The sequence below is a fragment of the Streptomyces sp. IMTB 2501 genome, from assembly GCF_001953885.1.
Classification (GTDB): domain Bacteria; phylum Actinomycetota; class Actinomycetes; order Streptomycetales; family Streptomycetaceae; genus Streptomyces.
Map to the genome: position 1 here is coordinate 57301 of NZ_MQUS01000001.1, position 57671 is coordinate 114971.

Annotated in this window: 43 protein-coding genes and 2 pseudogenes (2 of these 45 only partly in view); 32 read left to right on the forward strand and 13 right to left on the reverse strand. The window is 71.4% G+C overall.

Going from position 1 to position 57671, the window contains the following annotated elements:
• Positions 1 to 2513 carry the 3' portion of a sodium/proline symporter PutP gene (putP, locus tag AV521_RS00255; RefSeq protein ID WP_076082083.1) on the forward strand. 1072 nt of this gene lie to the left of the window's left edge, so 2513 of the gene's 3585 nt are visible here — the last part of the coding sequence; the start codon falls outside the window, past its left edge; it ends in the stop codon at positions 2511 to 2513.
• Between the two features lie 260 nt (positions 2514 to 2773).
• On the opposite strand, the gene AV521_RS00260 is transcribed toward putP, so the two are convergent.
• On the reverse strand, positions 2774 to 3862 hold the full coding sequence (locus AV521_RS00260) for a YeiH family protein (RefSeq protein ID WP_076083342.1): 1089 nt from the start codon (positions 3860 to 3862) through the stop codon (positions 2774 to 2776).
• 95 nt (positions 3863 to 3957) lie between these two features.
• On the opposite strand from AV521_RS00260, the gene AV521_RS00265 reads away from it, so the two are divergent.
• The gene (locus AV521_RS00265; protein WP_079249047.1) at positions 3958 to 4923 is read left to right on the forward strand and encodes a LysR substrate-binding domain-containing protein; all 966 of its coding nucleotides are present in this window, start codon (positions 3958 to 3960) and stop codon (positions 4921 to 4923) included.
• A gap of 132 nt (positions 4924 to 5055) precedes the next feature.
• Here AV521_RS00265 and AV521_RS00270 read toward each other — a convergent pair whose 3' ends face one another.
• Entirely contained in the window at positions 5056 to 7131 is a 2076-nt protein-coding gene (locus tag AV521_RS00270) for a SpoIIE family protein phosphatase (RefSeq protein ID WP_076082085.1), read from the reverse strand.
• Positions 7132 to 7343: 212 nt separating this feature from the next.
• On the opposite strand from AV521_RS00270, the gene AV521_RS00275 reads away from it, so the two are divergent.
• From AV521_RS00275 to AV521_RS00285, 3 genes are all read left to right on the forward strand, one after another.
• The gene (locus tag AV521_RS00275; RefSeq protein WP_256725368.1) at positions 7344 to 7565 is read left to right on the forward strand and encodes a hypothetical protein; all 222 of its coding nucleotides are present in this window, start codon (positions 7344 to 7346) and stop codon (positions 7563 to 7565) included.
• Positions 7566 to 7689: 124 nt separating this feature from the next.
• On the forward strand, positions 7690 to 8235 hold the full coding sequence (locus AV521_RS00280; RefSeq protein WP_218639321.1) for a hypothetical protein: 546 nt from the start codon (positions 7690 to 7692) through the stop codon (positions 8233 to 8235).
• Between the two features lie 17 nt (positions 8236 to 8252).
• On the forward strand, positions 8253 to 9134 hold the full coding sequence (locus AV521_RS00285; protein ID WP_076082086.1) for a bile acid:sodium symporter family protein: 882 nt from the start codon (positions 8253 to 8255) through the stop codon (positions 9132 to 9134).
• Positions 9135 to 9196: 62 nt separating this feature from the next.
• Here AV521_RS00285 and AV521_RS00290 read toward each other — a convergent pair whose 3' ends face one another.
• Together AV521_RS00290 and AV521_RS00295 are read right to left on the reverse strand one after the other, a co-directional pair.
• Positions 9197 to 10714, reverse strand: coding sequence for a long-chain fatty acid--CoA ligase (locus AV521_RS00290; RefSeq protein ID WP_076082087.1), 1518 nt, complete (start codon positions 10712 to 10714; stop codon positions 9197 to 9199).
• Between the two features lie 23 nt (positions 10715 to 10737).
• Entirely contained in the window at positions 10738 to 11940 is a 1203-nt protein-coding gene (locus tag AV521_RS00295) for a TauD/TfdA family dioxygenase (RefSeq protein WP_179022742.1), read from the reverse strand.
• 84 nt (positions 11941 to 12024) lie between these two features.
• Here AV521_RS00295 and AV521_RS00300 point away from each other — a divergent pair, with 84 nt between their 5' ends.
• The 8 genes from AV521_RS00300 to panD all read left to right on the forward strand — a co-directional run bounded on the left by AV521_RS00300 (position 12025) and on the right by panD (position 21083).
• Entirely contained in the window at positions 12025 to 13047 is a 1023-nt protein-coding gene (locus AV521_RS00300) for an AraC family transcriptional regulator (RefSeq protein ID WP_076082089.1), read from the forward strand.
• A 301-nt stretch (positions 13048 to 13348) separates the two neighbouring features.
• Positions 13349 to 14407 carry a 3-keto-5-aminohexanoate cleavage protein gene (locus AV521_RS00305; protein WP_076082091.1) on the forward strand — a complete coding sequence of 353 codons (1059 nt, stop codon included), beginning with the start codon at positions 13349 to 13351 and terminating at the stop codon, positions 14405 to 14407.
• Between the two features lie 42 nt (positions 14408 to 14449).
• A complete protein-coding gene (locus tag AV521_RS00310) occupies positions 14450 to 15424 on the forward strand; it encodes a quinone oxidoreductase (RefSeq protein WP_076082093.1) in 975 nt (324 codons plus the stop codon).
• 40 nt (positions 15425 to 15464) lie between these two features.
• Positions 15465 to 16364: a TauD/TfdA family dioxygenase gene (locus AV521_RS00315; protein WP_076082094.1), complete on the forward strand. Its 900-nt coding sequence runs from the start codon at positions 15465 to 15467 to the stop codon at positions 16362 to 16364.
• A gap of 91 nt (positions 16365 to 16455) precedes the next feature.
• Positions 16456 to 17742: an MFS transporter gene (locus tag AV521_RS00320; protein ID WP_256725369.1), complete on the forward strand. Its 1287-nt coding sequence runs from the start codon at positions 16456 to 16458 to the stop codon at positions 17740 to 17742.
• Positions 17739 to 18362, forward strand: coding sequence for an alpha/beta hydrolase (locus AV521_RS00325; RefSeq protein ID WP_076082098.1), 624 nt, complete (start codon positions 17739 to 17741; stop codon positions 18360 to 18362). Before AV521_RS00320 ends, AV521_RS00325 begins: the two co-directional genes overlap by 4 nt.
• Complete coding sequence (locus AV521_RS00330; RefSeq protein ID WP_079249049.1) at positions 18359 to 20452, forward strand: acetoacetate--CoA ligase; 2094 nt, start codon at positions 18359 to 18361, stop codon at positions 20450 to 20452. Before AV521_RS00325 ends, AV521_RS00330 begins: the two co-directional genes overlap by 4 nt.
• A gap of 211 nt (positions 20453 to 20663) precedes the next feature.
• Complete coding sequence (panD, locus tag AV521_RS00335; protein ID WP_076082100.1) at positions 20664 to 21083, forward strand: aspartate 1-decarboxylase; 420 nt, start codon at positions 20664 to 20666, stop codon at positions 21081 to 21083.
• A gap of 560 nt (positions 21084 to 21643) precedes the next feature.
• On the opposite strand, the gene gndA is transcribed toward panD, so the two are convergent.
• On the reverse strand, positions 21644 to 23083 hold the full coding sequence (gene gndA / locus AV521_RS00345; RefSeq protein ID WP_076082104.1) for an NADP-dependent phosphogluconate dehydrogenase: 1440 nt from the start codon (positions 23081 to 23083) through the stop codon (positions 21644 to 21646).
• Positions 23084 to 23354: 271 nt separating this feature from the next.
• Here gndA and AV521_RS52485 point away from each other — a divergent pair.
• A pseudogene (locus AV521_RS52485) lies at positions 23355 to 24017 on the forward strand (transglycosylase family protein); the annotation flags it as partial.
• 186 nt (positions 24018 to 24203) lie between these two features.
• A pseudogene (locus AV521_RS52490) lies at positions 24204 to 24521 on the forward strand (M23 family metallopeptidase); the annotation flags it as partial.
• On the opposite strand, the gene AV521_RS00355 reads toward AV521_RS52490, so the two are convergent.
• Positions 24511 to 25674: a DMT family transporter gene (locus AV521_RS00355; RefSeq protein ID WP_107480772.1), complete on the reverse strand. Its 1164-nt coding sequence runs from the start codon at positions 25672 to 25674 to the stop codon at positions 24511 to 24513. The pseudogene AV521_RS52490 and the gene AV521_RS00355 sit on opposite strands and share 11 nt — an antisense overlap.
• 253 nt (positions 25675 to 25927) lie before the next feature.
• On the opposite strand from AV521_RS00355, the gene AV521_RS00360 reads away from it, so the two are divergent.
• From AV521_RS00360 to AV521_RS00390, 6 genes are all read left to right on the forward strand, one after another.
• On the forward strand, positions 25928 to 26677 hold the full coding sequence (locus AV521_RS00360) for a (2Fe-2S)-binding protein (RefSeq protein ID WP_076082107.1): 750 nt from the start codon (positions 25928 to 25930) through the stop codon (positions 26675 to 26677).
• Positions 26678 to 26716: 39 nt separating this feature from the next.
• Positions 26717 to 27868 (forward strand): glycogen synthase, encoded by a 1152-nt coding sequence (glgA, locus tag AV521_RS00365; RefSeq protein ID WP_076082108.1) that lies wholly within the window; start codon positions 26717 to 26719, stop codon positions 27866 to 27868.
• Positions 27869 to 27918: 50 nt separating this feature from the next.
• Positions 27919 to 29139, forward strand: coding sequence for a glucose-1-phosphate adenylyltransferase (gene glgC / locus AV521_RS00370; RefSeq protein ID WP_076082110.1), 1221 nt, complete (start codon positions 27919 to 27921; stop codon positions 29137 to 29139).
• 331 nt (positions 29140 to 29470) lie between these two features.
• Positions 29471 to 31792 (forward strand): GH92 family glycosyl hydrolase, encoded by a 2322-nt coding sequence (locus tag AV521_RS00375; RefSeq protein ID WP_076082111.1) that lies wholly within the window; start codon positions 29471 to 29473, stop codon positions 31790 to 31792.
• A 155-nt stretch (positions 31793 to 31947) separates the two neighbouring features.
• On the forward strand, positions 31948 to 33279 hold the full coding sequence (locus tag AV521_RS00385; RefSeq protein ID WP_076082113.1) for a wax ester/triacylglycerol synthase family O-acyltransferase: 1332 nt from the start codon (positions 31948 to 31950) through the stop codon (positions 33277 to 33279).
• Between the two features lie 192 nt (positions 33280 to 33471).
• On the forward strand, positions 33472 to 34965 hold the full coding sequence (locus AV521_RS00390; protein WP_076082114.1) for an SDR family NAD(P)-dependent oxidoreductase: 1494 nt from the start codon (positions 33472 to 33474) through the stop codon (positions 34963 to 34965).
• Between the two features lie 259 nt (positions 34966 to 35224).
• Here AV521_RS00390 and AV521_RS00395 read toward each other — a convergent pair whose 3' ends face one another.
• On the reverse strand, positions 35225 to 35620 hold the full coding sequence (locus tag AV521_RS00395) for a hypothetical protein (protein ID WP_076082116.1): 396 nt from the start codon (positions 35618 to 35620) through the stop codon (positions 35225 to 35227).
• A gap of 407 nt (positions 35621 to 36027) precedes the next feature.
• Between AV521_RS00395 and AV521_RS47385 the strand changes: the two genes are divergently transcribed.
• Both AV521_RS47385 and AV521_RS00400 read left to right on the forward strand, forming a co-directional pair.
• Positions 36028 to 36201, forward strand: coding sequence for a hypothetical protein (locus AV521_RS47385; RefSeq protein ID WP_107480773.1), 174 nt, complete (start codon positions 36028 to 36030; stop codon positions 36199 to 36201).
• A 59-nt stretch (positions 36202 to 36260) separates the two neighbouring features.
• Positions 36261 to 36746: a GNAT family N-acetyltransferase gene (locus AV521_RS00400; protein ID WP_076082117.1), complete on the forward strand. Its 486-nt coding sequence runs from the start codon at positions 36261 to 36263 to the stop codon at positions 36744 to 36746.
• An 18-nt stretch (positions 36747 to 36764) separates the two neighbouring features.
• Here the strand turns inward: AV521_RS00400 and AV521_RS00405 are convergent, their stop codons facing one another.
• Positions 36765 to 38117 carry an amidase gene (locus AV521_RS00405; RefSeq protein WP_076082119.1) on the reverse strand — a complete coding sequence of 451 codons (1353 nt, stop codon included), beginning with the start codon at positions 38115 to 38117 and terminating at the stop codon, positions 36765 to 36767.
• 219 nt (positions 38118 to 38336) lie between these two features.
• Between AV521_RS00405 and AV521_RS00410 the strand changes: the two genes are divergently transcribed.
• From AV521_RS00410 to AV521_RS00420, 3 genes are read left to right on the forward strand one after another with little or no spacing between them, the layout of a single operon-like run.
• Positions 38337 to 40673, forward strand: coding sequence for an alpha-L-fucosidase (locus tag AV521_RS00410; protein WP_076082120.1), 2337 nt, complete (start codon positions 38337 to 38339; stop codon positions 40671 to 40673).
• The gene (locus tag AV521_RS52190) at positions 40661 to 40861 is read left to right on the forward strand and encodes a hypothetical protein (RefSeq protein ID WP_076082122.1); all 201 of its coding nucleotides are present in this window, start codon (positions 40661 to 40663) and stop codon (positions 40859 to 40861) included. The genes AV521_RS00410 and AV521_RS52190 overlap by 13 nt, the downstream gene beginning before the upstream one ends.
• Positions 40858 to 41310 (forward strand): discoidin domain-containing protein, encoded by a 453-nt coding sequence (locus AV521_RS00420; protein ID WP_076082123.1) that lies wholly within the window; start codon positions 40858 to 40860, stop codon positions 41308 to 41310. Before AV521_RS52190 ends, AV521_RS00420 begins: the two co-directional genes overlap by 4 nt.
• An 18-nt stretch (positions 41311 to 41328) precedes the next feature.
• Here AV521_RS00420 and AV521_RS00425 read toward each other — a convergent pair whose 3' ends face one another.
• On the reverse strand, positions 41329 to 42387 hold the full coding sequence (locus tag AV521_RS00425) for a LacI family DNA-binding transcriptional regulator (protein ID WP_076082125.1): 1059 nt from the start codon (positions 42385 to 42387) through the stop codon (positions 41329 to 41331).
• A gap of 219 nt (positions 42388 to 42606) precedes the next feature.
• Between AV521_RS00425 and AV521_RS00430 the strand changes: the two genes are divergently transcribed.
• Genes AV521_RS00430 through AV521_RS00455 form a run of 6 tightly spaced genes read left to right on the forward strand, consistent with a single transcriptional unit; the run spans position 42607 to position 52086 of the window.
• Positions 42607 to 43893 (forward strand): ABC transporter substrate-binding protein, encoded by a 1287-nt coding sequence (locus AV521_RS00430; RefSeq protein ID WP_076082127.1) that lies wholly within the window; start codon positions 42607 to 42609, stop codon positions 43891 to 43893.
• 6 nt (positions 43894 to 43899) lie between these two features.
• Positions 43900 to 44811: a carbohydrate ABC transporter permease gene (locus tag AV521_RS00435; protein WP_076082128.1), complete on the forward strand. Its 912-nt coding sequence runs from the start codon at positions 43900 to 43902 to the stop codon at positions 44809 to 44811.
• Positions 44808 to 45713: a carbohydrate ABC transporter permease gene (locus tag AV521_RS00440; protein ID WP_076082130.1), complete on the forward strand. Its 906-nt coding sequence runs from the start codon at positions 44808 to 44810 to the stop codon at positions 45711 to 45713. Before AV521_RS00435 ends, AV521_RS00440 begins: the two co-directional genes overlap by 4 nt.
• 26 nt (positions 45714 to 45739) lie before the next feature.
• Entirely contained in the window at positions 45740 to 46996 is a 1257-nt protein-coding gene (locus AV521_RS00445) for a glycosyl hydrolase (RefSeq protein ID WP_107480774.1), read from the forward strand.
• Positions 46993 to 49008, forward strand: coding sequence for an endo-beta-N-acetylglucosaminidase (locus tag AV521_RS00450; protein ID WP_076082132.1), 2016 nt, complete (start codon positions 46993 to 46995; stop codon positions 49006 to 49008). The genes AV521_RS00445 and AV521_RS00450 overlap by 4 nt, the downstream gene beginning before the upstream one ends.
• A gap of 60 nt (positions 49009 to 49068) precedes the next feature.
• Positions 49069 to 52086 carry a glycoside hydrolase family 38 C-terminal domain-containing protein gene (locus tag AV521_RS00455; protein WP_076082133.1) on the forward strand — a complete coding sequence of 1006 codons (3018 nt, stop codon included), beginning with the start codon at positions 49069 to 49071 and terminating at the stop codon, positions 52084 to 52086.
• 17 nt (positions 52087 to 52103) lie between these two features.
• Here AV521_RS00455 and AV521_RS00460 read toward each other — a convergent pair whose 3' ends face one another.
• The 4 genes from AV521_RS00460 to AV521_RS00475 all read right to left on the reverse strand — a co-directional run.
• Entirely contained in the window at positions 52104 to 53075 is a 972-nt protein-coding gene (locus AV521_RS00460) for a hypothetical protein (protein ID WP_076082134.1), read from the reverse strand.
• A gap of 7 nt (positions 53076 to 53082) precedes the next feature.
• Positions 53083 to 53550 carry a hypothetical protein gene (locus AV521_RS00465; protein WP_076082135.1) on the reverse strand — a complete coding sequence of 156 codons (468 nt, stop codon included), beginning with the start codon at positions 53548 to 53550 and terminating at the stop codon, positions 53083 to 53085.
• A 35-nt stretch (positions 53551 to 53585) separates the two neighbouring features.
• Positions 53586 to 57179: a CHAT domain-containing protein gene (locus AV521_RS00470; RefSeq protein ID WP_076082136.1), complete on the reverse strand. Its 3594-nt coding sequence runs from the start codon at positions 57177 to 57179 to the stop codon at positions 53586 to 53588.
• Positions 57180 to 57575: 396 nt separating this feature from the next.
• A protein-coding gene (locus AV521_RS00475) for a FadR/GntR family transcriptional regulator (RefSeq protein ID WP_076082137.1) crosses the window boundary here: on the reverse strand, positions 57576 to 57671 show its final stretch. The gene runs 630 nt beyond the window's last position; only the last 96 of its 726 coding nucleotides appear in the window; the start codon falls outside the window, past its right edge; the stop codon is at positions 57576 to 57578.

Sequence of the window (57671 nt, forward strand, 5' to 3'; positions counted from 1 at the left end):
CCGTCGCACTCACGGAGGACTTCTACCACGCGTTCCTCAAGCGGCGCGCCTCGGACCAGGCACTCGTGTGGGTGGGTCGCGCCGCCGTCGTCGCCGTGACCCTGGTGGCCTCCGTGATCGCGCTGAGGGGCGGCGGGCTACTGGGGATCGTGGGCTACGCCTGGGCGGGCTTCGGGGCCGCTTTCGGCCCGGTGGTCCTGCTCTCGCTGTACTGGCCGCGCATGACCTGGGCGGGAGCCATGGCCGGGATCGTGTCCGGCGCAGTCACGGTGCTCCTGTGGCGTGTGGTCAAGCCGCTGCACGGCCCCTTCTGGTCGGGCATCTACGAGATGATTCCGGGCGTCCTGGTCGCCACGCTCGCGGCACTGATCTTCGGCAGGTTCGTCGGCCGGCCTCCGAAACGGGCCTTCTGGCGGATGCCGGGCGGCGGCGTGAGCCAGCTGATGCTCACCCCCTTCCTCAGCCACGCACCGGTCGGCATCGCCGTTCTCGACACGGATCTGCGGTATGTCTGGGTGAACGAGCCGCTGGACGGCCAGATCTCGCTGAAGCGGCGGCTGGGGCGGCGGATGGCGGAGATCCTGCCGCAAGCCGAGGCCGACGCCTTCGAGGAGAAGATGCGCGAGGTTCTTCGAACCGGCGCGCCGGTGATGGACTTCGAGTACCGCGGCGCCGGCTACACGGTGCACGACCGAAACCGCGCGATCTCCGCCTCCTTCTTCGCGATGAAGGACCGCCACGGCCGGACCGTGGGCGTCTGGTACATGATCATCGACGTCACCGAGCGATGGCGGGCGCAGGAACGCCTCGCCCTGCTCAACGACGCCGCTGCCCGTATCGGCAGCACCCTTGACGTGACCCGGACCGCGCAGGAACTGGCCGACGACGCGGTACCGGCCGTCGCCGACTTCGTCGCCGTCGACCTGCTGGACTCGGTGATGAGGGGCGAGGAGCCGGCACCCGGGCCGGTCGGGATGTCGCCCGTCATCCGCCGAGCGGCCCAGCAGTCGGTCCGTGAGGGCTGTCCCGAGGCGTCACTGGCCGTGGGGGAGACAGTCCAGCGTGCCCCCTCGTCCCCCGTGACCCGCTGTCTGCTGGAGAGCAGGACCCTGGTCGAACGGGTCCTGAACCGTACCGACAGCCCGTGGGTGACCGTGGACGAGACGCTCGGCGCCTCGCTCCTCCACTACGACGCCCGCTCGATGATGGTAGTCCCCGTGCGGGCGCGCGGCGTCACCCTGGGCGTGGCGACGTTCGCCCGGTCCCGGCGGCTGGGCCCCTTTGAGGACGACGACGTCCGCCTCGCCGAGGAACTCGTCTCCCGTGCGGCGGTGTGCATCGACAACGCACGCCGTTTCACCCGCGAGCGCACCGCGGCCCGCTCCATGCAGCGGTACCTGTTGCCGCAAGACCTGACGGGAGGGTCCGCTCTCGCCGTGGCCTCGTGGTATCTCCCGGCGGATGCCCCCAGCGGTGTGGGCGGCGACTGGTTCGACGTGATCCCGCTCTCCGGGGCAAGGGTCGCGCTGGTCGTCGGGGACGTGGCCGGGCACGGCATCAACGCGGCGGCGACTATGGGGCGCCTGCGCGTCGCGGTACGCACGCTTGCCAACCTCGACCTCTCTCCGGACGAACTGCTGGCCCATCTGGACGATCTGGTCATCGGCCTCATGGGAGCGCACGACATCGACATACCGTTGGCGGCCGAGGGTGAGACGACGGGCACCGCGTTCCTGGGCGCCACCTGCCTGTACGCCGTCTACGACCCGGTCAGCAGGCTGTGCACCATGGCCCGAGCAGGTCACCTCCCCCCGATGATCGTCGCTCCCGATGGTGCCGCCGACATTCTGGACCTGCCCGCCGGACCACCACTCGGCCTCGGCTACCTCCCCTTCGAGTCCATCGAGACCGAGCTGGCAGACGGCAGCCTCATCGCCCTCTTCACCGACGGCCTCATCGAGTCCGTCGACCGGGACATCGACGTCGGGCTCTCCCGGCTGGGCGATGCCCTCGCGATGCCCTTGCCGACCCTGGCGGAGACCGGCCAACGAGTGATCGACAGCCTATTGACGGGTCCGCCTGCCGACGACGCGGCCCTGCTCCTCGCCCGTACCCGTGTCCTTGCCCCGGATCGCGTCGCCTCCTGGAGCCTTCCCAGTGATCCGGCTGCCGTCGCGCACGCCCGCGACCTCGCCGTTCAGAAGCTCACGGAGTGGGGCATGCCCGATCTCACCTTCACCACGGAACTCATCGTCAGTGAATTGGTGACCAACGCGATCCGCCATGCGGCCGGACCGGTCTGCCTGCGCTTGATCCGGGATCGCGGCCTGATCTGTGAGGTCTCCGACGCCAGCAGCACCGCGCCACGCCTGCGTCACGCGCGGACCACTGACGAGGGGGGACGGGGCCTGCTGATCGTCGCCCAGATGGCCCGCCGGTGGGGCACTCGGTACACGAAGACCGGCAAGATCATCTGGACGGAGCAGGTCATTGCGGCTGACGCGATCGGCTAGCCCGGCGGGCGGATCCTACCGGCACCTGATGCCTGGGAGCATTACGAAGGCAGCCCGCATCCTGGACGCCGGTCTGTGGGAAGCGGCTTGATGGACAGGCGGAGCCTCATGGGTACCTGTCTGACTCGGACCGACGCGGAAGCCTGCGGTGAGGAGCCGTCCGCGACAGACGCCAGCAGTGCCGATGCTGCTGCCCTGGCCGGAAGCGGCGGTGTAGGGCGGTGGTCGGGCGACCTCCCCTGCCGCGCTCGGTCCGACGGTCACAGGTACCGGGCCAGGAACTGGACGCCGAGACTGGTGGCGGACACCACGAGCCACAGGCAGCCCCCGAGCAGCAGGGGCGCGGGGCCGGTCCTGCGCAGGCTGGCGGGTTCGGTGGACAGGCCGATTGCGGACAGGGCGACGGTGATCAGGAAGACGGCGAGTGCGCTGAGCGGGCCGTGGGCGCCGGACGGGACGAGGCCGGCGGTGTTCACGGCCGCCAGGACGAGGAAGCCCGCAAGGAACCACGGCACCAGCCGGCCGACGCGCACCGGGCCGGGCAGAGCGCCTGCTACGTCGACGCCGGTCGCCCCGTCCGCGGTCCGCGCGCGGCGGCGGACGAGGGCGGCGAGGCCCAGGCAGATCGGGATGATCAGCAGCGTGCGGGCCAGCTTGACCACCACTGCGTAGTCGGCCGCGGGGCCGCCGTAGGTGGTGGCAGCGGCGACCACCGAGGACATGTCGTTCACCGCGGTGCCGGCGAACAGGCCGAAGGTGTGCTGGCCCATGCCCAGCAGATGCCCGAGGGCGGGGAAGGTCAGTACCGCGGCGATGTTGAAGACGAAGATCGTGGAGACGGCGTAGGCCACCTCCGCCTCGGCCGCGCCGATGACCGGCGTGACGGCGGCGATCGCGGAGGCGCCGCAGATGCCGGTGCCCACACCGATCAGGGTGCGCAGGTCGCGGACGACGCCCAGGCGGCGTCCGATTCCATACGCCGCCGCCAGGCAGACGGTGAGGGTGACGATCATCACGGGCAGCGAGCCGATGCCGACCCGTAGAACCTGGCCCAGGGACAGTTGCGCGCCCAGTACCACCACCGCGGTCTGGAGCACTGCGCGCCCGGCGAAGGTGATGCCGGGCCGCATCCGGTCCCCGGGGCGCACCGCGACCGCCACCAGCACCCCGAGCACGATTGCGCTCACCGGTCCGCCGAGGACGGGGACCAGTCGGCCCAGCGCGGTCGCGACGAGGGCGACGGCGACGACGAGGGCGAGCCCGGGCAGCCGGGCGGCGACGACGGCGCCGGGCTTTCGAACGATGGCAAGGCGGGTGGTCCCTGACGGGGAGAGGCTGGCGTCCTTCATGATCACCACTTTGGTCGGCGCCCTGCCAGCCCTGTAGCCCCTGATCGAGCAAGAGGTCATAGCCCTGGCGTATGGGAGACTCATACGCTGGCGCTGTGACAGAGTCCTCCGTGCCGGATCCCCGTACCGTTTCCCTCCCCTTGCGCACGCCCGACCTGGAGTCGCTGCGGCTCCTCGTCCTCGTCGCCGACCTGGGCAGCCTGGGCCGGGCGGCCGAGCGGCTGCGGATCTCCCAGCCGTCCGCCAGCCGCCGGCTCTCCACGCTGGAACGCGGGCTGAGCCTGGTGCTGGTCGACCGGACCCGTCGCGGATCCCGGCTGACGCTGGCCGGGCAGACCGTCGCCGGCCACGCCCGGCGAGTCCTGGACGAACTGGACGAACTGCTCGCCGGAGCCGACAGACTACGCGACCGGCGGGAGGCAGAACTGCGCGTCGCGGCGAGCCTGACCATCGCGGAGTACCTGCTGCCCACGTGGATCAGCGAACTGCGCGCTCGCCGGCCGGAGCTGTACATCGGGCTGCAGGTGACCAACAGTGAGCAGGTGCCCGAGCTGGTCGAGTCGGGCGAGGCCGACATCGGGTTCATCGAGGGGCCCCGCCTGTCCCGTGTGATGTCCACGCGGCAGGTGGCTGAGGACCGGCTCGTCGTCGTGGTCGATCCCGGCCACCCCTGGGCGCGGCGCCGCGAGCCGTTGTCGGCGCGGGAGTTGTCCCGTGCGCCACTGGTGCTGCGGGAGAGCGGTTCCGGCACGCGGCAGACCCTGGACCGTGCCTTGCACCTGGCCGGCTGTGAACGCGTCCGGCCCCTGGTGGAGCTCGGCTCGACAGCCGCCGTGCGCGGCGCGGTGATCGCCGGCACCGGGCCGTCCGTCCTGAGCGAGCTGGCCGTCCGCGGGGACATCGCCGAGGGCCGGCTGATTGGCGTCGACGTCGCGGGCGTGGACCTCACGCGCGACCTGCGCGCGGTCTGGCCGACTGGGCGGCGCCTGGTGGGGCCGGCGGCGGAACTGGTCACGGTGGCCCGCCGGGCGGTCGTCGGCGAGCGGCCGGCCCGGGCGTAGGGCCGACCGGATGGCAGCGCCCGCCTCGCCGTCCCCCCGCCGCGGGCTGTCCGTGTGCGACGTTCTTGTCCGTCTGCGCGCGCCAGGCACGCCACGCCGGGCAGACACCACGGCGGCGTTGGTGCGGCTCGATCAAGGTGGCGCGAGCGTCTGCTCGGTCCAGATCGTCTTGCCGTCGGCCGAGTAGCGGGCTCCCCATGCCTGGGCCAACTGCGCGACGATGAAGAGGCCGCGCCCGCCTTCGTCGGTGGTACGGGCGTGCCGCAGGCGTGGTGCTGTGGCAGCGCAGTCGCTGACTTCGCAGGTCAGCGCCCGGTCCAGGATCAGGCGCAACTCCAGCGGGGGGCTGCCGTAGCGGACGGCGTTGGTGACCAGTTCGCTGACGATGAGTTCGGTGTTGGACGCGGGTTCTTCGCCCACGTTCCAGGCGGCGAGCTGGCCACTGACGCATTCCCGGGCTGTGGCGGCGGCGGTCGGCTCGTGGTCGAGAGGCCAGGTGGCGACACGGTCGGCGGGGAAGGGACGTGTGCGGGCCAGCAGAAGGACAGCGCCGTCTGTCTCCGTGTCGGCCGTAAGGCTGTACTGGATGTCGTCGCACAGATCCTGCAGTGGGCGGTCCGCGTAAGCCGGCGCCGTGCGCAGGGGGCTCTCGGCATCGGACAGGCGCGCGGCCAGGCCGACCGTGTCTGGGAAGGCGATCACGCTGCCGTGAGGGAGCTGGATGCGGGTGGCCGCGAAGGGTGACTGGTCGGTGCTGCCCAGCTGCGGCCCGGTTGTCGTCCCGACGTGGGCGACGGTGCCGTCGGGGCGTACGGCGACCGGCGCCGGGTGACCGGCCGCTGCAACGGTGCAGGTCAGCGACAGCGGATCGTACACGGCGTACGCGCAACTGGCCGTGCCAGGCTTGCGATGGCGCAGGTCCGGAAACGGTAGTGAGGCCCGCTCGGCTGCCAGAAACGTCGCGGTGTCGTTCAGACGGGCAAGGAGGTCCTCCGGGTCCAGGTCCAGGGCGGCCAGGGAGCGGACGGCGGTGCGCAACTGCCCCATCGTCGCCATGGCGTGGATGCCTCGCCCGGACACCGCCCCGGCGACCAGCGCGGTACGGGCACTCGACAGAGCGATGGTGTCGTACCAGGCGCCGCCGTCTCCGGGACGTGCGGTGACAGCGGCGTCCAGTGCGGTGTGGGAGGCGGGACGGAGGGGGAGCATCCGGTGCAGGACGGTCGCCGCGACCGTGTGGTCCCTCGTGTAGCGGCGGGCGTTGTCGATGCACAACGCGGTGTGGCGTGCGACGTCGCGGGCAAGTGCGACGTCGTCTTCGTCGTACGGGCTGGGCGACCGGCTGCGGTACAGGCTCAACAGCCCGAGCACGGTGCCGCGCAGGGCCAGGGGGACGGCGAGGAGGGTGTGTGCGCCGGAGTCGTGGATCGGCCAGACGCGGGCCGGGTCGGTGGCCAGCCACGGCAGGCCGGAGTCCAGGGCGACGGCCCGGGGCAGCAGGTCGGCCAGGGCCTGGCTGAAGGGGGTCGGGGCGGGCAGGCTCCGCACGTCCCCCACAGACTGGGCTTCGGGCTGACCACCGACGACGCTGCGGAAGGCCGTGTGCCGGAGCGGCACTCCACGGGGGAGGGGTGAGGGCGGCGGATCCTCGCCCCGGATGACGGAATCCACCACTTCCACGACCGCGACGTCGGCGAATGCCGGCACGAGCACCTCAGCCAGCTCTTGGCAGGTCACCACCACATCCATGGTGCGACCCACGCGCTCGTGCACCGCATCGAGAATGCCCAGACGATTGCGGACCCTTTCCCGCTCGGTGACATCGACCACGGTGATGGCCGCCCCGAGTACCCCGCCGCGAGGATTGTTCAGACGGAACACCGAGACTTCATAAAGGCGTTCACGGCCGCTATGGGCTGGGGGCCGCGCCCGCAGTATGTGTCCCCGCGCCGGCACACCGGTGTCGAGTACTTCCCGTACGAGACCCTCGGCCGTTTCTTCTTCGACCACGTAGTGCGAACGCGGAAACCTGCGCCCCACGACGTCTTCCTCGCGCATGCCCCGCATGGCGGGCGTGGCGGTGTTGACCCGCACCACTCGCAGCTCGGTGTCGAGTACAGCCAGGCCGACCGGAGACTGGGTGAACAGGGCATCCAGCATCACCGCCCCGGCGTCACCCGCAATCCCGACCCCAGCACGGTCCGCCATGGAAGTCACCTCCGGTGCCGCCCGACGGCGGTAGCCCACCACGAGCCGATCAGGCATTCCTCCCTTACGGTCTACCTCGGCATTCCCGACACGGCGACCTCGGACTGCCACGACCAGGCAACGCCGATCTCCTCCCGCTCAGCAGGCGCGCCCGGTGACCGGGCGGGAAGATGAATCCGTGTCCCGGCCACTTAATGGCGGGAGGAGCGGACATGGAAATCAGTCCGCAGGCGGTCGTCCTCCCCAAGGAGACGGATCATCTCGAACAGGGGAAGTACGGTCCCGTCTTTCCCAGGACGCCGGCATGCAACGGGTTCACCATCGTCGCGCGGGTCAAGCCCGGCCACGCCGATGCGATGCGCGAGTACGGCTACTCGCTGGCCAAGGCTCTGGAACAGGATCCGTACCTGCTCGCGCCGTTGAAGCTGCGCTAGGTCCTTACTTGACGGCAGTTATGCGGTCTTCCGTAAACTCCACCAGGACGTCGCCGGGTTCAGGCGGTGTCTGAGGGACAACTCCGCCGGGGCCGAGGACGAGGAGCTGATCGCGGCGAAGATCATGGGGCGCTGGCGCAGCGGGGCCCCGCTGGCGCTGGCCCCGCAGCACGACGACCCCGCACTCGGCGCCGACCCCCACCGCGGCAACACCTTCCTGTACGAGCAGGACGATCCGACGGGGTTCACCACTCCAGGCTGCTGCCACATCCGCCGGGCCAACCCGCGTGATTCCTCGGTGGCCGGGGAGGTGCGTCTGCACCGCATGATCCGGCGCGGTGCCGTCTACGGTCCGCCGCTGCCCGAAGGAATGCTGGAGGACGACGGGGTGGACCGGGGTCTGATGTTCGCGTTCATCGGCGCCCACCTGGGCCGGCAGTTCGAGTTCGTCCAGTCGGAGTGGATGAACGACGGCGTCCTCTTCGGGGCGGGCAACGCGACGGACCCCGTCGTCGGATCCGCGGACGGGGAGACGGGCTACACCATTCCCCGGCGGCCGGTGCGTCGCCGCCTCGCCCCGTTGCCCCGGTTCGTCGTCACCCGGGGAGGCGAGTACTGCTTCCTGCCGAGCCTGAGCGCCCTGCGCTGGCTCGGGGACCTTCGCGACTGACAGGGCGGGCAAGCACCATGGACGCACTGCATCTCGTCCTCAACGCGGTCACCGTCATCTTCATCGCGGCCACCATGTTCGCCGCCGGACTGCGCGCCACCGTCCCGGCACTGCGCGGCGTCTTCACCGACGTCCCCCTCCTGCTGCTGGCGCTGATCGCCAACATGGTGGTCATCCCGCTGCTCGGCTGGGGCATCGGCGCGCTGTTCGGCCTCTCCTCGGCTTCCTTCATCGCGCTCATCCTGATCGCCTCGTCCCCGGGCGGCCCCTTCGGGGCGAAGCCGGCGACGGTGCAGCAGGGCGACGTCGTCGCGGGCGCGGCGATGCAGGTGCTGCTCGCCTCCATCGGCAGCCTCACCTTCGCCCCCACGGCCAACGCCATCCGCACCGCCGCCGACGTCGGCACCAAGGTCTCCCTCGACGTCGGCGCGCTGGTGCGGACGGTGGCGCTCCTGCAACTCGTCCCGTTCGCCATCGGCCTGCTCCTGCGCCGCTACGCCGAACCCACCGCACAGTCGTGGCACCCCACGGCGGCCGCGATCTCCAACGTCACGTTCCTGGTCGTGCCGGCGGGCATGCTGCTGGGAAACTGGCGGGACGTCGTCGATCTCTTCGGTTCACTTGCCCTGCTCGCGGGGTTCCCGCTGGCGGTGTTCGCCTTCGCCGTGGGAACGCTGCTGGCCACTGGTCCGACGACGCGCCGCACCACCATGGGAGGCATCGCCTCGGTGCGCAACGCCGGCCCCGCCCTGGCCGCCATCGGCCTCGCCTTCGCCGACCAGAGCGCCGTTCTGGGCGCACTCGCCGCGATCCTCCTGAGCGGCCTGGCGGCGGTTCTCCCGATCGCCACGCTTCTCAGCAGGCGCCGGAACGTCCCAGAGGCCGCAGGAACGCGCTGACCAGGTGCTATGTCCTCGGACGCCGCTGCCGGAGCCCGAGGCTTCCTCTCGACGAGTACCACTCAGTGCTGGAGTGGTACTCGGCTCGTCAGCGGCGGCACGGTGAGCTCCCGCTTGAGGATCTTCCCGGTGGGACCCTTGGGAAGCTCGGTGGTCAGGGTGACGATGCGCGGGTACTTGTAAGCCGCGACGCGCTCCTTGGCGTAGTCGCGGATCTCCTCCGCGGTGGCCTCCTCGCCGGCCCGGAGGACCACGACCGCAGCCACCTCTTCACCGTGCAGCGGGTCGGGAACACCTACGACCGCGCACTCGGCGATCTTGGGGTGCCCGTACAGCATCTCCTCGATCTCCCGCGGGTACACGTTGTAGCCGCCCCGGATGATCAGATCCTTCTTCCGGTCCACGATGAAGTAGAAGCCGTCCTCGTCGACGCGTGCCAGATCGCCGGTGTGGAACCAGCCGTCGCGCACGGCGAGAGTGGTGGCGTCGGGGTTGTGGAAATAGCCCTTCATCACGTTCTCCCCGCGGACGGCGATCTCACCGACCGCGCCGGGTTCCACGGTGGACCCGTCGTCGCCGACGAGTCTCATCTCGACCCCTCGAACGGGTGTGCCGATCGATCCGGACTTGCGCGGGCGGTCCGGATGGTTGAAGGCGGCCACCGGAGATGTCTCCGACAGGCCGTAACCTTCCAGCACGGTGGCTCCGAATGCGCGCTCGAAGCGGTTCAATACCTCGACCGGCAGCGCGGCACCGCCCGAGACCGCGAGCCGGAGCCTGGGCGTGCCGGGCCCGTCCGGTGTCTCGGTGTGCAGGAGTGCGGAGTACATCGTCGGCACGCCGAGGAAGACGGTGACCCGGTCCCGATGCATGACCTCCAGAGCCCGGCTCGCATCGAAGCGGGGCAGGAGGGTCAGCGTGGCGCCGGCGGCCACGGCGGTGTTCATGGCGCAGGTCTGCCCGAAGGCATGGAACAGCGGCAGCCCGCCGAACAGGACGTCCTCCGGACCGAGCCGAAGCAGCGTCTGAGCGGTGGTGGCCGTGTTGGTCAGCAGGTTGCGGTGGGTCAGCTCGGCTCCCTTGGGGGTGCCGGTCGTACCCGAGGTGTAGAGGATCACGGCGGTGTCGTCGTCGGCCCGATCGACGACTCCGGGCAGGGGAAGGGTAGCGAGCAACTGCGTGTGGAAGGCGTCGGGATCCGTGACCAGGCACGCCGCTCCGGTCTCGGCCGCCGCCTTCGCGACCTCGTCGGCGCACATCGGGTGGACCACTGCCGTCCGGGCCTCCGAGTCACGGAGCACGAAGGCTGCCTCTCGGGATTTGAGCAGGGGGTTCATAGGCACCACCACGCCGCCGGCCCGAAGGATGCCGTAGTACACGACCGGGAAGAGCGGCACGTTGGGCATGGTCATCGTGACCGCGTCGCCCGGCCGGACACCCCGGTGGTGCAGAACAGTGGCGAGCCGGGCACTCGCCTCGTCGAGCTGCTCGTACGTCAGGGTGGTGTCGTCGTGTCGTACGGCGACGTGCGATCCGTGCACGGCGGCGGAGTTCACCAGGAGCGTGGCGAGATTGGGCATGACCGTGGTGTCCTCGATTCGTATCAGTGGGTGCGCAGCGGCGTAAAGTCACAGCCGGGGCGTGCTCTGCGCAGGCTCCGGGGACGGATGACGTCGCTCGGGGTGACGCCGGTGCGCGGCACGGGGCGGGAGTGCGGTCCGGCTGAGCGGACGGTCGGGGCGGCGTCCTCGTCGCGGGCCAGCCACATGCGCAGCAGGTGGCGTCTGCGCTCCGGTGTGTCGAAGTCCTCGTACGCCGAGCGGGCGTGAAGTACCACGTGGTTGTCGAGCAGCAGCAGGTCACCGGGCTGGAGATCCAGTTCGAGCCGTACGGCGGGTGAGGCGGCCGTCGTGTCGATGAGGTCGTACAGCTCCCTGTCGGCGGCCCGTGCGCCGTCCGGACCACCGTCGCAGGCAGTGCGGGCGCCGTTGCCCAGGCGGACCCGGTCGTAGCGCATGCTGGGCCTGTCGCCGTGCCGGGTGACAAGCGGGGAGGCCAGGTACGCGCCCTCACCGGACGGACCGTCGAAGAGGTGCCTGCGGTACAGCCGCCCGGCGAGGTCCGGCCGTGTGTCGAGCACGGCGTTGTGCACGGCGGCCGCGCCGGCCAGCAGCGTACGGCCGCCCGAGCGGGCCGACCGCAGGCACAGCAGGCCGAGCAGGTCCGCCTCCGCGGTGTGGAACGGCAGCGCTGCCCGGGTGAGATACGCGGGCGGCGCAGGTTCGTCCAGGTTCGGGCCGGCGTCCCGGATGTGACAGAGGGTGCGGCCGTCGGCGGTCTGCGGGACGGGTCTGCCGAGGTACTGGCCGATGCCGCGCAGCACGGTGCTCGCTTCGGCCTCCCCGAGCAGATCCGCCGGGATGCCCTTGATCAGAAGGAAGCCCCGTCCCTCGGACAAGGTTCCCGCGGCGCGCTTCAGCTCGGCGGCGAGCGTGGGCAGCGGGAAGTCGGCGACGGTCATCCGCAGCAGGGTGGCGGAGCGAGCGCGGGCGGTGCGCAGCGCCGTGCGCAATTCCTCACGGGTCTCGGCGGACAGACTGAGGACCCAGTCGTCATGGCCCGCCAGGTCGGGTCCATACCACAGGGCGGGGTCCGTGAACGGTCCGGCCGGCACCGTCGGTGCATCTGGGGTTTCGACCATGGTCGCCTCCGCAAGGTCCTTGTGGGTCGGGCGGTCTCTTCCGGCGGTGTCCTGGCTGGGCGGCACGGCCGTCGCGCCGCCGCACGGGCCGCGTTGAACGGGCATGCTACGAATCACACGCTCGTCATGCTTGACGTGTGGGGACATGAAACTTAACTTCTGGGGACCTGCCGCCCCTGGAGCGTGCCCATGAGGCCCCTTGTCCGCACCGCCGCGCTGAACGGCTACGTCGAGCTGAGCCGGTCCCTCGGCCTCGATCCCCGTGCACTGATGAAGGGCGTCGGCCTGGACACCGCGGACCTGGCCGTGCAGGACCGGTGGATCTCCGGCACGGCGGTGGTCGGACTGCTGGAGCTGTCGGCTGCTGCCTCAGGGCGCGAGGACTTCGGTCTGCTGCTGACCGAGCGGCGGCGCTTCTCCAACCTCGGCCCCATCAGCCTGCTCGTTCGTGAAGAGCCCGATGTCCGCAGTGCTCTGGCCCTGCTGATCCGCCATCAGCACACCTACAACGAGGTCCTGCACGCACGGCTCTCGGAAGGCAACGGGGTGGCCACGCTCAAGGTGGACCTCCGGCTCGGCGAACCGCAACCGGCCCGGCAGGGCACGGAACTCGCCGTGGGCGCGTTCCACCGCGTGCTGAGCGGCTTCCTCGGCCCGCACTGGCGCCCCTCGGCGGTCTGCTTCGCCCACCCGGCGCCGCGGGACACCGCCGGCCACCGCCGCCTGTTCGGGCCCTCGGCCGAGTTCGACCGCGACTTCAACGGTATCGTCTTCTACACCGAGGACCTCGACGCCCCCAACGCCATGGCCGACGCCCAGTTGCGCAGCTACACAAGGCAGTACTTCGAGCCCATCGCGGCCCCCAGGGAAGCATCCGAGGTGGACCGGGTGCGCGACCTCATCGAGGCGCTGCTGCCGACCGGGCGCTGCTCCATCGAGCAGATCGCGCGCAGCCTCGGCGTCGACCGGCGCACCGTCCACCGCCACCTGGCCCGCTCCGGAGAGACGTTCTCGTCACTGCTCCAATCGACGCGCACGGCGCTTGCGGAGCAGTTCGTCGCCAACCCCAACCGTTCCCTGACCGAGGTCTCCACGCTGCTGGGGTTTTCTTCGCTGAGTGCATTCTCCCGCTGGTTCCACGAGCACTTCGGCACCGGTCCGCGGGAGTGGCGCAGGAGCCGGGGCGGCCCGGCAGTGCCCGGCGGAAGCTGAACCCGCGGGGCGCACGCCGGCGGTCCCACGATGGGCCCTGCCGTATGTCCCCGATTGGCAAGTCACCTGTCACCACAGGCAAAGCGGCTGCGTGCCGCCCGCCCTACCTTGGCACCACCGCGCAGGCGGTCGGCCTCCGGAGGGAGCGCTCTGCAGCTCCCCTGAGGGCACTCCCTCCGGACCGGCCCGCGACCACTGGGTCAGTTGTGGCCACCGGCCCGGACGCACGCCGTCGCAGTCCTGTCGTCGCGTCCGCTGCCTGCTCCGTGACGCGATCACCCCTACGCCAAGGAGAAGCCCCGTGCATTTCCACGACGACTCACTCTTCCCGGAGAACCAGGAGAAGCTGGTGATCCAGGCCGCTCCCTACGGCCCCGAGTGGCTTCCCGGGGACGCGGACGACCTGCCCCTGACGATGGACGAGCACGTACAGGCGGCCGTCGACTGCTACAACGCCGGCGCGACGGTGCTCCACATCCACGTGCGTGAGCTCGACGGCAAGGGCTCCAAGCGGATGTCCATGTTCAACGAACTGCTCGGGCGGCTGCGCGAGGCCGTGCCGGACATGGTGCTCCAGATCGGCGGTTCGATCTCCTTCGCCCCCGAGGGCGAGGGCGGTGACGCCAAGTGGCTCGCCTACGACACCCGCCACCTGCTGGCCGAGCTCACCCCGGCGCCGGACCAGGTGACGATCGCGATCAACACCAGCCAGATGAACATCGTCGAGATCATGAACGATGACGACCTTCAGGGGACGTCGATCGCGAAGCCGGACTACTACCGGGCCTACCGCGACATGGTCGTCGAGGCCGGTCCGGAGTTCTACCTGGAGCACCTCAAGCGCCTGCGGGCGAACGGCATTCAGCCGCACTTCCAGCTCGCCCACCTGGCCCAGCTGGAGACCGTGGAGCGGTTGATCCGCGCGGGCGTCTACACCGGGCCACTGATCCTCAACTACGTAGCGATCGGCGGCGGTTTCGCCGGCCGGCACCCGGCCGATCTGGTCGAGTTCATCCGCCGTGTGCCGGACGGCGCCGTCCTGACCATCGAGAGCTCCATGCGCGCCGTGGCCCCGATGAACGCCGTCGCCATCGCCCTCGGCCAGCACGTGCGCGTCGGCAACGAGGACAACCTCTGGCGCGCCAAGGGCGAGCGGATGTCCTCCGTCGCCCAGGTCGAGCAGATGGTGAGGATCTCCGAGGCGCTCGGCCGCGAGATCGCCACCGGGGCGGACGCCAAGCGGATCTACAAGCTCGGCGAGTACTACGCGGATGCCGACGAGACGCTCGCCCGGCTCGGCATGGTGCCCAACCGCCGCCCGGGACAGCGCGGCTTCATGCTCCGCGACGTCACGGCCTGACCGCCCTCTTCCCCACCCTTACGAACCCTCAGGGAGCTCTCCGTGGCACACGCCGTCCGCTTCTACGAAACCGGTGGCCCTGACGTCCTCACATGGGAGGAGGTGCCCGTCGGCGACCCCGGACCGGGCCAGGTGCGCATTCGGCACGACGCCGTCGGCCTCAACTTCGCCGACACCTATTTCCGTACCGGGCTCTACCCGGTCCGGTTGCCCGACGGCATCGGCGTCGAGGCCGCCGGGGTGGTGGAGGCGGTCGGGGAGGGCGTCACCCATGTCGCCGCGGGGGACCGCGTGACGTACACCGGGAGCCCCCTCGGTGCCTACAGCACCGAACGGGTCATGGACGCCTCGCACCTGATCAAGCTGCCCCCGGAGATCAGCTGCGAGACGGCGGCCGCGATGACCATGCGCGGCCTGACGGCGGCCTACCTGCTGCGCAGGATCCACCCGCTGCGGGAGGGGGACACGGTGCTGTTGCACGCGGCCGCGGGCGGCGTGGGCCTGATCGTCTCCCAGTGGGCCGCACTGCTCGGCATCCGTGTGATCGGAACCGTCTCCAGCGAGGAGAAGGCGGAGATCGCCCGCGCACACGGATGCGAGCACGTCGTCCGCTACCGGCAGGAGGACGTGGCCGAGCGGGTGCGGGAACTGACCGACGGCGCCGGTGTAGCGCTGGTGCTCGACAGCGTCGGCAAGGACACCTTCGCCGGCTCGCTGGCCTCGCTGGCCCGCCGCGGACTGCTGGTGTGCTTCGGCACCGCCTCCGGTCCCGTACCACCGATCGACGCCATGCAACTCGCGGTTCGTGGCTCGCTGTTCGTCACCCGGCCCGCCCTCGCCGACTACATCGCCGATCCCGCCGAACGCGGTGCTCTGGCAGGAGAACTGTTCGATCACGTCTCCTCCGGGCGCATCGCCATCGAGATCAACCAGCGCTACGAGCTCGCGGACGCGGTCCAGGCCCACCGCGACCTGGAAGCCGGGCGGACCACAGGGTCCTCCGTCTTCGTCCTGTGAGCACGGCACCCTCGACCCACCTCCCATGGAGGGAGCACCCATGCCCGACATCCTCTCGTCTCCGGTGCGCTCCGCCGCACGGCGCACCTCGATCCAGGTCGAGCCGCTGACCTGCACCATCGGTGCGGAACTCACCGGTGTGAACCTCGCCGACGCGGCTCGTGACGAGGACCTGTTCGCCGAGATCAAAAGCCTGCTGCTGGAGTACAAGGTCCTCTTCCTGCGGGACCAGGACATCTCGCGTGCCGAGCACGTCGCGTTCGCCTCGCGCTTCGGTGCGCTGGAGGACCACCCCGTCGCCGGCGGCGACCCGGACCACCCCGGACTGGTCCGGATCTACAAGGACCTGGACAGCCCTGCGGAGCACTACGAGAACGCGCTGCACACGGACGGTACCTGGCGGGTGAACCCGTCGATGGGCGCCGTACTGCGCTGCGTCGAATCGCCCCCGGTCGGTGGCGACACGATCTGGGTCAACATGGTCGAGGCTTACCGCCGGCTTCCCGAGCACATCAGGACGCGGATTCCGGGGCTGCGCGCACGGCACAGCATCGAGGCCACCTTTGGCGCCGTGATGCCCGAGGAACAGCGCCACGCGCTGAAGGAGCGGTTCCCGGACGCCGAGCACCCGGTCGTGCGCACCCACCCCGAGACGGGCGAGAAGATCCTCTTCGTCAACGCGTTCACGACGCATTTCGTCAACTACCACACGCCCGAGAACGTGCGTTTCGGCCAGGACTACGCGCCCGGCGCGAGCCAGCTGCTCACCTACCTGATCAGCCAGGCCGCCATCCCCGAGTACCAGGTGCGCTGGCGCTGGAGCCCGAACAGCGTGGCCATCTGGGACAACCGCTCCACCCAGCACTACGCCGTCCAGGACTACTGGCCCGCCGTCCGCAAGATGGAGCGCGCCGGAATCGTCGGCGACAGGCCGTTCTGACCTTCCCTTTCGAGCAGTCGAGGTGATGACAATGGAGTTTCACACCACTGCGCAGTCCACTGACCCGGCATCGTCCGCGACGCAATGGCCCGTGTCCAAGGGCTATGCCTGGACGGTCTTCGCGCTCGGCTTCGGCCTGCTGCTGTCCGACTACATGTCCCGCCAGGTCCTCAACGCCGTCTTCCCGATGCTGAAGGCCGCATGGCTGCTGTCCGATGCCTCCCTGGGCTCGCTCAGCGGCATCGTGGCCCTGGCCGTCGGGGTGCTCACCTTCCCCATGTCCCTCATGGCCGACCGGTGGGGGAGGGTGCGGAGCCTGCTGCTCGCCGCCACGATGTGGAGCCTGGCCACTCTCGGCTGTGCCATATCCGCGAACTACGGGGAGATGTTCGTCGGCCGTCTCTTCGTCGGCATCGGCGAGGCGGCGTACGGCAGTGTGGGGATCGCCGTGGTCCTGAGCATCTTCCCGGTCGCCCTGCGGGCCACCCTCTCCGGTGCCTTCATCGCGGGCGGCGCCTTCGGCTCGGTGCTCGGCGTCGCCGTCGGCGGCGCCGTGGCCCAGGCGGCCGGCTGGCGCTGGGCATTCGCCGTGATGGGCATCTTCGGCCTGGTACTCGCCACCATGTACGGGGTCGTGGTCAAGGAGAGCAGACTGGCGCCGCAAGAACGCCCCTCCGGCGGCGGGAACGGCGCGGAAGCGCGCGGGCGGCTGCGCACTCACCTGCCCCGCCTCTTCTCGTCCGTCTCGGTCATCAGCGCCTATGTCGGCAGCGGACTGCAACTGTTCATCGCCGGCGCGCTGTTGTCCTGGCTGCCCAGCTTCTTCAACCGCTACTACCACATGGCACCGGCCAAGGCGGGCGCAGCCGCCGGCGGCTTCGCCATGATCATCGGCTTGGGGATGATCCTCGGGGGCGTGGCCTCCGACCGCATCAGCTCCACCGCCCCCATCCGCAAATGGGCCGTCGCGGTCGGCTGCAGCCTCGGCGCGCTCCTCCTGCTGACCCTCGCCTTCCAACTTCCCATCGGACCAACCCAGTTGTTCGCTCTGGCCGTCGGCTGCCTGCTCTCGGCCGGTTCCGCCGGACCTGCGGCGGCCATGGTGGCCAACCTGACCCCCGCCTCCATCGCGGCGACCGCGTTCGCCACCCTCACTCTGGCCAACAGCCTGCTCGGGCTGGCCCCCGGTCCCGCGGTCACGGGCGCGCTCGCGGATCGCTTCGGCCTGCTGGGTGCCCTGCGCATCGTGCCCCTCGTCGCGCTCGGGGCCACCGTCGCGTTCCTGGTCGGCAGGCACTGGTACGAACGCGACCTCGCCCGCCTCGCCGACCTCACCACGCAGGCGGAGCCCAAGCACCCGTCGGAGGTCCCCTCATGAGTCCCACCGCGGAACCCACCGTGGTCATCGTCCCCGGTCTGCGCGACCACGTCACCGACCACTGGCAGACCCTGCTGGCCGAACGGCTCGCCGAGGCCGGCCGCACCGTCCGCACCGTCCCCCCGGCGGCGGGGAACCGACTCGACCTGGACGTCCGAGTCGGCAGCCTCGACGCGACGTTGGCGCTCCTGGACGGTCCGGTCGTGCTGGTCGCCCACAGCGCCGGAGTCATCACCACGGTGCACTGGGCCCGCCGCCACCGTGCCGATGTACGCGGTGCGCTGCTCGCCACGCCGGCGGACCTCGAAACACCGCTGCCGGACGGCCATCCCACCCCCGCCGAACTGGCGGGGCACGGCTGGACGCCCGTGCCCCGGGTGCCGCTGCCCTTCCCCAGCATCGTCGCCGCGAGCGCGGACGACCCGCTGGGTGCACCCGAGCGCGTCGCCGAGCTGGCCCGCGGCTGGGGCAGCCGCCTTGTGGAGCTGGGCGCGGTCGGCCACCTCAACCCGGCCTCGGGATACGGCGAGTGGTCCCAGGCGGAGGAGCTGATCCGCGTGCTGGAGTCCGGCACCGCGAGCGCACCGCTCGGGGCGACGTCCGCCGGAGGGCACCCATGAGCCCGGACGCCGAACTGCTGTGGACACCGGGGCGCCGGGAGCTGGAGGACTCCAACGTCGCGGTGTTCATGGAATGGCTGGAAGAGACGCGCGGTCTGAACTTCGCCGACTACGCCGAGCTGTGGCGGTGGAGCTCCACCGACCTGGCGGGCTTCTGGTCGGCGGTGTGGGAGTACTACGGGCTGGACGCCGTCTCCGGGTACGACGAGGTGCTGGCTGATGCCACCATGCCGGGAGCCCGCTGGTTCACCGGCGCGTGCCTGAACTTCGCTGAACGATGTCTCGCCCAGGCCACCGACGCACGACCGGCGCTGGTGAGCGTGACTGAGAACGGCGAACCCGTCGAGACGTCGTGGGCTGAGTTGCGGCGGCAGGTCGCCGACGTGTCGGCCGCGCTCCGGCGCATGGGCGTGAAGCCCGGCGACTGCGTGGCCGGCTATCTCACCAACCTGCCGCAGGCGGTGGTGGCGCTGCTGGCCACCGCGGCGATCGGCGCTGTGTGGACGGCTTGCTCACCTGACTTCGGCACCCCCAGCGTGCTCGCCCGGCTGAGGCAGGCCCGGCCGACGGTCCTCGTCGCTGCGGACGGCTACCGCTACGGAGGCAAGGAGCACAACAGACACTCCGCGGTCACCGAGCTCCTGGACGGACTGCCGACCGTCCGCCACCTCCTGGCCGTCGACAACATCTTCCCACCGCAGACCGACGCCTGGTCCGTACGATCCGGCGTGACCGTGCACGACTGGTCCGCGCTGCCGGTCACCGAACGGGCTCCGGAGTTCGCCGACGTACCTTTCGACCACCCGCTGTGGATTCTCTGGTCGTCGGGCACCACCGGTGTCCCCAAAGGGATCGTTCAGGGCCATGGCGGCATAGTGGTGGAACTGCTGAAGGCGCTGGGGCTCGGTGCCGACCTGCGCTCCGAGGACCGCTACCTGTTCGTCACCTCCACGAGCTGGATGGTGTGGAACTTCCTGGTCGCCGGCCTGCTGCACGGCAGCACGATCGTCCTCTACGACGGCAGCCCGACGTTTCCCGACGCCGCCGGCGCCTGGCGCGTCGCTGAACGAACCGGGGCGACGATGGTCGGGGTGGGTGCGGCCTATCTCGCGGCCGTGGAGAAGTCGGGTCTGCATCCGGCGGCCGAGCTCGAACTCGGTGCCGTGCGCTCGGTCCTGCAGACGGGGTCGGCCATGGCGCCGAGCACGTGGCGGTGGGTCCACGACCGGCTCACCCCCGGTGTATGGCTCCAGTCGATCTGCGGGGGGACCGACCTCTGCTCCGTGCTCGCGGGCGGCTCCCCTCTCCTCCCGGTGCGGGCAGACCGCATTCAGTGCCCTGCGCTCGGCGTGGCGCTGGCCGCGTGGGACGAGACGGGACGGCCTCTGACCGGCGAGCAGGGAGAGCTGGTGGTCACCGCGCCGCTGCCGTCCATGCCGCTGCGCTTCGTCGACGACCCCGATGACGCCCGCTACCGGGCCAGCTACTTCGACACCTACCCGGGCGTGTGGCGGCACGGCGACTGGGCGACCATGGAAGCGGACCTGTCGGTCATCGTGTCCGGCCGCTCCGACTCCACGCTCAATCGCATGGGGGTGCGGATGGGCTCGGCCGACATCTACGCGGTGGTGGAGCAACTCCCCGGCATCGCGGACAGCCTCGTCGTGGGTGTCGAGCAGGCCGACGGCGGCTACTTCATGCCGCTGTTCGTCGTGACCGACGACGGCGAGGAGACCGACGACGGACTGCGGGAGCGGATCACAGCGGCCATCAGGCAGCAGCTGTCCCCGCGCCATGTGCCCGATGTGATCGTGCGGGTGCCCGCGCTGCCCCGCACGCTGACCGGGAAGAAGCTCGAGGTGCCGGTCAAACGGCTGCTGCAGGGCGCGCGCGTGTCCGACGTCACCGGTCCGGGCGCCGTTACCAATGGCCACATGCTGGACTGGTTCGCAGATTTCGGAGGCCGGACGAACGGGACCGGTAACGGCATGACCGAGGAAGGGCAGACCAGCCATCCCAGGGAGGAATCAGGACCCCCTGCGACGAGCGCGCTGAACTGCGTTCCGGCAGGAGATGGGCCGGCGCCGTGAGGCCCACCGCAGGCGTGTGGATCTCCTTTTGAAGCCGACACTGACAGCGAAGTATTCAACTGGCACGGCGTCAGGAAAGTCAGCAACAGGTCAGTGTGAGTCCTCAAACACCTGGCGACACCTGACCACACATGCGAAACGATGTAGCCTCCGAACATCGCCCTTGACCTGCAAAAAGCCGGCAGGGAGCAGACAAAACGGGAGTTTCCTCGTGTTTCGTACAATGTTCAAGTCCAAGATCCACCGAGCCACCGTCACCCAGGCCGACCTGCACTATGTGGGATCGGTGACCATCGACGCCGAGCTGCTCGACGCCGCCGACCTGCTGCCGGGCGAGCTGGTGCACATCGTCGACATCACCAACGGCGCCCGGCTGGAGACGTACGTCATCGAGGGCGAGCGCGGGTCCGGGGTGATCGGGATCAACGGGGCGGCCGCCCATCTCGTCCGTCCCGGAGACCTGGTGATCATCATCAGCTACGCCCAGGTCACCGACGCCGAGGCGCGCGAGCTGAAGCCGCGGGTCGTGCATGTCGACGCCGGCAACCGGATCGTATCCCTCGGTGCTGACCCGTCCGAGCCGGTCCCCGGCTCCGACCAGCAGCGCAGCCCGCAGTCCGTCCCTGCCTGAGCAGCGCCGCCTTCTCAGTCCGTCCCGGTCCGATCAGGGACCGTGTCGGGAACCGGCCGGGAGCGTGCCGCGACCATGCGTGAGCGGGCGCGCGTTCCGGCCGGTGCCGAGCCGGTGGCTCGCCCTGTCGGGTGAGTGGCCGCTCGGGGGTCGGGTAGGTGGGGGAGTAGTCCAGAGGCGACGCCCCGCGAGTGCCCGGAGGACACCCATGACACACCCGTTCCCCGATCCCGTCCCACCGGGTCCGGCCCCGGACCCCTACCCCACCCCGGTCCCACCCCCCGAGCCGGGCCCCCAGCCCACGCCACCCCCACCGGAACCCACACCGCCTCCACCGGAGCCCACCCCACCCCCGGGCCCACCGGAACCCTCCCCGTCCCCGATCCCGCCGGGCCCGGAACCGGTACCGAACCCCGAGCCAGGTCCACCTCTCACCTGAGAACACCGGGCACTACGGCAAGGCGCGCGGGGAACTGCGCGACCAGCCACTGCGCACCTGCAGCCGCGCGACGGAAGAGTTCCCCGCCTCCCTTGGGCGCACAAGGACTAAGCCGCACGAACTACGCGGAAACCTCCGACCGATCCCCACCCCACAACGTGTGGAAGGACCCCTCCCGGTCCACCCTGCGATACGTGTGCGCCCCGAAGAAGTCCCGCTGCCCCTGCGTAAGCGCCGCAGGCAACCGCTCCGCCCGCAGCCCGTCGTAGTACGCCAGCGCCGCAGCGAACCCGGGCGTCGGCACCCCTTGCTCCGTAGCGGCGATCAGAACCCCCCGCCAGTCCCCCTGAGCGGCGGCGATCTCGCGCGCGAACGTCTCGTCCGACAGCAGGCTGGGCAGATCGGCACGGGCGTCGTACGCGGCGCGGATGCGGTCCAGGAACGCCGCCCGGATGATGCAGCCGCCCCGCCAGATCGAGGACACCGCACCGAGGTCGATGTCCCAGCCGTACTCCTCGCTGCCCGCGGCGATCTCGTGGAAGCCCTGCGTGTACGACACGATCTTGGACGCGTACAGCGCCTGCTCCACCTGGTCGGCGAAGGCCGCCGCCTCCTCCTTGCCCAGCGGCACCGCCTGCGGCCCCGCCAGCCCCCGCGAGGCCTCGCGGAGCTTCGCGTGCCCGGACAGCGAGCGCGCGAAGACCGCCTCGGCGATGCCGGACACCGGAACGCCCAGGTCGAGGGCGATCTGGACCGTCCAGCGGCCTGTGCCCTTCTGCTCCGCCTGGTCCACGACCACATCAACGAACGGCTTGCCCGTCGCCGCGTCCACGTGCGACAGCACCTCGGCCGTGATCTCGATCAGGTAAGAGTCGAGTCGGCCCTGGTTCCAGGTGCGGAAGATGTCCGCGATCTCGGCGGGGGAGTACCCGGCGACGTCGCGCAGCAGCTGGTAGGCCTCGCCGATCAGCTGCATGTCGGCGTACTCGATGCCGTTGTGGACCATCTTCACGAAGTGCCCGGCGCCGTCGGGGCCCACGTGCGTCACACAGGGCGCGCCGTCCTTCGCCTTCGCGGAGATCTTCTCCAGCATCGGCCCCAGTGAGTCGTACGACTCCTTCGGGCCGCCCGGCATGATGCTCGGCCCGTGCAGCGCGCCCTCCTCGCCGCCGGAGACGCCCATGCCGACAAAGGGGATGCCCTGCTCGCGCAGCGCCTTCTCCCGGCGCCGGGTGTCCGCGAAGTGCGCGTTGCCGCCGTCGATGATCATGTCACCGGGCTGCAGCAGCGGCGCGAACTCCTGGATCACGGCGTCCGTCGGCTCACCGGCCTTCACCATGATCACCAGCCGTCGCGGGCGCTCAAGCGCCGCCACGAACTCCTCGGCGGTCTCGGCCTTGATGAAGTCGCCCTCGCTGCCGAACTCCTCCACCAGCGCCTTGGTGCGCGACGACGTACGGTTGTGCACGGCGACCGTGTAGCCGTTGCGGGCGAAGTTCCGGGCGAGGTTGCGGCCCATGACCGCGAGGCCCGTGACACCGATCTGCGCTGAAGTGCTCATACCGCCTGCTCCCTGGCTGCCTCGTGACTACGGCTCCGTCAGTACGGGCCCTAGCCCATCCTGACGTGCCCCCATGACGAGCGCACATCCGACCCGCCAGGCTTGGGTACGCAGCACGGGCCCCGCAGGCCTCAGTCTTCCGTGAATCAGGCCAAGCGGGGGCCTTTCCCGGCCACTTGAGCGGTGCGTGCGGCCGGTTTTCCGTCTTGTCATGGCCTGTTCGCGGCGCTTACTTTTGCCCCTCCTGACGCATGCCGAGGGGAAGTCGGACATGGCCGTACGCGGTCGGCACCGCCGGTACCAGCCGAACAGGATCAACCGCGCCTCACTCACCGTCACGGCGGGCGGCGCCGGACTCGCGATCCCCCTGGTCGCCGCCGGCACGGCCGACGCGGCCGACGCCTCCACCTGGAACAAGGTCGCCGCCTGCGAGTCCAGCGGCAACTGGAGCATCAACACGGACAACGGCTACTACGGCGGGCTGCAGTTCACCCAGTCCACCTGGGAGGCGTACGGCGGCACCCGGTACGCGCCGCGCGCCGACCTCGCCACCCGGGACCAGCAGATCGCCGTCGCCGAGAAGGTCCTCGACGGGCAGGGGCCGGGCGCCTGGCCGGTGTGCTCGGTGCGGGCCGGACTCACCCGGGGCGACGCCGAACCCGGCCGGCACACCGAGAACGTGCACACGGACAGCGCCGCGACCCGGCCCGTGACCGCCGAGAAGAAGAGCTCCGTACGGGACGTACGGCCGCAGACCACCCCGCAGTCCCGCGCGGGCCGGACCGAGATGTACACCGTGGTGCACGGCGACACGCTCTCCGGAATCGCCGAGGACCACCATGTCCTCGGCGGCTGGCACGCGCTCTACGCCGGCAACCGCACGGTCATCGGCGCCGATCCAGACCTGATCCTGCCGGGTCAGCGGCTCAGCCTGCGCGGCACGGCCGGCACCAAGGCGCCCGGCACCAAGTCCCATGAGAAGAAAGCCCCTTCGGGGCACAAGGCCTCGCCGCGGAAGACCGGGAGCACCGGCCGCACACTCGTCGCGCCGGTCGACGCGCCCATCGGCACCGGTTACCGCGTCGCGGGCTCGCACTGGTCGAAGGGCTACCACACCGGCGTCGACTTCCTCGTGCCCACCGGCACCTCCGTGCAGGCCGCCGAGACCGGGCAGGTGGTGGCCGCGGGCTGGGGCGGCGCGTACGGCTACCAGGTGGTCATCCGGCACGCCGACGGCCGCTACACCCAGTACGCCCACCTGTCGGCCATCGCGGTGCGGATCGGGCAGAACGTCGCCACGGGCCAGCGCATCGGCCGTTCCGGAGCCACCGGAAACGTCACCGGTCCGCATCTGCACTTCGAGGTGCGGACCGGACCCGACTTCGGCGCGGACATCGACCCGCTCGCCTATCTGCGGGCCGGCGGCGTCAGGATCTGACCCGCGTACGGCGGCGGACCACCACCGGCAGCGGCACCGGGGCACTCGCGGGCAGCGCGGCGTACCACGCGGGGAGCGCGGGTGCGGGGTCGGCCGACGGTTCGCCGCCGTCGCCGTCAGCACCCTGTCCGGTGCCACCCGGTGCCGGTGTGAGCAGGCCCCGCAGCGCAGGCTCGTCGAGCACGGGCTCGGTCGGCCCGCCGTCGCCCTCGGCCGGCCCGCCCCGCTCGGCCCCCTCCGCCTCGTCCTCCGCCGCCCCTCGCTGCTGCGGCACGCCCAGCAGGGCTTCCGTCCCGGCTTCGTCCGGGACGGAAGGCGCCTCGGTGCACCCGATCCGCTCGGTCGTCAGCATGACCAGGCCGCCCGCCGCCACCGCCCCGCAGCACAGGGCGAGAACGGCGCCCGTACCGCCGTGGCGGAACGTCTCGCCGAACATCAGGATGCCGACCGCCGCCGCCAGCACCGGATTGACCACGGTGAGCGTGGCCAGCGGGGCGGCGAGTCCGCCTCCCCGGTAGGAGGCCTGGGACAGCACGACGCCGCCGACCGCGAACAGGGCGATCGCCGCGAGCGAGGGCAGGTCGTCCAGGTCGATGCCGTGGGTCCAGTCCTCGGCGACGGTCTTGGTGAACACCGAGGACATACCGAACGCGATGCCGGAGGCGGTGGCGAGCAGCACGCTGCGCACCGCCGGGTGCCGGTGCGCGGCCAGCCCGGCGCACATCAGCGCCGCGACCGCGCCGCCGGTGACCAGCGCGACCGCGACCCGCTGGGCCGCGTCGAGGGAGTGGGCGTCGGAGGAGCCGACCAGGGACAGCAGACCGGCGAGACCCACGGTGGCCATGACCGCACCGCGCCAGGCGGTCGCCCCGGCCCTGCGGCCGACGAACAGTGCCGCCATGGGCAGTGCGAAGACGATGGTGAGCGCGCCGAGCGGCTGGACCAGGCTCAGCGGGCCGTAGGCCAGTGCCGCCACGTGCAGCACACCGCCGAGACCGTTGAGCGCCAGCGCCCCCCACCAACTGGGGCGGCGCACCGGCATGTACGCGCTGTCCGGGGAGGACACCGCCACCTGCTCCTGCACGATCGCGCCGGCCGCGTAGGCGAGGGCGGACACGAACGACAGGAGCACGGACAACGCGAGGGCGCTCATCCGCGTCTCCCCTGCGTGAGGCCGGTGCCCCTGGGCCCTGTCGTCAAACTCCCGCCTGTCCGGCGCGGCGTTCGGTCGGCTTCCATGGCCAACACTCTGCCCGTCCGCGCTCCTCCCGTCGTCGTCCCTGAGCACACAATGCGTCCTACTGCCGATGGAGTACACCAGCCGCGCGATCATCCTCGGGACGGGTGATACGCGTCTTGACACCCTGCGCGGCGGCTCCCGAACGCGCCTGGTACCAGTACATGTCGTGGACCTCGACCCCGCTCTCGCCGCCCTCCGCCCGCTCGGCGGCTTCTTCGTCCTGCGCACGCGCACGGGCCCGGCCGGATCAGCCGGCGGACCGGACCCCGGAGGGTTGCCGACACTCGCGGAGACCTACGAACGGGTGACACCGGACGCCCTGACGACACGCGTTGCCGTGGTCGCGGACCGGCTCCGTACCCGCGAGCCGCGCGTCGCCGCGTCCATCGCGCAGCAGGGGCTGGCCGCCCGGCTGTGGTCGGCGGCCCTCGGCTGCGCCGCCCTGTACGGCCAACTGCCCGACCTCGACCCGCGCCTGCTGCGCTGGGACCCCTTGGCCGCAGCCCCCGACGACCTGTTCCTGACCGGGCTGCGCCCGCTGCCCGGCGACGCCGCCACCCTCGCCGCCAGCGTGCTGCACGGACATCTGCGTCCCCTGGGGGAGACCCTGAGTGCCCGCTTCGGGTGCGCGCCCGGACTGCTGTGGGGCAACGCGGGCTCCGCGCTCGCCGGGGCGGCCCGGGAACTGGACCGCTGGGCCCGCGCGCACGGCTGTACCGACGCGGCGGCCCGGGCCGGCGCCCTGACGGACGAACTGCTCGCCCACCCCCTGCTGCGCACCACCGGCACCCGCACCGGCACCGCCTTCCGCCGCCGCAGCTGCTGCCTGTACTACCGCGTCCCCGGCGGCGGAGTCTGCGGCGACTGCTGCTTCACCCGGCCTCCGCGCTCTTCCCCGGGCGCCGCATCTGGGTGACCATGGAGGAACCTGCCGCCGTTACAAGGGGGTTGTCGGGTGCGAGTGGGACTGCTGACCCGGGAGTACCCCCCGGACGTGTACGGCGGCGCCGGTGTCCATGTCGAGTTCCTCGCCCGGGAGCTGTCCTCGCTGGTGGACCTGGAGGTGCACTGCTGGGGCGAGGGCCGCGGCGTCGGCGTCGTACGCCATCGCCCCTGGTCCGCGCTCGACGGCGCCAACGACGCGCTGCGCACCTTCTCCGTGGACCTGGCCGTCGCCGCCGCCCTCGAAGGCCGTGAACTCGTCCACTCCCACACCTGGTACGCCAATCTCGCCGGGCACCTCGCCAAGCTGCAGTACGGCATCCCGCACGTGGTCACCGCCCACTCGCTGGAGCCGCTGCGCCCCTGGAAGGCCGAGCAACTGGGCGGCGGATACGCGCTGTCGAGCTGGGCCGAACGCACCGCGATCGAGGCCGCCGACGCGGTGATCGCCGTGTCCGGCGCCATGCGCGAGGACATACTCGCCTGCTACCCGGCGCTCGACCCGGCCGCCGTACACATCGTGCACAACGGCATCGACACCCGCCTCTACCGGCCCGACCACGGCACCGACGCCCTCACCCGGCACGGCATCGACCCCGACCGCCCGTACGTCCTGTTCGTCGGCCGGATCACCCGCCAGAAAGGCGTGCCGCATCTGCTGCGCGCGGTACGGGACATCGATCCCGGCGCCCAGGTCGTGCTGTGCGCGGGCGCGCCCGACACCTCCGAGATCGACCGGGAGTTCCGGGAGCTGTTCGAGGAGCTGAGCCGGGCCCGCGCGGGCGTGTTCTGGATCCCGCAGATGCTGCCGCGCCCGGAGGTCATCCAACTCCTCACCCGCGCCGCGGTGTTCGTCTGTCCCTCGGTGTACGAGCCCCTCGGCATCGTCAACCTGGAGGCGATGGCCTGCGGCACGCCCGTGGTGGCCTCCCGGGTCGGCGGCATCCCCGAGGTGGTGGAGGACGGCAGGACGGGCCTCCTCGTCGACACGGACGACGGCTTCGAAGCGGGCCTCACCCGGGCCCTGGACTCCGTCCTCGGCGATCCGGCGGCGGCCCGGCGGATGGGGGAGGCCGGACGGGAGCGCGCGGCCCTGGAGTTCGGCTGGGACACGGTGGCCCGGCGCACGGCCGCGCTGTACGAGGAGATCCGCAAACAGGCTTAGTCCCGTCCGCGCGGGGCAGCCATGGTTCATCCAGGGTGAGGGGAGCGGCCATGCGTCGTGGAGGGCCTTCGGTGCTGGGGATCGTACTGGCGGGCGGCGAGGGCAAGCGCCTGATGCCGCTGACCGCCGACCGCGCCAAACCAGCCGTCACCTTCGGCGGCACCTACCGCCTCGTCGACTTCGTCCTGTCCAACCTCGTCAACGCCGACATCCTGCGGATCTGCGTACTGACCCAGTACAAGTCGCACTCCCTGGACCGGCACATCACCACCACCTGGCGGATGTCCAGCCTGCTCGGCAACTACGTCACACCGGTCCCGGCCCAGCAGCGCCTGGGCCCGCGCTGGTACCTGGGCAGTGCCGACGCGCTTCTGCAGTCCCTGAACCTGGTCCATGACGAACAGCCCGAGTACGTGGCCGTGTTCGGCGCCGACCACGTCTACCGCATGGATCCGCGGCAGATGCTCCGGCAGCACATCGAGGGCGGCGCGGGCGTCACGGTGGCCGGAATCCGGGTACCGCGCGTGGAGTCCTCGTCCTTCGGGGTGATCACACCGGGCCCGGACGGCCGTGGCGTCGAACGCTTCCTGGAGAAGCCGGCCGATCCACCGGGTCTGCCGGACGACCCTGAGACCGTGTTCGCCTCGATGGGCAACTACCTCTTCACCACGAAGGTCCTCGTCGAGGCGCTGCACCGGGACGCCGAGGACGCGCGGTCGGTGCACGACATGGGCGGCTCGATCCTGCCCCAGCTCACCGCGCGCGGCGAGGCCCAGCTGTACGACTTCGGCGACAACCACGTGCCCGGCGAGACCAGCCGAGACCAGGGCTACTGGCGGGACGTGGGCACCCTCGACGCCTACTACGAGGCGCACATGGACCTGATCGCCGAGCGCCCCGCGTTCAACCTCTACAACCGCCAGTGGCCCATCTACACCCACTCCAACCAACTGTCCCCGGCCCGCTTCAACGCGGGCGGCATCGCGGGCGAGTCCATCATCAGCGCGGGCTGCCTGATCCGCGGTCAGGTCACCCGGTCGGTCCTCTCCCCGGGCGTACGGGTCGACCCGGGTGCGGTGGTCCAGGGCTCGGTGCTGCACGACAACGTGCGCATCGGCCGGGGTGCGGTGGTCCGCGGCGCGGTCCTGGACAAGAACGTGGAGGTCCCGCCCGGCGCGACGATCGGCGTCAACCCGGAACGGGACGCCGACCTGTACACGGTCTCCAAGGGCGGGGTGATCGCCCTGGGGAAGGGCCAGCGGGTCTCCTAGGGCGAGCGTGGGGGAGGGAGTTCGACGACAGGGCCTGCGGGGCCGGCTCTCCACTCGGAGTGCGACCGGCGGGAACTGGACGCGGTGGCCGACGATCTGATCGAGGCCGAGGACGACCCGCCGCACCACTACTGGCCCTCCGGCAGCCCGGGGTAGGACCCGAGCCCGACACGGCGCCCGCCTTCGAGCCGGCGCTCGCTGACGGGGCGTCACTCTCCGTACCGGGACAGGCGCGACGCGTTCTGCCCGATGACCGTACCCTGCCCGGATTTGTGTCGTTCGACCTTCAGGATGCAGACAACGATGTCGAACCTGCGGGAGGTCATCCGACATGAGAGGGACCCGGCGCACGCGGCTGTGCCTTGCCGGGGTGATGGCAGCGTCAGCGCTGATCGCCACCCCTGCCGCTCCGGCCGCCGAGCGGACCGACGGCCACCTCACCGACCTGGTCAACCCGTTCATCGGGAGCCAGAACGAGGGCAACACCTTTCCCGGTGCGGCCGTGCCCTTCGGCATGGTGCAGCTCTCCCCGGACACCGGGCACATGACCGGCTACGACTACACACAGAACCGGATCCGTGGTTTCTCCCTGGTCCATCTCTCGGGTGTCGGCTGCCGCCTCGGCGGCGACCTGCCCGTGCTGCCCACCACCGGCGACGTCACACAGACGGACTACACCAAGTACGCGGCCGGTTTCTCGCACCGGGACGAGGCGGCGAGCCCCGGCTACTACCGGGTCGGTCTCTCCTCCGGCATTCGCGCCGAGCTGACCGCGACCCGCCGCACCGGTGTCCAGCGCTACACCTTCCCCGCCACCGACAAGGCCAACGTCCTGCTGAACGCGGCCCAGTCGCTGCACAAGTCGGTCTCCAGCTCGGTCCAGATCCTGGACGACCACACCGTGCGCACCGCGATCACCGGGCGTGGCTTCTGCCGGGACACCGGCCCCTACACCGTCTACACGATCACCCGCTTCAGCCGGCCCTTCACCGCGTACGGCACCTGGAAAGGACAGGCCGTCACCCCGGGCTCCCGCAGCGGACCCGGCGGCGCCTATGTCCGCTTCGACACCACCAAGGACCGTACGGTCGAGGCGACCACCGCGATGTCGTACGTGGATGCGCGCGGCGCGGCCGGAAACCTGGGCGCCGAGGGCGGCCGGTCCTTCGACGCCGTACGCGAGCGGGCCCGCGAGGAGTGGGAGAGGCGGCTCGCCGACGTCCAGGTGCGGGGCGGCACGAGCACCCTGCGCCGGACCTTCTACTCCTCGCTGTACCGGTCGTACCTCGCGCCGAACATCGGCGGCGACACCGACGGCCGCTACCTCGGCTGGGACCGCCGGATCCACCACGCGAACGGGTTCACGTACTACCAGAACTGGTCGCTGTGGGACACCTACCGCACCCAGGCCCAGCTCCTCGCGCTGCTCGCGCCGCACGAGGCACGGGACATGGCCCGCTCGGTGGTGGCGATCGACGAGAACGGCGGCTGGCTGCCCAAGTGGGGCTACGGCCCCGTCGAGACGAACGTCATGAGCGGCGACCCGGTCACCCCGTTCCTGACGACGGCCTACCAGATGGGCCTGCTCAAGGGCTTCGAGGAGCGGGCCTACCGGGCGCTGAAGAAGAACGCCGACGGCGTCCCGCCCGCCGGTAATCCGGGCATCGGCCGGGAGGCCAATGCCGAGTACCTCGCGCACGGCTACGCGCCCTTCGTCCAGGACCGGCCGTACGTCAAGATGGGCGACTCCGACTACCACCACGGCGCCTCCGTCACGCTGGAGTACGCGCTCGCCGACGGCATGCTGTCCCAGATGGCCCGCGGCCTCGGCCACCGGGCCGACGCCACCCGTTACGCGGCCCGGGCGCAGAACTACCGGAACATCTTCGACCCGAGCACCGGCTTCTTCCGCGCCCGCGACGCCTCCGGCGCCTTCACCGGCTCGGCCGACCCGACCCGCGGCACCGGCTTCCACGAGGGCACGGCCTGGCAGTACCAGTGGCTCGTGCCGCAGGACGTGCAGGGCATGGTGCGGCTCATCGGCGGCGAACGCGCGGCCAACGACCGGCTGGACTCCTTCTTCGCCTACGACAAGCTGCTCGCCGACCCCGCGAAGACCGCCCGGGAGTCGTGGGTGCACGGCAACGCGTACGCGTACTACAACGCCGACAAGTACAACCCGATGAACGAGCCCGACCTCATCGCGCCGTACACCTACCTCGCCACCGGGCAGCCGTGGAAGACCACCGACGTGGTGCACGCCGCCCTGACCCTGTTCACCGACGGGCCCAGCGGCATCACAGGCAACGACGACCTCGGCACGATGTCCGCCTGGAACGTGCTGTCGTCCATCGGCCTCTTCCCGATCCAGCCCGGCTACGACACCTGGGGCCTGTCCACGCCCGTCTTCGACCGCGTCGACCTCGCCCTGGACCGCCGGTACTGGAAGAGCGGCAACCTGACGATCGCCGCGCCCGGCACCTCCGCCGCCCACCGCTACATCCAGTCCGTGCGCGCCGACGGAGTCCCGCACGGGCAGACGTATCTGACGACGGGTGTGCTGCGATCCCTGCGCTCGCTCGACTTCACGGTCGGCCCGCGCCCGTCTGAGTGGGGTACGTCACCCAAGGCGGCGCAACCCGTTCTCAAGTGACCTCACGTATTCCTAGGTCCCGCCCCTTTTGCAGGGGCGGGACTTAATCTGCTGTTAACTGAGCGTAGCCTGATCGTACTTGACCGTAATCGGGTCGCAGAGATTGACTGCGAGTGACTGCACATCCACCCGTCGTCGACGCGTGAGGCAAGCCCTTGACTTCCGACCTGCTCGCTCCTCTCGACCTGGCGTTCTGGAACATCGAGTCCGACCGGCACCCCATGCACCTCGGCGCGCTCGGTGTCTTCGGCGCCCACTCGCCCACGGCGGGCGCCCATGCCGCCGACCTGCTGGCAGCCCGGGCCGCCGCCGTACCCGGGCTGCGCCTGCGCATCCGCGACGTGTGGCAGCCGCTCGCCTTCGGCGGCGCCGCCCGGGAGACCGACCCGGACTTCGATCCGCTGAACCATGTACGGCTGCACGCACCGACCGCAGACTTCCACGCGGTCGCCGGGCGGCTCATGGAACGCCCCCTGGAGCGCGGCCGGCCGCCGTGGGAGGCCCATGTGATGCCCGGCGAGGACGGGGTGTCCTTCGCTGTGCTGTTCAAGTTCCACCACGCCCTCGCCGACGGGCTGCGCGCACTCAAACTCGCCGCCGGTGTCCTCGACCCGGTGGACCTGCCCGAGCGGGCGCCCCGCGCCATCGAGCCGCCCCGCGGCCTCCTGCCCGACGTACGCAAACTGCCGGGGCTCGTGCCCGGCCTGGTCAGGGGTGCGCTGTCCGACGTGGGCCGGGCCCTGGACATCGGTGCCTCGCTGGCCCGGTCCACCCTCGGCATGCGGACCGTCTCGGCGCTGACCGCGGCCCCGACCGGCACCCGCCGCACCGCCGGGGTCGTATTCGACATCGACGATGTGCACCGGGTGCGCAAGACCGCCGGTGGCACCGTGAACGACGTGCTCATCGCCGTGGTGGCCGGTGCCCTGCGCCGCTGGCTGGAGGAGCGCGGCGACGGCAGCAAGGGAGTGGCGCCCCGTGCCCTCGTCCCCGTCTCGCGGCGTCGGCCGCGCACCGCGCATCCGCAGGGCAACCGGCTCTCCGGCTATCTCATACGGCTGCCGGTGGACGAGCCCGATCCGCTCGGCCGCCTCGACTCCGTACGCACCGCGATGGTCCGCAACAAGGACGCGGGGCCCAACCGGGGCGCCGGCGCCGTCGCGCTGCTCGCCGATCATGTCCCGGCCCTCGGCCACCGGCTCGGCGGGCCGCTGGTCGGCCAGGCGGCTCGGCTGTGGTTCGACATCCTCGTCACCAGCGTGCCGTTGCCGGGTCTGGGGCTGCGGCTGGGTGGACACGAACTGAGAGAGGTCTATCCCCTCGCCCCGCTCGCGCCGGGGCAGGCGCTGGCGGTGGCGATCTCGACGTATCGCGGCCGTGTGCACTACGGGCTCGTCGCCGACGCGCAGGCCGTGCCGGACCTCGACCGGTTCGCGTACGCGGTGTCGGCCGAGGTCGAGACGTTGCTGTCGCTCTGCGAGGCCTGAGGGTTCCCACCCGCACCGTCCGTGCGGCTTTCGCGGCCGGGTGCGGGTGGCCTCCCGTGGGGCGGCCCAGGGGTGTCCGTTGATCGTCCCGTGAGCGGTTTGGACCCAGGCCCCCGCACTTCGTAAAATGCCCCGTTCGAATGCGGGCGCGAGTCGGAGCGCTGCACGGGTGATCAGGGAAGCGACAGCGCGATGACGGTGACAGAGGACGGCCGTACGGCCACGGACGAGGTCGTGTACGGCCCCGGCATCGACCCCGAGCGCCTGGCCGTCTGCCTCGGCGTGCTTGAGGAACTCGACAAGCTGGAGGTCGACCACCCGGACGCCATCGCGGTGCGCCGGGCCACCGCCGGCATCTACCGCACGGTCAAGCAGCGCCGCCGCCAGGAGCGCCGGGCCGCCAAGACGGCGCACGACCGCGCTGTCACCGAGGCCACGGCGACCGGTTCCGCCGAGCGCATCGACGACGAGACCGAGGGCCTGCTGCCCAGCTCCAAGGTCGACGAGGGCAGGATCGCGGGCATACTCCAGCGCCCGCGCTCCTGCTACACCTGCAAGACCCGCTATGTCGAGGTCGACTACTTCTACCACCAGCTCTGTCCGGACTGCGCCCGCACGAACCGGGCCAGGCGCGATGCCCGCGCCGACCTCACCGGCAAGCGGGCCCTGCTCACCGGCGGCCGCGCCAAGATCGGCATGTACATCGCACTGCGGCTGCTGCGCGACGGCGCGCACACCACGATCACCACGAGGTTCCCGAAGGACGCCATCCGCCGGTTCAAGGCCATGGAGGACTCGGCGGACTGGATCCACCGGCTGGAGGTCGTCGGCATCGACCTGCGCGACCCCGCGCAGTCCGTCGCCCTGGCCGAGCAGATCACCGAGGCGGGACCGCTCGACATCCTGATCAACAACGCCACGCAGACCGTACGCCGCCTGCCCTCGGCCTACGCGGCCCTGGTCGAGGGCGAGACCGCCCCGCTGCCCGCCGGTGAACTCCCCGCCCACCACGTCATCGGCGCCTTCAACTCCGGCGCCGTCGACGGCATCGCCGCGCTGCCCCTCGGCACCAGCGGCCTCGACGCGCAGAAGGTCGCCGACCTCGCCCTCGTCGCGGGCAACGCCAGCGTCGCCCGGCACATCGAGGGCACCGCCATCGACGCCGGCGGCCTCGTCCCCGACGTCGTCGACAGCAACACCTGGGTGCAGACCATCGACCAGATCTCGCCGGTCGAGCTGCTGGAGACCCAGCTGTGCAACTACACGTCGCCGTTCATCCTGATCAGCGCCCTGCGCCCGGCGATGGCGGACGCCGCGAAGAAGGCGGCCAGCGGACGCGCGTACGTCGTCAACGTCTCGGCGATGGAAGGGGTCTTCGGCCGCGGATACAAGGGCGCCGGGCACCCGAACACCAACGCCGCGAAGGCGGCCATGAACATGGTCACGCGGACCAGCGCGCAGGAGATGTTCGACGCCGACGGCATCCTCATGACCTCGGTGGACACCGGCTGGATCACCGACGAGCGGCCGCACTACGACAAGCTGCGCCTCGCCGAGGCCGGCTTCCACGCGCCCCTCGACCTGGTCGACGGCGCCGCCCGCGTCTACGACCCGATCGTCCGCGGCGAGGCGGGCGAGGACCTGTACGGCGTCTTCATGAAGGACTACGCACCCGGCAAGTGGTGATTCCGCCGGTCACCCGCCGCTGACCTCGGCCGATGCGACAACGCCGTTGGGGGTGTCCCCACGCCGCGTGATCCATCAGCAGGACCCCTGCGGGACCGCGGGTCCTTCGGGCCATCGCGTAGCCGCCTCGATCTCGGGCACTGCGCACCGACGGCCGGCTGACGGGCCGTCAGCCGGTCCGGGGCCGGACGCCTTGGACGTCACCCGGTCGTGAGTCACCCCGGTCGCGCGCCCTGGGCGTCACCCGGACATCAGGACGTCAGTCGACGGCGCCGAGCCGTGAATGGCGGGCCGCCACCAGTTCCAGCACCGTCCGCCAGTCCTCCAGGACGCCCGCGTCGAAGCCCGCCGTCCGGCTCTCCTCATCCGCCTGGCGCAGCCGCAGCACATCGTCGTCGGCGGGGCCCGCGTCCCCGCGCACCAGGTGGAACACCCGCTCCCCGAGCAGGGCGCGCACCGCCTCGGCCGCGCCGAGCACCCGGCCCGGCTCGTCGCCCGGGCTCAGCACCGGGCCTATGCCGTGCACCAGCCCCGCGACCTGGAGTTCCTTGTCGGCGGGGCGCCTGCGGCGCAGCAGCGCGGCGGTTCTCAGCGCGTGCTGGTACCGGCCGGCGTACAGCAGATCCATCAGCTCCTCGACGCTGCGCAGCTCCATGCGTCAGTCCTTCCGCGAGACAGCCGTTGCCGCACATCAGCAGATCATGACGAGCTTGCGGTCGGGCCAACGGCACCTGAACTGAGCCACATGTGGGCCGAGTGGGTGAATCGCCCGGACCGTCGGGTGAGCAGGTCATGGTAAATAGCCGCATATTGAAAGGTATTCGGGGTCAAACGACTTCTCATAGTTACACCTTGTTTGCACTCCCGATCGAGCGCGCACCCGCTCATTTGGGTAATCTGGAGAGACGGGCAGCAGGACCGGGTCCCACCCAGACCCAACGTCCGTACCGGCGCAACCGCGTCCGAACTGGACTTGCAACCAGAACCCCAGCGGGCGTCGAGTGCCGAAACGCAGGCTGTCCGGCATGCCCTCGAGGGTGACCGACACATAAGGAGTGCGCGGTGACACCGGACAAGACGAATCGCGAACAGCGCCCCAAGGAACGCACGGAGCGCGTGGGCCGGCGGCCCGGAGAGCTCGGCAGCCTCGATGTGTGGGCCCGCTCCGCCCCGATCCGCCTCGCGGGCTACGAGGACGACCTCGCCGAACCCCACATCCTGCCCAGCGTGGACTGACCCGGGGGTCGGACCTTCGCGATCGCCGCGCATGGGCGTGACCTGACAGACTCACGCCCATGCTGATCAGAGAAACCGTGGCCGACGACTGGCCGCGGATATGGCCTTTCTGGCACCGGATCGTCGCCGCCGCCGAAACCTACGCCTGGGACCCGGAGACCTCCGAGGAGGACGCCCGCGCGCTCTGGATGAACCCCGCCAAGCGGGTCTACGTCGCCGAGGACGCGGCCGGACGCGTGGTCGGCTCGGCCTATCTCGCTGCCAACTACGGCGGCCCCGCCTCCCACGTGGCCAACGCCGGCTTCATGGTCGACCCCGATCGCGCAGGCCAGGGCATCGGCCGCGCCCTCGCCGAACACGTCCTGGCCGAGGCCGGGGCCCACGGCTACCGCGCGATGGTCTTCAACGCCGTGGTCGAGACCAATCCCGCGGTCACCCTGTGGACCTCCCTCGGCTTCACCGTCCTCGCCACGATCCCGGAGGCCTACGACCACCCCCGGGACGGCAGGGTGGGACTGCACATCATGTACCGGGCGCTCACCTAGTGCCCCGACAGGCAGGGCTCAGGAGTCGGCCATCGGTGCCGTCCGCCGCCAGGGGCGCAGCCGCTCCAGTTCCTCCGCCAGCTCCAGCAGGACCGCCTCCGTACCCGGGCGGCCGACGAGCTGTACGGCGCACGGGGCGCCCGAGGGGAGGGTGCCGAACGGAACCGACATCGCGGGCCAGCCGGTCAGGTTCCAGGGCGGGGTGAACGGGGAGTACGCGGTGTTGGCGAGGATGTTGCGCAGCCAGCCGCGTTCGTGCCACGGCCCGGCCGCGGGGGAGCGCCGGGCCAGGGCCGGGGTGAGCAGGACGTCGTGCTCGGTGAAGAAGGGCGTCAGCCGGTCGCGCAGCCGCTCCCGGCTGTCTCCGGCGCGCACCGAGCGGACGAACCGCCGGCCCAGATCCGCGTGCACCCGGGTCCGCCGGACCAGCCGCGCCCGGTCCAGGCCCGCGGCGTCCACCGCCGTCCCGGCCGTCCAGTGCCGCAGCGCGGTCACGCCCAGCGAGAGCGGATACGGCGGCTCGGCCCGCCGCACCCGGTGCCCGGCCCGCGCCAGCGCCCCGGCCGCCTCCCGCACCGCGGTCGTATACGGCCTGCTCACCCCGACCCCGGCCAGCGGGCTGCGCAGGGCCACCGCGATCCGCCGGGGCGCCGGCTCTTGCCCGGGCCGGCGTACCTCGGCGCCCGCGAGGACGCCCAGCGTCAGCCGCAGATCCTCCACCGTCGTGGCCAGCGGACCGTTCTCCGCCATGCCGAACCAGTCGCCTTGGCCGATCCCCGCCGGAATCACCCCCAGCCCCGGCTTGAGCGTGACCAGGCCGCAGTTCGCGGCCGGGATGCGCAGCGAGCCCATCCCGTCGTTGCCGAGCGCGACCGGCACCAGGCCCGCGGCCACCGCGGCCGCGCTGCCGCCCGAGGAACCGCCCGCCGTGCGGGAGGTGTCCCACGGATTGCGGGTGATGCCGAAGACGCCCTCCGTGGTGCCGAAGACACACAGCTCGGGCACGTTCGTCAGGCCGACCACCACCGCGCCGGCCGCCCGCAGCCGGGCCACCGTGACATGGTCCTCGGCGGCCGGGGTGTCAGGGGTGGCGGCGGAGCCGTCGCGGTGGGACTCGCCGCGCACCGCCAGATTGTCCTTGACGGCCACGGGCACGCCCGCGAGCGGCAGTTCGGCCAGATCGGCACGGGCGGCCACCGCGTCGGCCTCGGCCAGCGCCGCCTCGGCCCGCACCGTGCGAAAAGCCCCGATCCGTCCGTCGAGGCGCTCGATCCGGGCGAGGCAGTCTGCCACCACCTCCCGTGGCGTGACCTCCTTGGCGCGTACGTCGGCGGCTGTCTCGGCGGCGGTCCGCCCGGCCCGGTCACCCACAGGCACTCCTCGCTCGGTCGTCGGCTACTCGCCGGTATCCATCACGGCGCAGGGAGAACTGTGCCCGCTCGGGCGCGGTACGTCGAGAGGTCCTTCTCGACAACGCACTGATCGTCCGATCAATGCGCCAAGTGCAGCCCGCTGCACCCCCGTTGACAGTCTCGTGGCCGCCCCACAATCATCAGACGTCCGATGAATCGGAGTGCATGGGAGCCGCTCATGAGCACGTATCCCAGACGTCTGATCCTGGGCGCGGCAGCGGGCGTGACCGCCGCGGCCGCCCTGCCGCTCAGCACCACGACCCCCGCGCGGGCCGCCGACCAGCAGGGACCGTGGGCCGCCGTCCCCGATCCGGTGCCCGTCGCGCTCGACGCCCTCTTCGACAACGACGGCATCGACACCGCCTCCGCCCGCGGCGGCGACTTCGACGGCTCCGGCTACACCTTCCCCGGCGAGGAGCTCCCCGCCGGCCCGGTCGAGGTGGCCGGCGTGCCCTTCCGGTTCCCGGCCTCGACCGCGGGGACCCGCAACAACGTCGTCGCCCTCGGTCAGCGTCTCGACCTGCCGAAGGGCCGCTATCTGTCGGCCTTCTTCCTCACCGCGGCCAGCTACGGCAACGCCTCCGGCACGGCCACCGTGCACTACGCCGACGGCACGACCAGCACCGCCGGCCTCGGCGGCGCGGACTGGTACTCGGCCGGCGGCCCGCTGTCGGCGCCCTACCGCTACCGCCCCGACGGCGGCAAGGACGAGCACGGCGTCGGTATCGGCGTCGCGGAGATCTGGCTCGACCCGCGCCGCGAAGCGGTCGCCCTCACCCTCCCCGTCACCAACCCGGCCGAGGCGAACAAGGCCTCCCTGCACCTCTTCGCCCTCACCCTGCAACCCGTCGCCGAGGGCCGGGCGTTGACGCTGCGCGCCCCGCATTCCACCCCCTCCCTGCTCGAACCGTCCGGCGCGCAGAGCGTGGAGGCCACCGTCGTCAACGCGGGCACCGTCGCCGTACTGGCCGCGGACGGCGTCTCGGTGACCGTGGACGCACCGGGCGCCCGCACGGTCCAGCCCGCCCGGATCCGCCGCCTCGACCCCGGCGAACAGGCCCGCGTCCGCATCGGCATCCGCAACACCCCGGGCACCGAGCCGGGCACCCGCGGGGACGGCACGGTCACGGTCACCGGCCGAGGGGCCCGAGCGGCCGCGTCCCGGGCGACGCTGACCCTCGGCACCGCCGACTACCAGCCCACCGAGACCTCCCTATCGGCGCACCAGGCGCCGTACTGGTTCCAGGGAGCGAAGTTCGGCGTCTTCGTCCACTGGGGCGTCTACTCGGTGCCCGCCTGGTCACCGGTGGGCAAGCAGTACGCCGAGTGGTACTGGGACCACATGCAGGATCCGGCGGGCGCCGTGTACGCCTACCACCGGGACACCTACGGCGAGGACTTCGCCTACGACGACTTCATCCCCCGCTTCACCGCCGAGCGGTTCGACCCGCGCGCCTGGGTGGAGCTGTTCCGGGACGCGGGCGCCCAGTACCACGTCCTGACCTCCAAGCACCACGAGGGCTTCGCCCTGTGGGACACCAAGGTCTCCGACCGCAACGCCGTCAAGATGGGCCCCAAACGGGATCTGGTGAGGGAACTCTTCGAGGCGAGCCGCCGCTACACCCCCGGACTCCACCGGGGCCTGTACTTCTCCATGCCCGAATGGTTCAACCCGGACAACCCCTGGATGGGCCACGCCCCGCGCAACCCGTACACTCTCCAGCCGGTGCCGTACACCGGCTACACGGCCGGCAAGGACTACGTCCACGACTACCAGGCCGCGCAGATGCTCGAACTGATCCACGGCTACGACCCCGAGATCATCTGGTGCGACATCGGCGGCGTGAACGACAGCGTCCACGTCCTCGCCGAGTACTTCAACCACGCCAAGAACCGCCCCCGGCCGATCGACGTCACGGTCGACGACCGCTCGGGCATCGCCTCCCACGACTTCACGACGCCCGAGTACACGACGTACGCCAACACGGTCGTCGCCAAGTGGGAGGCCAGCAGGGGCCTGGACCCGTTCTCCTACGGCTACAACCAGGCGACGCCCGACTCCGCCTACATGACCGCGGAGGAGGTGGTCCACACTCTCGTCGACATCGTTTCGAAGAACGGCAACTTCCTCCTCGACATCGGCCCGCGCGCCGACGGCACCATCCCCGAGATCATGCAGACCCGGCTGCGGGAGACGGGCGCGTGGCTCAAGACGAACGGGGAGGCGATCTACGACACCACCTACTGGTCGCGGACGGCCCAGCTCGGCGACGACCTGCGGTTCACCGTCCGCCCGGGCGAGGCCTTCTACATCCATTCCCTCGCCGCACCCGGCCCGAAGCTCACCGTCGAGGCCCCGGTGCCGGTGCGCCCCGGCGACAAGGTGACGATGCTCGGCCATGACCGGCCCCTGACCTGGACCGTCACGGGCGGCGCACTCGTGATCGACGTACCGGAGGCCGCCCGGAAGGCCGGCCGGTACGCCTGGGTGTTCAAGGTGGAGTGGCACGACTGAGCGCCGCCGGAGAAGACTCGGGCTGCTCGGACCCGTACGACGCGCCCGACGAGGGGAGCCGGGGCGCGCTGCTCGCGGCCCGCGACGTCGCCGACTATCTGCAGTGGTGGCCCGCCGAGTGCGATGTGTCCATCCGGGACGGCTGGTTCTACCACGCGGCCAACGGCCGAAGTCCGTCGAGCAGTTGACGGACATCTACTTCCGGTCCGTGGGCCGCGACTCGGTGCTGCTGCTCAACGTGCCGCCGGACACGGACGGCTTGCTGCCCGCGGCGGACGTGGCCCGGCTGCGGGAGTTCCGCGGGCGTATCGACCGGGAGCTGCCCGAGGACCTGGCCCGTGGCGCCCGGACCGCCGCCGCACCGGGGTGCCTCACCGTCGACCTCGGCATGGAGCGGGAGGTGGACCGGATCCGGCTGGCGGAGGACATCCGGCACGGGCAGCAGATCGAGGGCTTCGCAGTCGAGGCCGAGACCGACGGCGAGTGGTCGCAGGTGGCCGCCGCCGGGACGGTGGGCGCGAGCCGGATCCTGCTGCTGGCGGCGCCGGTACGGGCCCGACGGTGGCGGGTCCGGGTCACCGCGGCCCGGGCGGCCGTACACATCGCCGAGTTCGGGCTGTACCGGTCGCGCAACTGACGGCGATGGCTGCGCTCTTCAAGCAGACGGCTGGTCGGGGCGCACCGCCGCCGTGCTGCCCCGCACCGTCAGGTGGGGCACCGGCACGCGTACCGCCCGCGCCGAACCCCCGTCCAGCAGGGCCGTCAGCTCCCGGGCCGCCGTGCGGCCGAACTCCGCGCTGTCGCGGGAGAGCGCGGAGAGCCAGGGTTTGACCATGCGGCACAGGGCCGAGTCCTCCCAGGAGACGACGGAGACGTCCGCCGGTACCGAGTAGCCGAGTTCGGCCGCCGCCGAGACCCCGGCCACCGCCATCACGTCGTTGTCGTAGATCAGGGCCGTCGGAGGCGGGCCGGCCCGCAGCACGCGGCGGGTCACGGCCGCGCCCTCCGCGTCGGAGTAGTCGGTGGTGACCGAGCGGACCTCGGTCAGGCCGCGCCGGTCGGCCTCGGCCCGCAGGGTCCGGATACGACGCTGGGTGTGGGCGAGGCCCGGCAGCCCGGCGATGTGCACGATCCTGTGGTGGCCCAGCGCCGTCAACTCGTCGACCACGGAGGCCATCGCACCCGCGTCGTCCGCCCAGACCGTCGACAGCTCGGGGTGGCGCTCGTCGGGTGCGCCGCCGATCACCACGGCGGGCAGGCCGAGTTCGTCCAGCAGGTCGGGGCGCGGGTCGTCGGCGCGCGGGTCGACCACCAGGACGCCGTCGACCCGGTGCTCCGCCCACCAGCGGCGGTAGACCGCGCACTCGTCGGCCACGTCCTCCACGACCTGGAACAGCAGCCCCAGATGCCGTTCGGCGAGCACCTCCTGGATGCCGGAGACCAGTTGGAGGAAGAACGAGTCGACGCCCAGGGTGTCGGCGGGGCGGGCCAGGACGAAGCCGACCGTCGCCGCGCCCTCGCCGGACAGGGCGCGGGCGGCCGTGCTGGGACGCCAGCCGAGCTGCTCAGCGACCCGGCGGACCCGCGCGCGGGTGGCCTCGGAGACACCGGGGCGGCCGTTCAGCGCGAAGGAGACCGCGCTCTCGGAGACTCCGGCCCGCCGGGCGATGTCCTTCATCGTGGGCCGGCGTGCGGGGGACCGCTTGGGCGGCACGTTTCTCCCCCTTCCTGGCAGTGTTCGCTAATGCGCTTGAGTGTCAAGACCCTAAAGCGCATTAGCGAATGTCGGCAAGTTCCCGTACAGAACTCTCTGACCTGCACTAATGAATCACCTATTTCTTTAGTTCGGATGACTGCATTGACTTTCTCCGAACGGCGCGGGCAAGGTCTCTGGCACCCCGACAGCCCGACACAGCAAGGGAGCCGTGTCATCGTGCCCAAGCCCCGCAGAGCCCTCGCCGCCGCTGTCGTCGCCCTCGTCCTGCCGCTGAGCGCCTGCGGTTCGGGCGGGGACGGCGGCGGCTCGACCGACGCCTCAGGCAAGGTCGAGGGCGACATCACCTTCCAGACCTGGAACCTGCGCGCGAACTTCAAGTCGTACTTCGACGGGCTCGTCGCCGACTTCGAGAAGAAGTACCCCGGCGCGCATGTGAAATGGGTCGACCAGCCCGCCGAGGGCTACCCCGACAAGCTCAGCGCCGACGCCGGCGGCGGCACCCTGCCCGACGTCGTCAACGTCTCCCCGGACCTGGTCGCCCCGCTCGCCAGGGCCGGGCTGGCCCTGGACCTCGACAAGGCCGCCGGGAAGTACAGATCCGAGTACCTGGACGGCGCCTGGGCCAGCCACCGGATACCGGGCATGAGCGGCACGTACGCCTTCCCCTGGTACCTGAACACCGGCCCGCTCTTCTACAACAAGGCCCTGTTCACCAAGGCCGGACTGAACCCCGGCCGGCCGCCGAAGACCTACGACGAACTCTTCGCCGACGCCCTGCAGATGGCGAGGAAGAGCGGCGGCCAGGTCGCCACCCTCGCCAACGTGCCCACCATCGAGGACTTCGGGCGCTACGGCGTCACCCTGATGAACCAGCAGGGCAGCGCGTTCGCCTTCAACGACACCAAGGGCGTCGAACTCCTCACCAGATACAAGGAGTTGTACGATGCCAAGGCCCTCGACCCGCAGGCGCTGACCGCGACCCCGGAGTCCTCCGGCAAGAAGTTCCTCACCGGCGCCGTCGCCATGAACCCCGGCAGCGCCCTCGACCTCGACAACTTCAAGAAGAACGCCCCGAGCCTGTACCGGAACATCGGCATCACCGACCAGATCACCAGCACCGGGCACGTCAACATGTACGTGATGGGGGTGATGGTCAACTCCCGTACCAAGCACACCCCGGCCGCCGTCGCCTTCGCGCACTTCGTCACCGACGCGCAGAACCAGATGTCGTTCGCGAAGAAGGTCGCCATCTTCCCCAGCACCGCCGGGTCCCTGAACGACCCGTACTTCACCAAGGAGGACGGCACCGACGAGACCCGGGTGCGCATCGCCGCCGCCAAGTCCCTTGAGAGCGCCGTCAATTACACGCCCGTCCTGTTCAGCGACCAGATGAAGACAGCGCTGCGCAACGAGGTGGCCAAGGCGCTCCAGGGCAAGGAGAGCCCCAAGCAGGCCCTCGACAACGCTGTCAACGCCGCCAACCGCCTTCTCCAGCAGGGTTGAGCGGCCATGGCCACCCCGGTCCCTGCCAGGCGCCGACCACCGGCGAGGATTCGGCGCCAACTCCCGTACAGTCCCTGGCTGTTCGCCGCACCCGGACTGCTCGTGACGGGTGCCTTCGTGCTCTACCCGTTCGTCTCCACCCTGGTGAACTCCTTCACCGACCGCCGCACCCTGCTGCCGGGGCACTTCGTGGGCCTCGCCAACTTCCGCGAGCTGCTCCACGACGACATGTTCTGGACCGGGCTGCGCAACAGCACCCTGTACATCCTCGGCGTCGTACCCGCCCTCGTCGTCCTGCCGCTGCTGCTCGCGCTGCTGGTGCAGAAGAACATCCCCGGCATCACCTTCTTCCGCTCCGCCTTCTACACCCCGGTCGTCGCCTCGATCGTGGTGGTCGGGCTGATCTGGGTGTGGCTGCTCGACGAACGCGGGCTCGTCAACTCGCTGCTGGAGACCGTGGGGATCGGCCGGATCGGGTTCCTCAGTGACCAGTGGCTGCTCCTGCTGAGCGCGATGGCCGTCACGGTGTGGAAGGGCCTCGGCTACTACATGATCATTTATTTGGCGGCGCTGGCGAACGTGCCCCGTGAACTGCACGAGGCCGCGGCGGTGGACGGCGCGGGGCCCGTGCGCCGCTTCCGCTCGGTCACCGTGCCCGCCGTGCGCTCCACGATGGTGCTGGTCGCCGCCCTGTCCTCGGTCGCCGCGTTCAAGGTGTTCTCCGAGGTGTACCTGATGGCGGGCCCGACCGGCGGCCCGGCGGGCGAGGACACCACCCTCGTCATGCTCGTCCAGCGCACCGGCACCGGCCTGACCGGCCGGGTCGGCTACGCCTCCGCGCTCTCCGTCGTCGTGTTCGTCGTCACCGTCGCGCTGATGCTGCTCGTGCTGCGCGCCGACCGCAGGGAGGAGTCGTGAGCGTCCTGGAGAGGGTACGGCCCGAGCCGCCCGGCACCGTGCGGCGGGAGCCGCGCGTCACCGACGAGCACGGCCGCCGTATCCGCGTCGGCGAGCTGGTCTGGCGCTATCTGCTGCTCCTCGCCGTCCTCGCGCTGACCGTCGGCCCCTTCCTCTGGCAGCTCTCCACCTCCCTCAAGGGCCCCACCGAGGACATCTACGGCTCGCCGCCGAGCTTCCTGCCCGCCCGTCCCACGCTGCACAACTACACCCGGGTCGCCGACACCATCCCTGTCTGGGACTACGCCCTGAACTCCCTGAAGGTCGCCACCGCCAACGTCGTCACCAACTGCGTCGGCTCGGCGCTCGCCGGATACGCCCTGGCCCGGCTGCGCTTCCGCGGCCGGCGCGGGACCACGCTGGTGTTCGTGCTCGCGATGCTCGTGCCCGTCGAGGGCATCGTCATCGCCCAGTTCACCACCATGCGCGAACTCGGCCTGAACAACACGCTCATCGGCGTCGTGCTGCCCGGTGCGATCGGCGCGATGAACGTGCTGCTGATGCGGGGCGCCTTCCGCAACCTGCCGTACGAGATCGAGGAGGCGGCCTATGTCGACGGCGCCAACGTCTGGCAGCGGTTCCTGCGCGTCGCGCTGCCCTCGGTGAAGGGGACCGTCGCCGTCGTCGCGATCTTCGCCTTCATGGGCGCCTGGGACGACTTCCTGTGGCCGCTGATCGTCCTCAGCGACCCGTCCAAGTTCACCCTGACCATCGGCCTGAACTATCTGCACGGCACCTTCGCCAACGACGAACGCATCGTCGCGGCCGGCACCGTCATCGCCGTGGCGCCGCTCATCGCCCTCTTCGCGTGCCTCCAGCGGTACTTCTTCCGAGGCGTCGGCGAGGGCGCCGTCAAGGGCTGAACACCCGTACGTCACAAGGACACTCCATGCCTCCTGCCGTGCGCTTCGGCGTCAACTACACCCCGAGCGAAGGGTGGTTCCACCACTGGCTCGACTTCGACCTCGACTCGGTGCGCGCCGACCTGGACGCGATCGCCGCGCTCGGCCTCGACCACATCCGCGTCTTCCCGCTGTGGCCCTACTTCCAGCCCAACCGCACCCTGATCCGCCCGCACGCTGTCGACCAGCTCGTCGCCCTCGCCGACGCGGCCGCCGAACGCGGTCTGGACGTCAACGTCGACGGCCTGCAGGGCCACTTGAGCAGCTTCGACTTCCTGCCCGCGTGGACCCGCACCTGGCACCGGCGCAACCTGTTCACCGACCCCGACGTGGTCGAGGGCCAGGCCGCCTATCTGCGCACCCTCGCCGCCGCCCTCGCCGACCGACCGAACTTCATCGGCATGACCGTCGGCAACGAGGTCAACCAGTTCACCGCCGACCCCCACCCCGACCCTGACCGCATCACCTCCGAGGAAGCCGAGCGGTGGCTCATTCGGATGCTGGCCGCCTGTGCCCAGGGCGCCCCGGACCGGCTCCATCTGCACGCCTCCTACGACGCCGCCTGGTACCAGGACGACCAGCCCTTCACCCCCGGCCACTCCGCCCGGCTCGGCGACGTCACCGCCGTGCACTCCTGGGTGTTCAACGGCACCGCCCAGCGCCACGGCCGTACCTCCGTACAGGCCGAGCACCACGCCGCCTACCTCGTGGAGCTGAGCAAGGCCTGGGCTCAGGCACCCCACCGGCCGGTGTGGCTGCAGGAGGTCGGCGCACCCGCACCGCTCGTACCCGCCGAACACGCCGCAGCGTTCGCCGAGGCCACCATCACCCACGCCCTCGACTGCCCCGACCTGTGGGGCATCACCTGGTGGTGCTCCTACGACGTCTCGCGCGACCTCGCCGACTTCCCCGAACTCGAATACGGCCTCGGCCTGTTCACCCGGAGCCGCGAGCCCAAGGACATCGCCCGTGTGCTGGGCGACGCGGCTCACCGGATCCATGAGGCTCCCACCGCGCGCACCACCGCCCTCGTCGTGCCCGACGATCCGGCCCGCCGCTCCCGGTGCGCCCCCGGCGGACCAGTCTTCGACGCCTACTTCCGGCTCGTCGCCGACGGCGCCCGCCCCACCACCGTCCTCGACACCCGCGCGGACGACAAGGACCACCTCGCCGCGCGCGGCATCACCGAAGTCGTCACTCCCGACCAGGTACTCCCCACCCCACACGGAGGCACCCGCTCGTGAACCCCACCAGACGCACGGTCCTCATCGCCGCCGGCGCGGCCGCCCTGCTCCCGGCTGCTCCGGCCCTGGCTGCCACCCGTCCGAAGACCGGGGCGACTGCGCCGTACGCCTCCTACTGGTACCCGGACTCGCTCCCCGCCGGCAGTCCGGGCACCGGCATCACCTGGCGCAGCCTGAAGAGCTGGCGCGTGGCCGACGACGCCGACCTCGCGTTCAACGCCGCGTCCGTGCCGCTCGCCGCCCGCTTCACGCCGACCCCCGCGAACACCACGGCCCGCTCCGGCCAGGCCCGTATCCAGGCCCTCGTGTCCTTCGCGCCCACCTCCGGCAATCCGTCCCAGGGCGCGGCCACCGCCGACTACTACGCCCTGACGCACTGGGCCTACCTCGACGAGCTGGTCTTCTGGGGCGGCTCGGCCGGCGAGGGCCTGATCCTCGCGCCGAACGCGCCGATCGTGGACGCGGCCCACCGCCACGGCGTCCCGGTGCTCGGGAACATCTTCCTGCCGCCGACCGCGTACGGCGGTCAGCTGCAGTGGACCCGGGACCTGGTGCAGAAGGACGCCTCCGGACATTATCCGCTCGCCGCGCAACTCGTCGCGGTCGCGGCGGCCTACGGCTTCGACGGCTGGTTCGTCAACGCCGAGACGGGCGGCGGGAACACCGCCCTCGGCCAGGCCATGCTCGGTTTCGTCAAGGAGCTGAAGGCGCTCGCGACGGCCAAGGGGCAGCGGGTGACCTGGTACGACGCGATGACCGTGAACGGCACGGTCAGCTGGCAGGGCGCCCTGAACAGCCAGAACCAGGCGTTCTTCCAGGCCGCCGACGCCATGTTCGTGGACTTCCGGTGGAGCTCGGGCACGCTCGCGTCCTCGGGTGCGAAGGCGGACCGGCTGGGGCGCGGCCGCTATGCGTTGTGGGCTGGTGTCGACGTCGAGTCGAACGGGTCCGACACCTCCGTGAACTGGGACGCGATCGTGCCGTCCGGGCAGCCGCACATCACCTCGATCGGCTTCTACCGGCCGGAGTGGACCCGCAACCACCTGCCCGCGGGTCAACGCGCGCCCGAGGACTTCCACGCCGCCGACGACCGGTTCTGGACCGGGCGCTCACTGGACCCCTCCCGGCCGGACACGGGTGACCCCTGGCGGGCGCCGGCGGTGTCGGTCGCGGACCGCTCGACGCCGACCTCGCTGCCGTTCGCGACCGTGTTCAACACGGGACACGGGCTGCGCTGGTACGAGGAAGGGGCCGTCACCTCGGACGCCGCCTGGAACCACCTGGGGCTGCAGGACCGGCTGCCGTCGCGGCGGTGGGTGGTGCGCACGGCGGGGGAGCGGCCGGCGGTGGCCTTCGACTTCACCGACGCCTGGCGGGGCGGGAGCAGTGTGCTGGTGGACGGTGCACTGGACCGACCCGTGGTGGTGGACCTGTACGCGACCCGGATGCCGATCGGCGGGAACACGATGGTGCAGCTGACCTACCGGACCGACGCCGGCGCGGTGAACGTCGAGTTGGCCGTGGCGACGGCCGAGCCGAGCGGGGCCGGGGCGACTCCGCCGTACACATATCTGCCTGTGAGTTCGGTCAACAAGGGCGTCAACGGCTGGCAGGCCGTGACGCTTCCGCTCACCGGGCTGACCGGCACCGTCCACGCCCTCGGCGTGCGACTCACGGCCACGGCGGGTCCGGTGCGCTGGCGGCTGGGCGGCCTCGCCGTCGGGGACGCCGTCACCGCCCCGGCGGCCCCCACGGGTGCCCGTGTCACCGCCGCGACCGGTGGCGATCTGCGCCTCGCCTGGGACGCCGCACCGGGCGCCGTACGCCACTACGAGCTGCACCGCCTCCTGCCCGACGGCACCCGGCGCTTCCTCGGCGGCACCTGTCAGCGCGCCTACTACCTCACCGGCCTGCAGCCCGCACCGGGGGAGAGCACCGCACGGTTCGAACTGCGCGCTGTGGGGGAGCTCTACAACGCCTCGACTCCCGTGACCGTCAGCCACACCTGGTAAGCACCGGAACCGCAAACACCTGGATCCGCAAACACCCGGAACCCGCAGGGAGCACCTCGCATGCATGACGACCGCACTCTGGTGGAAGCCCGCCTCAGGCGTGTCCTCGACGAACGCATCCGCCCCGCCGTGTACCCCGAGTCCCTGCCGCTGCGGGTCGCGGTCTGGCACGCGCCCGGCGAGCCCGTACCGGTCGCGGAGGGACTCGCCGCCGAGCCGGAGCCCATCGAGGTCGGCGCCCGGTGGGGTGCTCCCTGGGGCACGAGCTGGTTCCGGGTGACCGGGACCGTGCCCGAGGCGTGGGCAGGGAAGACCGTCGAGGCCCTGCTCGACCTGGGCTTCGACGAGAACATGCCCGGCTTCCAGTGCGAGGGCCTCGTCCACCGGCCCGACGGCACCCCGGTGAAGGGTCTGAACCCGCGTAACCAGTGGGTGCGGATCGGCGCGCCGGCCGAGGGCGGCGAGGAGGTGTGCCTGCACATCGAGGCCGCCTCCAACCCCGTCATCCTCGACTACCACCCCTTCCTGCCCACCCGGCTGGGCGACAAGGAGACGGCCGGCAGCGAGCCCCAGTACACGCTCACCCGCATGGATCTCGCCGTCTTCGACGAGACCGTCTGGCAGCTGGTCATGGACCTGGAGGTGCTCGGCGAGCTGATGGCCGAGCTGCCCGTGGACTCCGCCCGCCGGCACGACGTCCTGCGGGCGGTGGAGCGGGCCCTGGACGCCGTCGACCTGCAGGACGTGAACGGCACGGCCGACCGGGCGAGGGAGCGGCTCACCGGTGTGCTGTCGGCGCCCGCCGTACCGTCCGCGCACCGGATCAGCGCCGTCGGGCACGCGCACATCGACTCGGCCTGGCTGTGGCCGCTGCGCGAGACGGTCCGCAAGGTGGCCCGTACGACCTCCAACATGACCGCGCTGATCGAGGACGAGCCGGGGTTCGTCTTCGCCATGTCCCAGGCCCAGCAGTGGGCATGGGTGAAGGAGCACCGGCCCGAGGTGTGGGCCCGGGTGAAGAAGGCCGTCGCGGAAGGGCGGTTCGTACCGGCCGGCGGGATGTGGGTGGAGTCGGACACCAACATGCCGGGCTCGGAGGCCATGGCCCGTCAGTTCGTGCACGGAAAGCGGTTCTTCCTCGACGAGTTCGGCGTCGAGAACGAGGAGGCCTGGCTGCCCGACACCTTCGGCTTCGCCGCCGGACTCCCGCAGATCATCAGGGCCGCGGGCAGCAAGTGGCTGCTGACGCAGAAGATCTCCTGGTCCCGGACCAACAAGTTCCCGCACCACACCTTCCAGTGGGAGGGCATCGACGGCACCCGGATCTTCACCCACTTCCCGCCCGTCGACACCTACAACTGCTCCATGAAGGGCGGCGAACTCGCCCACGCCGCACGCAACTTCAGGGACAAGGGCCGGGCCCGGCACTCCCTCGCGCCCACCGGCTGGGGCGACGGAGGAGGCGGCACGACCCGAGAGATGGTCGCCAAGGCGGCCCGGCTGCGCGACCTCGAAGGCTCGCCGACCGTCATCTGGGAGACACCCCGCGCCTTCTTCCAGAAAGCCGAGGCCGAGTACCCCGACGCGCCCGTCTGGGTCGGCGAGCTGTACCTCGAACTGCACCGCGCCACCCTCACCAGCCAGGCCAGGACCAAGCGGGGCAACCGGCGCAGCGAACACCTCCTCCGCGAGGCGGAGCTGTGGGCGGCCACCGCCGCCGTACGCACCGGATTCCGCTACCCCCACGAGGACTTGGACCGGATCTGGAAGACGGTCCTGCTGCACCAGTTCCACGACATCCTGCCCGGCTCGTCCATCGCCTGGGTGCACCGGGAAGCGAGGGCGACGTACGCGCGGATCACCGCGGAACTGGACGAGATCACCGCTGCCGCCCAGCGGGCCCTGGCCGGAGCGGGGGACCGGGAGCTGGTCTTCAACGCGGCGCCGCACCGCCGCGCCGGGGTTCCGGCCGGTGGCGCCGGAGCACACCTGCTGCCGCGGGGAACGAGCCTCGCGCCACGCGCCGACGGCGGATTCGTCCTGGCCAACGGCCTGCTCCGGGTCGAGATCGACGCCCTGGGGCTGATCGTCTCCGCCTACGACATCCAGGCCGACCGCGAGACCATCGCCCCCGGCAAGGCCGCGGGCCTGCTCCAACTCCACCAGGACTTCCCGAACATGTGGGACGCCTGGGACGTGGACGAGTTCTACCGGAACACGGTCACGGACCTCACCGGCGCGGAGTCGGTCCAGGCCGGTGAGGACGGCGTGTCGGTGCGGATCGCGCGCGCCTTCGGCGACTCCCGCGTCACCCAGGTGCTGTCCCTGCCGCCCGGCGAGCGGCGCCTGGTGATCGACACCGAGGTCGACTGGCACGAGACGGAGAAGTTCCTGAAGCTGACCTTTCCGCTGGACCTGCACGCCGAACGGTATGCCTCCGAGACCCAGTTCGGGCATGTGTTCCGCCCCACCCACACCAATACCTCCTGGGAGGCCGCCAAGTTCGAGGCGTGCAACCACCGGTTCGTCCACCTGGAGGAGCCGGGCTGGGGCGCGGCCGTCGTCAACGACTCGACGTACGGCCACGACGTGACCCGCACCGTGCGTACCGACGGCGACCGCGGTACGACGACCACGGTGCGCGTCTCCCTGCTGCGCGCCCCGCGCTTCCCCGACCCCGAGACCGACCAGGGTGTCCACCGCTTCCGGCACGCCCTGATCCCGGGTGCCTCGATTGCCGACGCGGTCCGCGAGGGCTGGCGGATCAACGTGCCCGAACGCCGTCTGACCGGCGCCCACGAGGTCGCCCCGCTGGTCACCGTCGACAACGACGCCGTGGTCGTCACGGCGGTGAAGCTGGCCGATGACGGCAGCGGGGACGTGGTGGTCCGGTTCCACGAGGCGTACGGCGGCCGGGCCCGCGCCACCCTCACGGCCGGGTTCGAGGTCGCGGACGTCACCGTGACCGACCTGCTGGAACGGCCGTCCGACGACACCGAGCCGCCGGAGCGCGACGGCGACCGGATCACCGTACGACTGCGGCCTTTCGAGCTGGTGACGCTCAGGCTGCGGCGCTGACCGGGGCACCGCCCGCGTCAGTCCGCCGGGGGCGACGCGGGCGGCGACGGGTCTTCGGGCCCGGACGGGTGCACATAGCGCAGCGGGGATCTCGTCGGCAGGCCCTGCCGCCACAGCCCGCCGAGGTCCTCGTTGGACCGCTGCTCCTCCTCCCGGTCGGCGGGGAGCGGGAGGTGGAGAGCGCTGAGCAGGTCGAAGCGGTGCAGATCGAAGGCCACCTCGACGTACTGGCCGTAGGCGACGGCCGCGTGGACGGCGGCGACGTAGGCGAGCCGGGACAGGACCGTGAGCAGCGCGGGGAGCAGCAGCCACCAGCCGGACCGCCACAGCAGCCAGACCGTCGGCGGCACACACAGCGCGGCGGTGACGCTCAGCCGCGCCGCCGCGTCCATCGCGTCGCGCTGCTCGGTCACCGTGGCCGCGATCCGGCCGCTCAGCAGCGGTTCCAGCCGGGTCCAGAACACCGGCGCGTCCAGACCGTACGCCCGTCCCGCCCGGGACTCGGCGGCGGTGAGCGCGTTGCCGAGGGCGGTGGGCCGGAAGAGGTGCGGCTCATCGACCGGGTAGCGCAGCCGTTGCCGGTATCCCCTCGTGAATTCCCGGTCGACCACTTCGGGGTTGTGCGCGTCCTCGCGGGTCAGCGTGCCGGTGGCGTCCCCACAGCGGTCCTTCTGGCGTTTCCGGCACCAGCGGGCGAGCCGTTCCAGGTGTCGCGGCCAGTAGCCCTCCAGCCAGCGCACCAACGGCAGTTGCAACGGCATGGTGATCACACCGACCGCGGTGACGAGCAGGAGCAGCAGCAGGCTCGGGCCGGCGCCCAGTCCTGCGGCGGTGCGCCAGGCACGCCCGAACCGCACCGGGCCGGGCGCGCCCGCCCACACCAGAACGAGCAGATAGACGCCGACGAGGGTCGTGGGCAGTGTCGAGACCAGGAAGAACCTGCCGCTGAACGACGGTCCGGCCGGTTTCGCAAGCGCGGACAGGTTCACCGGCGCATCACTCCTCCTCGGTCATCGGGCCGTGCCCATGCGGGCATCGCGGCGGCCGTCCGTCGCCGAACAGGACGAACTCCGCGGCCGAGCACCGGCCCCCGGTGCACTCCTCGCACTGAGCCTCGGTGCACGCGAAATACCGGGCACGGGCACGGACGGGCGGGCCCGGCATGGGCTGGGCACCGTCCACGCCCGTCATACGGCCCTCGTCCGGCTCGTCCGGCCGCAGGGTGTCCCGGTGGACGACGCCGAGGGTGTCCTCACCCGCCGTAAGGATCACCATGCGCAGGTCGGGCCGACGGCGGAAGAGGTCGGTGAGCCGGGTTCTGAGGGCTGTGCGGGTGGGCGGGTCGCCGGGAGTGACGGCGAGCGTCGTGACCGCCGCTCCCCCCTCCTGAATCCCGTCGGATAGCTGATCGTGATGGGACATCAGGGCGGCGTAGCGCGCGTGGAGTTCGTCGTTCGTGTGCATGTCCGTCTCGGTTCGACTGGTTCACTCGGGGCGATTCAGGGGCCGATGTGCAGGTGGGCGGCCCACAGGTCCGGGCGGTCGGGTGCGCGCCGCCGGGCCGCGCGGACGGCGGCGTCGAGGGCCGCGGCCGGATGGTGGCCGGCCGCGCCGCGCAACTCCCTGTAGAAGTCCTCGGTGATCTGCGCCGCTGTGTCGTCGCGGACGCGCCACAGGGTACCGACCGCGTCGCGGTAGCCCGCCAGATGCAGCGCGGACGCGAGGTGCAGGGATTCGTCGGCGAGGGATGCGGCGCCCTTGGCGGTGTCGCAGCCGGACAGGTAGACCAGTTCGGCCGAGGGCAGGGACAGGCGGTCGACGGCCGAGGGCGTGAGTAGTTCGTCGCCGAGTGCCAGTGCGCCGTGCGCGCCGTGCCCGGCGTAGTGGAGCCAGGGGTGCTCGGACAGGGCTTGCCCGACGGTGGGCAGGGTCGCCTCCTCGGGCGGCAGATAGCGTCCGGCGCCGACGGCGTCCCGGACGTCCAGCGCCTCGTCGACGGCCCACCGCAGCCGGCCGGGGGAGTCGGCCGCGCCTGGGGCCGCGATCGCCAGCACACTGGGCCGGCCCTTGGGGTCGGGCCGCAGCCGGGCGTGGCGCAGGGCGCGCAGGGTCGGCATGTACGACGAGACCACGCGGTCGAGCACGTTGGCCCCGGGGAGCTGGCGCGGGGCGGCTGCCGGGTGGGCCGGGCCCCCGGCGTCCTCGGTGCCGGCCGGGACCTGGTGCCGGGTGTCCGCCGTACCGCCGAAGCGGCCCGCCGCGTGCAGGGGCAGGAAGACGGCCGGTCCGGACGGCACCCACCACACCCGGGGCCGGTCGGCCGGCGATTCGGGCGGGCCGGTGAAGCCGAGCGCACCGAGCACGGGACTCGCGACCGCGTCCCACAGCTCGCCCAGCACGGCCCGGACCTCACCCGCGGCGGCGTCCGTGTCGGCTCCCGCCCGCTCCAGCCGGGCGGTCCACTCCTGGGCCAGGGACGGGGAGACACCGGGCAGCGGCTCGGCCGTCACGCCGTCGGCGGTGACGAGCAGGGCATGGGACCGCAGGGCATGCAGGGTCACATGGACCAGCGGGCCACGATCGGCGAGGGCGCGTGCCCTCGCCGGAGTGAGCGGTTGCAGGAAGTCCTCGAAGCCCGCGAGGCCCTGGATGCGGCCGACTTCGGCCTCCCAGCGGTCGGTCGCCCGGTGGCGTAGCGTCACGGCCTCCAGACCGGACGAGGCGGGGATCTCCTGGGCGGCCACCAGTGCGGCCGTGGCCGACTCGAAGCGGGCCGCCTCCTCGGGCCGGTCCCGGCGCAGGGTGCCGAGTTCGGTCATGGAGTTCAGGGCGTTGGCGTACAGCAGGCCACGGGCCGCCTCCAGGACGGCCAGCGCCTCTTCGGCTGGCTCGCCGGCCGACAGTGCGGCGGCGCAGGCCAGATCGCCCAGCCCGCCCGCGTACTCGGCCAGCAGCGCCTCCCGTTCGGCGCGCGGGAAACGCGGCGACGCCAGCGCCCCCGACATCCGGACGGCGGCGGCCAGCAGCGGCGCCACGGCCGGAAGGTCGTCCAGCCGCGCGGCCGCCTCGGCCATGAACCGTGCGTGCGGCAGCAGTTCGACGGGCGACGCGGCCGGATCGGCGTAGGCCTTCGCACAGAAGGCCAGCGCCCGGGACCAGGCGTCGGCGTACGAGACACCGCGCTGCCGTTCCCCGACCGCTCGCTCGGCCTCCTGCCGGGCCACGGTGAGCCGGAGGCGGACGACCTCGTGCCCCTTGAGGTGCCGCAGCGCGAGCGCTCCGTCCAAGGACGGCCGCGGCCCCTCGGGACTCGCCGGGGCCGCGGTGACGTCCTGATCCGCGTCGTCCTCCCGGCCGAACAGGGTGTCGTCCAGCAGCAGGTCCGGGGAGCCCTCCGTCAGCAGTTCGGCCGTCATCTCCTCGGCGGTACCGGCCGTACCGCTCTCCATGGCGTCGGCCTGCCGAGCGGCGGCCGCGGCCGTCCGGTGGGTGCCGTCGGCGAGATGCCGGAACTCCGGTACCGCCGCGGCGAACTCGTCCGCCGCGGCGCGCAGTTGCTCCGCCGCCCTGAGCAGGGTCTTCGGCCTGTTGTCCCGGGTGGCCTGGAGCCATTGCGCGGTGAAGAGCTTCTGGGCCTGGTCGAGCCGGGCGCTGGCCAGCTCGCGCAGGCTGATCACCTCGTGGAAGTCGCCGGATCCGGTGCGGATGTCGGGCAGCGGCTCGGGTTGCGCCGACAGCACTTCCCAGCGGGAGCCGAGGTCGCCGGTGAGTTCCGAGCGGGTCACCAGAACCCCCTGCAGTTCGTTCTGCGCCTCGACGCGCGCCAGGGCCCGTTCCGCCGCCTCCTGCGGGGTGTCCTCGGCGACCGGGAGACCGAGGTCCGTGGTGACCCGGATGAAGTGGTCCGCAGCCGCGTTCAGGCCGGGCAGGTCACCGAGTCCCGCCGCCCGCCGGAACTCGGCCCAGCCGAGGGCGCGAGCCGCCTTCGCCGCGGCGAGTGACCCCTGAGGTGCCAACCGGTTCGCGGTGCCGAGCGCATCGATCAGCTCCCGGAGCAGTTCGGGGTCGGTCGTCAACAGGAAGAGGGCCTTGAGGGAGTTGCCCAGCTCCAGCCACCGGGCGGCCTCCTTGTCCGGAGAGCCGGCGCACCGCTCGGCGGCGATCTTTCCGTGCCGCAGCAGCTCCGCCCGCAGAGGCCGGTCGTGCGGGTCACCGCACAGGAGCAGGAAGACCGCCTGGGCGTGGATCGGCAGGGCGTTGTCGACGCGTGGGTCGTCCTCCGCCAGCAGCCCGAGTGCTTCACGGCCCAGCTCCACGGCCTCCCGGCAGGCGTCCTGCGGCAGCACGTCGAGGCGGCCCGACTCGGAGTTCATCAGCAGGAGGCCCAGAGCCAGCACGCGGTACGACTGGAGAGCGGCGAGAAGCCTCGGCAGCAGCGGGTGCTGCCGGGGGACCGCCTCGATCGCCTGCCGCGCGAGGCGCTCGGCCTCCTCGGAGCCCAGCAGCCCCTGGGCCAGGGCGAGCAAGGCACGGGCGGAGGCGGCGAGTTCGAGGGCGAACGGGCGCAGCCAGTGCCGTACCGGAAGGGCCGCCAGCGCCTGCCGTGCGGCTTCGTCCGCCTCGTGCTCGGTGCCGTCGCGTTGGGAGAGATCACGGCCGCGTACATAGACCGAGATCGCCTCGGCCTCCTGGGGGGTCGCCGCCCAGCCGAGCCCGCCCGCGATGAACTCCTGTGCAGCGGTGAGCGCGTGCTCCCGGCCGCCGGTGGCGTCGAGCAGCGCGGCCAGGCCGTCCGCGGTGAACTGCTCGGGCCGGGCCGACCGCAGCGGTGCCGGCAGCAGCGCCGGATCACACCGGTGGACGATGAACAACCAGTCGGCGGCGACGCCGAGTTCCGCCGAGTCGCCCATCTCGACACCGAGCAGCCAGGCCAGCAGGCCGAGTTGATGAACCTTCAGGATATTGCTCCACCGCCCGCTGCCGCACTCCTCCAGCAGGGCCGCGCGCGCGGCGCCGGTGCGTTCGTCCCGCAGCACCTCGGAACGCCGTTCGGCGCCGTCCGCGCGGGCGAGCAGCCGCAGGCGAGCGAGCAAGTCCTCTTCGGGCCGGGTGAGTTCCGGCCAGTGCGGCCCATCGGTGGGTAGCCCGCCCGGTCTCTCTCGTAAGAATGTTCCCGTCACGCGTACATCATGGGACAAGGGGCCGGCGCGGAGGGCCGTAACGGCCAACGAGCCGCGCTCTCACATACCGCGCACGACCAGCTCCGTCAGAGGTCCGGGGCACGAAACCGGCCTCCCCGCACGCGAGCGCGGCAAGCGGGACCGGATGCGGCTGCGCGACGCCTGCGACGACATCCACCCCCTCCGTCTGCACAGCCACACCTTCGAGTTCATGATCCTGCAGCGCTGCTCCTGGCATCGAGGGCGGCGTCCAGAGCCCCGCCGGCACCGAGGACGCTCAGCCCGTACGAGTCTGATCCACTTCCCGGGCTACTCCCCGGGTTCCTCCCCGGTCCGCCCCGCGAGCTGCGCCCGCAGCCACTCCTCCACTTCGCCCACATGGGCCGCGGCAGCAGCCCTCGCCGC

Coding starts and splice junctions, on each gene's coding strand:
- AV521_RS00395 (WP_076082116.1), bottom strand. CDS start 35,620: ATGGAGCTGCGCAGCGTCGAGGAGCTGATGGATCTGCTGTACGCCGGC.
- AV521_RS00290 (WP_076082087.1), bottom strand. CDS start 10,714: ATGCCCAATCTCGCCACGCTCCTGGTGAACTCCGCCGCCGTGCACGGA.
- AV521_RS00465 (WP_076082135.1), bottom strand. CDS start 53,550: ATGCACACGAACGACGAACTCCACGCGCGCTACGCCGCCCTGATGTCC.
- AV521_RS00355 (WP_107480772.1), bottom strand. CDS start 25,674: ATGAGCGCCCTCGCGTTGTCCGTGCTCCTGTCGTTCGTGTCCGCCCTC.
- AV521_RS00295 (WP_179022742.1), bottom strand. CDS start 11,940: ATGCCCGTTCAACGCGGCCCGTGCGGCGGCGCGACGGCCGTGCCGCCC.
- AV521_RS00400 (WP_076082117.1), top strand. CDS start 36,261: ATGCTGATCAGAGAAACCGTGGCCGACGACTGGCCGCGGATATGGCCT.
- AV521_RS00455 (WP_076082133.1), top strand. CDS start 49,069: ATGCATGACGACCGCACTCTGGTGGAAGCCCGCCTCAGGCGTGTCCTC.
- gndA (WP_076082104.1), bottom strand. CDS start 23,083: ATGAGCACTTCAGCGCAGATCGGTGTCACGGGCCTCGCGGTCATGGGC.
- AV521_RS00275 (WP_256725368.1), top strand. CDS start 7,344: ATGGAAATCAGTCCGCAGGCGGTCGTCCTCCCCAAGGAGACGGATCAT.
- AV521_RS00375 (WP_076082111.1), top strand. CDS start 29,471: ATGAGAGGGACCCGGCGCACGCGGCTGTGCCTTGCCGGGGTGATGGCA.
- AV521_RS00260 (WP_076083342.1), bottom strand. CDS start 3,862: ATGAAGGACGCCAGCCTCTCCCCGTCAGGGACCACCCGCCTTGCCATC.
- glgC (WP_076082110.1), top strand. CDS start 27,919: ATGCGTCGTGGAGGGCCTTCGGTGCTGGGGATCGTACTGGCGGGCGGC.
- AV521_RS00390 (WP_076082114.1), top strand. CDS start 33,472: ATGACGGTGACAGAGGACGGCCGTACGGCCACGGACGAGGTCGTGTAC.
- AV521_RS00285 (WP_076082086.1), top strand. CDS start 8,253: ATGGACGCACTGCATCTCGTCCTCAACGCGGTCACCGTCATCTTCATC.
- AV521_RS00280 (WP_218639321.1), top strand. CDS start 7,690: ATGGGGCGCTGGCGCAGCGGGGCCCCGCTGGCGCTGGCCCCGCAGCAC.
- AV521_RS00315 (WP_076082094.1), top strand. CDS start 15,465: ATGCCCGACATCCTCTCGTCTCCGGTGCGCTCCGCCGCACGGCGCACC.
- AV521_RS00410 (WP_076082120.1), top strand. CDS start 38,337: ATGAGCACGTATCCCAGACGTCTGATCCTGGGCGCGGCAGCGGGCGTG.
- AV521_RS00270 (WP_076082085.1), bottom strand. CDS start 7,131: ATGGCGGACCGTGCTGGGGTCGGGATTGCGGGTGACGCCGGGGCGGTG.
- AV521_RS00445 (WP_107480774.1), top strand. CDS start 45,740: ATGCCTCCTGCCGTGCGCTTCGGCGTCAACTACACCCCGAGCGAAGGG.
- AV521_RS00300 (WP_076082089.1), top strand. CDS start 12,025: ATGAGGCCCCTTGTCCGCACCGCCGCGCTGAACGGCTACGTCGAGCTG.
- AV521_RS00435 (WP_076082128.1), top strand. CDS start 43,900: ATGGCCACCCCGGTCCCTGCCAGGCGCCGACCACCGGCGAGGATTCGG.
- AV521_RS00325 (WP_076082098.1), top strand. CDS start 17,739: ATGAGTCCCACCGCGGAACCCACCGTGGTCATCGTCCCCGGTCTGCGC.
- AV521_RS00330 (WP_079249049.1), top strand. CDS start 18,359: ATGAGCCCGGACGCCGAACTGCTGTGGACACCGGGGCGCCGGGAGCTG.